The 56,233-nt window shown below is 61.2% G+C and carries 52 protein-coding genes, 3 pseudogenes and 2 riboswitches (1 of these 57 only partly in view); of the genes and pseudogenes, 18 read left to right on the top strand and 37 right to left on the bottom strand.

Annotation, left to right across the window (positions count from 1 at the left end; all coding sequences use genetic code 11):
- Positions 1–227, bottom strand: the start of a protein-coding gene (locus PD282_RS03060; RefSeq protein ID WP_274648921.1) for a CBO0543 family protein. It extends 277 nt beyond the left edge of the window; 227 of the gene's 504 nt are visible here — the first part of the coding sequence; its start codon is at positions 225–227; the stop codon falls past the left edge of the window.
- Positions 224–703 (bottom strand): CBO0543 family protein, encoded by a 480-nt coding sequence (locus PD282_RS03055; protein ID WP_274648920.1) that lies wholly within the window; start codon positions 701–703, stop codon positions 224–226. Before PD282_RS03055 ends, PD282_RS03060 begins: the two co-directional genes overlap by 4 nt.
- Before the next feature lie 135 nt (positions 704–838).
- On the opposite strand from PD282_RS03055, the gene PD282_RS03050 reads away from it, so the two are divergent.
- Genes PD282_RS03050 through PD282_RS03035 form a run of 4 tightly spaced genes read left to right on the top strand, consistent with a single transcriptional unit; the run spans position 839 to position 4,863 of the window.
- A complete protein-coding gene (locus tag PD282_RS03050) occupies positions 839–1,054 on the top strand; it encodes a hypothetical protein (protein WP_274648919.1) in 216 nt (71 codons plus the stop codon).
- Positions 1,051–2,529, top strand: coding sequence for a spore germination protein (locus tag PD282_RS03045; protein WP_274648918.1), 1,479 nt, complete (start codon positions 1,051–1,053; stop codon positions 2,527–2,529). The genes PD282_RS03050 and PD282_RS03045 overlap by 4 nt, the downstream gene beginning before the upstream one ends.
- 22 nt (positions 2,530–2,551) lie before the next feature.
- On the top strand, positions 2,552–3,649 hold the full coding sequence (locus tag PD282_RS03040) for a GerAB/ArcD/ProY family transporter (protein WP_274648917.1): 1,098 nt from the start codon (positions 2,552–2,554) through the stop codon (positions 3,647–3,649).
- Positions 3,646–4,863 carry a Ger(x)C family spore germination protein gene (locus PD282_RS03035; RefSeq protein ID WP_274648916.1) on the top strand — a complete coding sequence of 406 codons (1,218 nt, stop codon included), beginning with the start codon at positions 3,646–3,648 and terminating at the stop codon, positions 4,861–4,863. The genes PD282_RS03040 and PD282_RS03035 overlap by 4 nt, the downstream gene beginning before the upstream one ends.
- A 171-nt stretch (positions 4,864–5,034) precedes the next feature.
- Here the strand turns inward: PD282_RS03035 and PD282_RS27430 are convergent, their stop codons facing one another.
- The 3 genes and pseudogenes from PD282_RS27430 to pyk form a co-directional block, all read right to left on the bottom strand.
- Positions 5,035–5,160 carry an FCD domain-containing protein gene (locus tag PD282_RS27430; protein ID WP_420832342.1) on the bottom strand — a complete coding sequence of 42 codons (126 nt, stop codon included), beginning with the start codon at positions 5,158–5,160 and terminating at the stop codon, positions 5,035–5,037.
- Positions 5,161–5,264: 104 nt separating this feature from the next.
- Positions 5,265–7,211, bottom strand: coding sequence for an ABC-F family ATP-binding cassette domain-containing protein (locus PD282_RS03030; RefSeq protein ID WP_274648915.1), 1,947 nt, complete (start codon positions 7,209–7,211; stop codon positions 5,265–5,267).
- 122 nt (positions 7,212–7,333) lie between these two features.
- A pseudogene (pyk, locus tag PD282_RS03025) lies at positions 7,334–8,362 on the bottom strand (pyruvate kinase); the annotation flags it as partial.
- A 106-nt stretch (positions 8,363–8,468) separates the two neighbouring features.
- Between pyk and PD282_RS03020 the strand changes: the two are divergent.
- Positions 8,469–9,257, top strand: a complete 789-nt coding sequence (locus tag PD282_RS03020) for a helix-turn-helix transcriptional regulator (RefSeq protein WP_274648913.1) — start codon at positions 8,469–8,471, stop codon at positions 9,255–9,257.
- A gap of 113 nt (positions 9,258–9,370) precedes the next feature.
- Here PD282_RS03020 and PD282_RS03015 read toward each other — a convergent pair whose 3' ends face one another.
- The 4 genes from PD282_RS03015 to PD282_RS03000 are packed head-to-tail and all read right to left on the bottom strand — an operon-like array spanning position 9,371 to position 13,601.
- Positions 9,371–9,580, bottom strand: a complete 210-nt coding sequence (locus PD282_RS03015; protein ID WP_274648912.1) for a CLC_0170 family protein — start codon at positions 9,578–9,580, stop codon at positions 9,371–9,373.
- A 59-nt stretch (positions 9,581–9,639) separates the two neighbouring features.
- The gene (locus PD282_RS03010) at positions 9,640–10,884 is read right to left on the bottom strand and encodes a Ger(x)C family spore germination protein (protein WP_274648911.1); all 1,245 of its coding nucleotides are present in this window, start codon (positions 10,882–10,884) and stop codon (positions 9,640–9,642) included.
- Positions 10,862–11,974 carry a GerAB/ArcD/ProY family transporter gene (locus PD282_RS03005; RefSeq protein WP_274648910.1) on the bottom strand — a complete coding sequence of 371 codons (1,113 nt, stop codon included), beginning with the start codon at positions 11,972–11,974 and terminating at the stop codon, positions 10,862–10,864. Before PD282_RS03005 ends, PD282_RS03010 begins: the two co-directional genes overlap by 23 nt.
- Positions 11,922–13,601 (bottom strand): spore germination protein, encoded by a 1,680-nt coding sequence (locus tag PD282_RS03000; protein WP_274648909.1) that lies wholly within the window; start codon positions 13,599–13,601, stop codon positions 11,922–11,924. Before PD282_RS03000 ends, PD282_RS03005 begins: the two co-directional genes overlap by 53 nt.
- Before the next feature lie 177 nt (positions 13,602–13,778).
- Here PD282_RS03000 and PD282_RS02995 point away from each other — a divergent pair, with 177 nt between their 5' ends.
- Positions 13,779–14,939, top strand: a complete 1,161-nt coding sequence (locus PD282_RS02995) for an MFS transporter (RefSeq protein WP_274648908.1) — start codon at positions 13,779–13,781, stop codon at positions 14,937–14,939.
- Between the two features lie 207 nt (positions 14,940–15,146).
- Positions 15,147–15,635, top strand: a complete 489-nt coding sequence (locus PD282_RS02990) for an 8-oxo-dGTP diphosphatase (protein ID WP_274648907.1) — start codon at positions 15,147–15,149, stop codon at positions 15,633–15,635.
- A gap of 20 nt (positions 15,636–15,655) precedes the next feature.
- Here PD282_RS02990 and PD282_RS02985 read toward each other — a convergent pair whose 3' ends face one another.
- The 4 genes from PD282_RS02985 to PD282_RS02970 form a co-directional block, all read right to left on the bottom strand.
- The gene (locus tag PD282_RS02985) at positions 15,656–16,366 is read right to left on the bottom strand and encodes an HAD family hydrolase (protein WP_274648906.1); all 711 of its coding nucleotides are present in this window, start codon (positions 16,364–16,366) and stop codon (positions 15,656–15,658) included.
- Positions 16,367–16,553: 187 nt separating this feature from the next.
- Positions 16,554–17,198 carry an SOS response-associated peptidase gene (locus tag PD282_RS02980; protein WP_274648905.1) on the bottom strand — a complete coding sequence of 215 codons (645 nt, stop codon included), beginning with the start codon at positions 17,196–17,198 and terminating at the stop codon, positions 16,554–16,556.
- Positions 17,199–17,413: 215 nt separating this feature from the next.
- The gene (locus PD282_RS02975; protein WP_274648904.1) at positions 17,414–17,824 is read right to left on the bottom strand and encodes a VOC family protein; all 411 of its coding nucleotides are present in this window, start codon (positions 17,822–17,824) and stop codon (positions 17,414–17,416) included.
- Between the two features lie 174 nt (positions 17,825–17,998).
- Positions 17,999–19,816 carry an APC family permease gene (locus tag PD282_RS02970; RefSeq protein ID WP_274648903.1) on the bottom strand — a complete coding sequence of 606 codons (1,818 nt, stop codon included), beginning with the start codon at positions 19,814–19,816 and terminating at the stop codon, positions 17,999–18,001.
- 167 nt (positions 19,817–19,983) lie between these two features.
- Positions 19,984–20,183: riboswitch (cyclic di-AMP (ydaO/yuaA leader) on the bottom strand.
- A gap of 397 nt (positions 20,184–20,580) precedes the next feature.
- On the opposite strand from PD282_RS02970, the gene PD282_RS02965 reads away from it, so the two are divergent.
- The 3 genes from PD282_RS02965 to PD282_RS02955 all read left to right on the top strand — a co-directional run bounded on the left by PD282_RS02965 (position 20,581) and on the right by PD282_RS02955 (position 22,617).
- On the top strand, positions 20,581–21,363 hold the full coding sequence (locus tag PD282_RS02965; protein WP_274648902.1) for an ABC transporter ATP-binding protein: 783 nt from the start codon (positions 20,581–20,583) through the stop codon (positions 21,361–21,363).
- A gap of 42 nt (positions 21,364–21,405) precedes the next feature.
- Positions 21,406–22,254: an ABC transporter permease gene (locus PD282_RS02960; RefSeq protein ID WP_274648901.1), complete on the top strand. Its 849-nt coding sequence runs from the start codon at positions 21,406–21,408 to the stop codon at positions 22,252–22,254.
- Between the two features lie 168 nt (positions 22,255–22,422).
- A complete protein-coding gene (locus PD282_RS02955) occupies positions 22,423–22,617 on the top strand; it encodes a hypothetical protein (RefSeq protein WP_274648900.1) in 195 nt (64 codons plus the stop codon).
- 290 nt (positions 22,618–22,907) lie between these two features.
- Here PD282_RS02955 and PD282_RS02950 read toward each other — a convergent pair whose 3' ends face one another.
- Positions 22,908–23,912, bottom strand: a complete 1,005-nt coding sequence (locus tag PD282_RS02950; protein WP_274648899.1) for an aldo/keto reductase — start codon at positions 23,910–23,912, stop codon at positions 22,908–22,910.
- Between the two features lie 362 nt (positions 23,913–24,274).
- Here PD282_RS02950 and PD282_RS02945 point away from each other — a divergent pair, with 362 nt between their 5' ends.
- Both PD282_RS02945 and PD282_RS02940 read left to right on the top strand, forming a co-directional pair.
- Complete coding sequence (locus PD282_RS02945; protein WP_274648898.1) at positions 24,275–25,633, top strand: LLM class flavin-dependent oxidoreductase; 1,359 nt, start codon at positions 24,275–24,277, stop codon at positions 25,631–25,633.
- Positions 25,634–25,660: 27 nt separating this feature from the next.
- Positions 25,661–26,737: an aliphatic sulfonate ABC transporter substrate-binding protein gene (locus PD282_RS02940; RefSeq protein WP_274648897.1), complete on the top strand. Its 1,077-nt coding sequence runs from the start codon at positions 25,661–25,663 to the stop codon at positions 26,735–26,737.
- Positions 26,738–26,853: 116 nt separating this feature from the next.
- Here the strand turns inward: PD282_RS02940 and PD282_RS02935 are convergent, their stop codons facing one another.
- Positions 26,854–27,117 carry a YqkE family protein gene (locus tag PD282_RS02935; RefSeq protein WP_274648896.1) on the bottom strand — a complete coding sequence of 88 codons (264 nt, stop codon included), beginning with the start codon at positions 27,115–27,117 and terminating at the stop codon, positions 26,854–26,856.
- 178 nt (positions 27,118–27,295) lie between these two features.
- Between PD282_RS02935 and PD282_RS02930 the strand changes: the two genes are divergently transcribed.
- Positions 27,296–27,799, top strand: coding sequence for a hypothetical protein (locus tag PD282_RS02930; RefSeq protein WP_274648895.1), 504 nt, complete (start codon positions 27,296–27,298; stop codon positions 27,797–27,799).
- A 106-nt stretch (positions 27,800–27,905) separates the two neighbouring features.
- Here PD282_RS02930 and PD282_RS02925 read toward each other — a convergent pair.
- From PD282_RS02925 to PD282_RS02875, 11 genes and pseudogenes are all read right to left on the bottom strand, one after another.
- Positions 27,906–29,018 (bottom strand): annotated as a pseudogene (locus PD282_RS02925) (LLM class flavin-dependent oxidoreductase).
- 16 nt (positions 29,019–29,034) lie between these two features.
- Positions 29,035–29,585, bottom strand: a pseudogene (ssuE, locus tag PD282_RS02920) (NADPH-dependent FMN reductase).
- Positions 29,586–29,771: 186 nt separating this feature from the next.
- Positions 29,772–30,521 (bottom strand): type I methionyl aminopeptidase, encoded by a 750-nt coding sequence (map, locus tag PD282_RS02915; RefSeq protein WP_274648894.1) that lies wholly within the window; start codon positions 30,519–30,521, stop codon positions 29,772–29,774.
- Between the two features lie 68 nt (positions 30,522–30,589).
- Positions 30,590–30,778, bottom strand: a complete 189-nt coding sequence (locus tag PD282_RS02910; RefSeq protein ID WP_274648893.1) for a hypothetical protein — start codon at positions 30,776–30,778, stop codon at positions 30,590–30,592.
- A 216-nt stretch (positions 30,779–30,994) separates the two neighbouring features.
- Positions 30,995–31,201: a hypothetical protein gene (locus PD282_RS02905; RefSeq protein ID WP_274648892.1), complete on the bottom strand. Its 207-nt coding sequence runs from the start codon at positions 31,199–31,201 to the stop codon at positions 30,995–30,997.
- 116 nt (positions 31,202–31,317) lie between these two features.
- Positions 31,318–31,749, bottom strand: coding sequence for a PaaI family thioesterase (locus PD282_RS02900; protein ID WP_274648891.1), 432 nt, complete (start codon positions 31,747–31,749; stop codon positions 31,318–31,320).
- Positions 31,750–32,075: 326 nt separating this feature from the next.
- Positions 32,076–33,800 carry a long-chain-fatty-acid--CoA ligase gene (locus PD282_RS02895; RefSeq protein WP_274654986.1) on the bottom strand — a complete coding sequence of 575 codons (1,725 nt, stop codon included), beginning with the start codon at positions 33,798–33,800 and terminating at the stop codon, positions 32,076–32,078.
- 26 nt (positions 33,801–33,826) lie between these two features.
- Positions 33,827–35,590, bottom strand: a complete 1,764-nt coding sequence (locus PD282_RS02890; protein WP_274654984.1) for an acyl-CoA dehydrogenase family protein — start codon at positions 35,588–35,590, stop codon at positions 33,827–33,829.
- Positions 35,591–35,727: 137 nt separating this feature from the next.
- Positions 35,728–36,927: an acetyl-CoA C-acyltransferase gene (locus PD282_RS02885; RefSeq protein WP_274648890.1), complete on the bottom strand. Its 1,200-nt coding sequence runs from the start codon at positions 36,925–36,927 to the stop codon at positions 35,728–35,730.
- A 266-nt stretch (positions 36,928–37,193) separates the two neighbouring features.
- The gene (locus tag PD282_RS02880) at positions 37,194–39,614 is read right to left on the bottom strand and encodes a 3-hydroxyacyl-CoA dehydrogenase/enoyl-CoA hydratase family protein (protein WP_274648889.1); all 2,421 of its coding nucleotides are present in this window, start codon (positions 39,612–39,614) and stop codon (positions 37,194–37,196) included.
- A 324-nt stretch (positions 39,615–39,938) separates the two neighbouring features.
- The gene (locus PD282_RS02875; RefSeq protein WP_274654983.1) at positions 39,939–42,335 is read right to left on the bottom strand and encodes a (Fe-S)-binding protein; all 2,397 of its coding nucleotides are present in this window, start codon (positions 42,333–42,335) and stop codon (positions 39,939–39,941) included.
- 366 nt (positions 42,336–42,701) lie between these two features.
- Here PD282_RS02875 and PD282_RS02870 point away from each other — a divergent pair, with 366 nt between their 5' ends.
- Together PD282_RS02870 and PD282_RS02865 are read left to right on the top strand one after the other, a co-directional pair.
- Positions 42,702–43,514, top strand: coding sequence for an electron transfer flavoprotein subunit beta/FixA family protein (locus PD282_RS02870; protein WP_274648888.1), 813 nt, complete (start codon positions 42,702–42,704; stop codon positions 43,512–43,514).
- An 18-nt stretch (positions 43,515–43,532) separates the two neighbouring features.
- Complete coding sequence (locus PD282_RS02865; RefSeq protein ID WP_274648887.1) at positions 43,533–44,549, top strand: electron transfer flavoprotein subunit alpha/FixB family protein; 1,017 nt, start codon at positions 43,533–43,535, stop codon at positions 44,547–44,549.
- A gap of 174 nt (positions 44,550–44,723) precedes the next feature.
- Here PD282_RS02865 and PD282_RS02860 read toward each other — a convergent pair whose 3' ends face one another.
- The 6 genes from PD282_RS02860 to PD282_RS02835 form a co-directional block, all read right to left on the bottom strand.
- Complete coding sequence (locus PD282_RS02860; RefSeq protein WP_274648886.1) at positions 44,724–44,873, bottom strand: hypothetical protein; 150 nt, start codon at positions 44,871–44,873, stop codon at positions 44,724–44,726.
- 77 nt (positions 44,874–44,950) lie between these two features.
- Complete coding sequence (locus PD282_RS02855; protein ID WP_274648885.1) at positions 44,951–45,733, bottom strand: SDR family NAD(P)-dependent oxidoreductase; 783 nt, start codon at positions 45,731–45,733, stop codon at positions 44,951–44,953.
- A gap of 40 nt (positions 45,734–45,773) precedes the next feature.
- Complete coding sequence (locus tag PD282_RS02850) at positions 45,774–46,112, bottom strand: GNAT family N-acetyltransferase (RefSeq protein WP_274648884.1); 339 nt, start codon at positions 46,110–46,112, stop codon at positions 45,774–45,776.
- A complete protein-coding gene (locus tag PD282_RS02845; RefSeq protein WP_274648883.1) occupies positions 46,075–46,578 on the bottom strand; it encodes a hypothetical protein in 504 nt (167 codons plus the stop codon). Before PD282_RS02845 ends, PD282_RS02850 begins: the two co-directional genes overlap by 38 nt.
- Positions 46,579–46,640: 62 nt before the next feature.
- Positions 46,641–47,849, bottom strand: a complete 1,209-nt coding sequence (locus PD282_RS02840) for a hypothetical protein (protein ID WP_274648882.1) — start codon at positions 47,847–47,849, stop codon at positions 46,641–46,643.
- Complete coding sequence (locus PD282_RS02835; protein WP_274648881.1) at positions 47,827–48,381, bottom strand: RNA polymerase sigma factor; 555 nt, start codon at positions 48,379–48,381, stop codon at positions 47,827–47,829. The genes PD282_RS02840 and PD282_RS02835 overlap by 23 nt, the downstream gene beginning before the upstream one ends.
- A gap of 266 nt (positions 48,382–48,647) precedes the next feature.
- Between PD282_RS02835 and PD282_RS02830 the strand changes: the two genes are divergently transcribed.
- From PD282_RS02830 to PD282_RS02820, 3 genes are all read left to right on the top strand, one after another.
- Complete coding sequence (locus PD282_RS02830) at positions 48,648–49,568, top strand: carbohydrate ABC transporter permease (RefSeq protein WP_274648880.1); 921 nt, start codon at positions 48,648–48,650, stop codon at positions 49,566–49,568.
- The gene (locus PD282_RS02825; protein WP_274648879.1) at positions 49,565–50,470 is read left to right on the top strand and encodes a carbohydrate ABC transporter permease; all 906 of its coding nucleotides are present in this window, start codon (positions 49,565–49,567) and stop codon (positions 50,468–50,470) included. Before PD282_RS02830 ends, PD282_RS02825 begins: the two co-directional genes overlap by 4 nt.
- A gap of 77 nt (positions 50,471–50,547) precedes the next feature.
- Complete coding sequence (locus PD282_RS02820) at positions 50,548–51,957, top strand: ABC transporter substrate-binding protein (protein ID WP_274648878.1); 1,410 nt, start codon at positions 50,548–50,550, stop codon at positions 51,955–51,957.
- 170 nt (positions 51,958–52,127) lie between these two features.
- Here the strand turns inward: PD282_RS02820 and PD282_RS02815 are convergent, their stop codons facing one another.
- From PD282_RS02815 to PD282_RS02795, 5 genes are all read right to left on the bottom strand, one after another.
- The gene (locus PD282_RS02815) at positions 52,128–52,643 is read right to left on the bottom strand and encodes an SRPBCC domain-containing protein (protein WP_274648877.1); all 516 of its coding nucleotides are present in this window, start codon (positions 52,641–52,643) and stop codon (positions 52,128–52,130) included.
- A gap of 175 nt (positions 52,644–52,818) precedes the next feature.
- Positions 52,819–53,013 carry a hypothetical protein gene (locus PD282_RS02810; RefSeq protein WP_274648876.1) on the bottom strand — a complete coding sequence of 65 codons (195 nt, stop codon included), beginning with the start codon at positions 53,011–53,013 and terminating at the stop codon, positions 52,819–52,821.
- Positions 53,010–53,909 (bottom strand): hypothetical protein, encoded by a 900-nt coding sequence (locus PD282_RS02805; protein ID WP_274648875.1) that lies wholly within the window; start codon positions 53,907–53,909, stop codon positions 53,010–53,012. The genes PD282_RS02810 and PD282_RS02805 overlap by 4 nt, the downstream gene beginning before the upstream one ends.
- 24 nt (positions 53,910–53,933) lie before the next feature.
- Positions 53,934–55,100 (bottom strand): phosphoribosylaminoimidazolecarboxamide formyltransferase, encoded by a 1,167-nt coding sequence (locus PD282_RS02800; RefSeq protein ID WP_274648874.1) that lies wholly within the window; start codon positions 55,098–55,100, stop codon positions 53,934–53,936.
- A 55-nt stretch (positions 55,101–55,155) separates the two neighbouring features.
- Positions 55,156–55,236: riboswitch (ZMP/ZTP riboswitch) on the bottom strand.
- Positions 55,237–55,388: 152 nt separating this feature from the next.
- Entirely contained in the window at positions 55,389–56,216 is an 828-nt protein-coding gene (locus PD282_RS02795) for a carbohydrate ABC transporter permease (protein WP_274648873.1), read from the bottom strand.
- Positions 56,217–56,233: the final 17 nt, after the last annotated feature.

The following is a 56,233-nucleotide window of genomic DNA, read 5'->3' as shown; positions in this document are numbered from 1 at the left end:
TCGAACGTGATGCTCGTTTCGTTCGCCCTGCCCAGCTCGTGAACCGGGTATTCGAGCAGGCCGAGCTCGACCGGCAGCAGGCCGAGCGGCCATGTAATGAGCTGCTGGAACAAATAAACGGCATGCGCCTCGCGCCTGCGCCGCTTCGGAACGAGCAGAATGGAGCTGATGCCCGCCGCGTTGATCGCGATCAGGATGATCTCATCGGAAGTGAGCGGGATCATCATAACGGCTGAGCTCCCGCAGCGGATTTTTGGCGAAAGAACCAGCGGCCATACCGGTACGTGCCCTGAGCTCCGATGTAAAACAAAGCAAGGGGCAGCCATACGCCGCAATGAAGCTTGAGCAGTCCGGTATAAAGATCGATCAGAACGAGGTAAATGGCAACCGCTGCCAGAAAAACGGCATGATGTCCCGCGAGCTTCCAACGGAGCTGCGGATACGTAAAGCAGAAAAAGACGATCAAAGTGGGATACAAGATATAGTCGAGCGAAAAATTCGCTCCCGTGGCGCGCGGAAATTCGCGAATCGGATTCGAAATAAGCCCGAGATCGACCAGCATCATACTCGACGCCCGGACAATGATTTGCGCGAACAGGAACAGCAGCACCGCCTCCCGCCGGCGCCGGCGCGGAACAAGCAGCGCCAGCGACGTCAGGCAAACCGCCCAAACCGCCGCCAGTATCGTCCTCTCCAGCATCATCCTCATCGCCTCCTCGCATTTTGTAACTTTAACATTCCCCGAGTAATCGGCCGCGAACCGCCAATATGAACTCATTTTGCTTATTTTTTGGATATTCGGACAAATTATAACCAAGTCTTACCCCGAGGGAACAATATGCACGGAATCTACTCGCTTATCATCGTCTTCGCTCTTTTGCATGCGGCCCGGCCCCGCCCGATGATCGGGAAGGTGCGGATCGCGTTTTTGCTGCTGAGCGGGCTTGCATTGGCCATGGCGGTGCTATTCGCGCTTGGGCTTTATCCCCTTCTGGCCGACAAATGGCACCATTTCATGCTTACCGTCATTCGAATGGGAGGGTTCGCACTGTGACGCATAACGGAACCGAACGTCCGCTGCTCCCCGGCCTCGACGATAATGTCCGGGCGATCCGGCTCGCCCTCCACGGGACGAACGAGCTGATCGTCCGCGAGCTTCCGGGCGGGACCGGCCGCAGCCGGACCGCCGTCGTCTATATGGACGGGCTTGCCGATCGGGACCTCGTACAGCAGCATATTCTGCTTCCGCTCATCGCGCTGCCTACAAATGAGCACGGACTGGACGGGATCTGCGCGCATATCGCCGCCGGCGGGCTCCGGCGGGAAAGGTCGCTCGCAAAAACGATCGAATCCCTGATCTATTCGAGCACGATTGTGCTCGTCGACGGGGCTGTCGAATGTATCATCGTTTCGACCGAAGGGTGGGAGCACCGGTCGGTCGGCAGCCCCTCCTCGGAGAAAAGCATCGTCGGCCCGCAGGATTCGTTCGTCGAAGTGCTGCGCGTGAATACCGCTTTGCTGCGGAGACGGATCAAGGACCCCGCGATGGTCGTTTCCCTGCAGCAGGTCGGGACTCGCAGCAAGACGGATATCTCGATCGTGTATTTAGAGGATGTCGCCAATCCGGGCATCGTCGAGGAGGTGAAACGGCGGCTCGGCACGTTCGACGGCGATATGCTGCTCGACAGCAGCGAGCTGGCCGAGCATTTGGAGGACCAGATATGGTCGCCTTTTCCGCAAATCGCCTATACCGAACGGGTGGACCGGGCCGCTTCCGCGGTATTGGAAGGACGGGTGGCGGTTCTCGTGGACGGAACGCCGTTCGCCATTTACATGCCGGTTACGTTCTCGGAGATGATGATTACAAGCGAGGATTACTATACGAAATTTTATTCCGCCGCGTTCACCCGGTGGATCCGGATGCTGGCGCTGACGATCGCACTTCTCATGCCCTCCCTTTATATCGCCGTCTCTTCCTTTCACCAGGAGATGATCCCGACGGAGCTCATGATTATGATCGCCGCGAACCGGACCGGCATCCCGTTTCCGACGCTGCTCGAGGCGCTGCTGATGGAAATCACGTTCGAGCTGCTGCGCGAGGCCAGCATCCGCATGCCCGGCTCGTTCGGCCAGACGATCGGCATCGTCGGCGCGCTGGTCATCGGGCAGGCCGCGGTCCAGGCCAATATTATCGGACCTGTACTGACCGTTATCGTGTCGATCACGGCCATCGGCTCGTTCATCATTCCGAGCTACAACACGTCGCTGGCCATTCGCCTGCTGCGCTTCCCGATGATGATTCTGGCCGGAACGATGGGGCTGTTCGGAATCCTGTTCGGCCTCTCGCTGATTTTGATTCATTTGGTCAGGCTCCGTTCGTTCGGCGTCGATTATATGGCCTCGCTTACCCCGGACAAGCTGAGTCAGGTCGACGATTCGCTGCTGCTGAAGCGGCCGAGCGTTCTGCAGATGAAGCGGCCGGGATTTTTAAGGCCGATCAACCGGACCCGGCGGGCGCGAAGACCTTGACCTTCAGGAGGGAGCTTCATTCATGGGCAGTGAAACGGTAACGAATAAACAGCTGATCATCCTGCTGACCTTCAATATTTTCGCGACCATTTTCTTCAGCGAGCCGAGAGCGCTCGCCCGAGTGGCCAATCATACGGGGTGGCTGTGCATCCTGCTGGCAATGGCGTGCTTTTCTTTGTACAGCCTGCTGCTGCTGGCGGTTATCCGCCGGATGGAGCATACCCGCTGCGATCTGGTCGGGTATATCCGGCATCAATTGGGTTCGCTTGCAGGCCGGCTGTTCGCGCTCGTATTCGTGCTGCTCCCCCTCCTCCTGTTCGTCGCTCTCGTCAACCGGATTGTAGCGGAGCTGTTCACGCTGTTGATTCTTCCCGAAACGCCGCGGGAAATCATTCTCATCATGGTTCTCGCGCTGGAATATGCCATGGTCGGCGGCGGCATCGGGGCGGTGGCCCGCTGGAGCCAGATCATCATGCCGCTGGTCGTTGTCATGATCGCTTTTCTCTACTCGCTGGCGGTGTCGAACGCCGAATTTACGCGGATGAGTCCCTTTTTCGATACGGACGCGGCCGGTTTGATGAAGGGCGCCCTGTTCGTGTTCAGCGGCTACGCGGAAGCGGGCATCCTGCTGCTTTTTTGGCGTCATCTGGCGGATCGCAAGCATATCTCGAGATCGCTGCTGTTCGTCAACGCCTGGACTGGACTGCTGTTTATGGCCACGTTCATGATCTGCATCGCCGCCATGAGCCCGGCCTATGTGAAACGGATGGTATTTCCGGTCATCGAAGTGATTCGCGACATCACGTTTTTCGATTCCATCGAGCACCTGGAGATTTTTTCTTTAATCGTCTGGATGCTGATCATTTTGTCGAAGGGATCGCTGGTGCTGCATGCCTGCTGCGACGGCTGGAGATCGTGGTTTGCGCTAAGCGATTACCGGCCGCTTCGGATGCCCTTGTGCATCGTGATCTATTTTCTGACGACCATCCCGCAAAATTTGCTCGAATCGATCATTAACCTGGAATCGTTCAAAGCGTTGACGTACCCGCTCTATGCGGTATTCATGCTTTGCTGTCTGTTCGCAATGAGTCTGATTCGGAAAAGGTCGATCGCCCGATGAGAAATGCCGTCCGACTGACCGTCATTGCCGCCGTGACGCTGCTCCTGGGAGGCTGCTGGAACATGCGGGAATCGAACAATACGGATTACGCCATGGCGGTCGGCATCGACCTGAACGAGCGGGGGGAAGTCGCGCTGACGATACAGTCGCCCGTCCTGGAAGCTATCAAGCCCCAATCCCAAGCGACCGAAGACACCATTAAAAGCCTCAGCACCTCCGGCAAGACGGCGTTCGAAGCGGTGCGCAGCTATGTGGAAATTATGGGTGTCAAAGTATTCTGGTCGCACCTGAAGGTGCTCGTCATCTCGGAGGATGCGGCCCGAAAAGGGGTGGACTCGTACCTGGATTTCTTCCTGTCCGATCCCGAAATGCGGAATACCGCTTATGTGGCTATCGTCAAAGGGAGGGCGAAGGATTTGCTGGAGTCGGAACCGGATATTACGTCCATCCCCGCCAATCTGCTCAGCAATCAGCTGGAAAATGCGAATATCAACTCGTTTGCGCCTTCGGTCCGTTTCAACGAGTTTGCCCGAAGCCTTACGAACCCCGAGGGGTGGCAGCCTTTCGCCCCGGTGGTCAAACGATACGAACAGTCGGAATACGACCGCAATATCGTGGGCATTGCGCCTTATCAAGGCGGAGACAGTCAGCAGTCGAATCTGTTTCTGGTCGAAGGGACCGCCGTATTCAAAGGGACGCGAATGATCGGAACGATGAATAAAACGGAAACCCGCGGACTTCTCTGGGTGATCAATAAAGTAAAGAGCGCGACCGTGCGCGTGCCGTGCCGGGAAGAGGCTGCCGACTGCCGGATTACGCTGGAAGTATCGGGGAAGCCGAGCGCGAAATACACGGTGGACTACGACGACAAGCGTCCGGTTATCCGCATTCACATCAAGACGAACGTCAATATCGCCGACGGGAGCAATCAAACGGCGTTTATAGACGACAAGTATATTCGGGATTTGGAGCACCGGTTTGCCGATACCGTCCATGCCGAAATTATGGCAGCGTTCAATAAAGCCGCCAAAACCTACCGCACCGACGTCTTCGGCTTCGGCAACCGGCTGGAGGACGACCATTACCGGCTCTGGACCAAGCTGCGGGATCGCTGGGATCAGGAGCTGCTCCCGCAAGCCCGGCTGGATATTCAAATCGATGTCAAAATCCGCAGAAGGGGGCGGATGCTCTACTCTCCCTGGACGAAAGAATGACCCGCATGAGACCGATCCGCCGGACGAACCGGCCCGTGCGGGCCTTGATCCTTCCACGACCGACGGCGGCTTTCTTTGCGGCGTATAAATTCATGTTTTTGCATAATATCAACCTATCCATAAAATAAAGGAATACTTGATATGACTTGTTTTTTACTTTAAATACTGCGTTCATTTTTGCTGTAATACAACCACATCGTCCACCGTCAGATTGGGGTGCTCGTACATGGTATTCTCCGCCGCGTCGGGGTCCTTCCTGCGGATGGCGGCCGCGATCTCGCAGTGCTGGGTCAAGATGATGCTCCGGTCTCCGATTATGGTTCATCCCCATTTTGCCTGCTGTGGACTTTTCTTCACAGACAACGAATATACGGTCACATACCAGTTCCTCTGAGATTGTCTTATCGGTTCTTCGCCGCCGCAATTTTCTCGGCCAGCTCGTTCAGATAAGTCCACCGCTCCATAAGCTGCTCCAGCCCGGCTTCCAGCTCCTCCTGCTGCCGGACGAGCTCCTGCAGCAGCGCGGAGTCGCTGCCCGATTCGTCCATGCGGCGGGCCACTTCCCGGAGCGCCTCCTCCGCCTTTGCGATTTCGTCGTCGATCGTCTCGAATTCCTTCTGCTCTTTGTAGCTCATCCTCAGCGGCTTCTCTTCTCCGCCGGCCTCCCCCGCACGGGCGGCGCGGCTTCCCGCGGCACCGCCGGGCCGGGCCCCTGCTCCGCCGCTCTCCGCGGCCGAACCGGCGTCGTCACTCCTTGCCGCGCTCTCCGCATAGTCGCTGAAGCTGCCGACATGCTGCGTGACAACGCCGTCGCCTTCGAACGCAAAGATCCGGTCCGCGACCCGGTCGAGGAAATACCGGTCGTGCGAGACGACGAAGACGACGCCGGGGAAATCGTCGAGATAATCCTCGAGCACGGTCAGCGTCTGGATATCCAGATCGTTCGTCGGCTCGTCGAGCAGCAGCACGTTCGGCGCTTCCATCAGCACGCGCAGCAGCTGCAGCCGGCGCTTCTCGCCGCCGGACAGCTTCGCGATAAGCGACCACTGCTGCGCCGGCGGGAACAGAAACCGCTCGAGCATCTGCGCCGCCGCGATCGTCGTGCCGTCCGCGGTCGCAACCTGCTCCGCGCCTTCGCGGATATATTCGATGACGCGCAGCGACTCGTCCATCTCCTCCCGCTCCTGCGAGAAAACGCCGAGCTTCACCGTCGGCCCGAGCACCACTTCGCCGGCGTCCGGCTGCAGCTGGCCGGCGATCAGCTTCAGCAGCGTCGACTTGCCGAGGCCGTTGCGTCCGACGATGCCGACCCGGTCCTCCGGCACGGCGATATAATCAAAATCGCGGATGACGGTTTGCTCCCCGAACGATTTCGCCAGGCCGCTGATTTCAACAATTTTCCTGCCGAGCCTGGTCGAAGCGACCGAGACGTCCAGCTTGCCGGCCGATTTCTCCGGCGCTGCCGCCTGCAGCGCTTCGAAGCGCTCGATGCGCGCCTTTTGCTTCGTCGAGCGAGCCTTCGCGCCGCGGCGGATCCAGGCCAGCTCTCCCCGCAGCAGGTTTTGCCGCTTCGCCTCCGACGCCGCCTCGCGCTCCTCCCGGTCCAGCTTCAGCTCGAGAAACCGGCTGTAGTTTGCGGTATAGAAAAACGCCCGTCCCCGGTCGAGCTCGAGCGTCCGGTTCGTTACCCGGTCGAGAAAATAACGGTCGTGCGTAATCATCAGCAGCGCGCCCTTGCGCTTCTGCAGCATCTGCTCGAGCCATGCGACCGACTCGTTGTCGATATGGTTGGTCGGCTCGTCGAGCAGCAGCACGTCGGCCGGCTGGACGAGCGCCGCCGCCATTGCGGCCCGCTTGCGCTGCCCGCCGGACAGCGTTCCGAGCCGCGCATCGAACCGGCCGATGCCGAGCTTCGTGAGCGCGGTCTTCGCCTCGGTCTCGATCGTCCAGGCGTCGAGTTCGTTCATCCGCTGATTCGCCCGGACGAGCCGCTCCTGCAGGCCGGCATTGTCCGGCCGCAGCTCGAGCGCGATCAGCGCCTCGTTGTACGCCCGGACGGCGCGCAGCGGCTCCGAATCGCCGGCGAGCACATGCTCCAGCACCGTCTGCTCCGGATCAAAGGCCGGATCCTGCGCCAGCATGCGTACCGTCACGCCGCCGCCCACAAGAATAGAGCCCGAATCAGGGGGCTCCAGTCCTGCGACCACGCGCATGAACGTCGACTTGCCCGTGCCGTTCACGCCGATGATGCCGATTTTGTCGCCCGTCTCCACGCCGAACGACACGTCTTCAAACAATATTTTTTCGCCGTAGCTTTTCGTAATATGATCCACTGTCAATACGTGCATACCGCTTCCCGCCTAACGTGTAATAGATCGCAGGTGCCGCCGCTCAAGGAGCCGGCTCCCTGCCGCTTCTATTAACTTTAAACGATCGGCTACGCTCCGATCAAATCTTTCTTCACGGCGTCGTGGCATTCGGCCACCGCCGCAGCCGACTGCTCCGCCTTGCGGGCGATCGCCGCCATCGTGCGCACCGCCTCGACGGGAAAGCCGCCCGAGGCCGTTTCGCCGGACAGCATCACTGCGTCCGTGCCGTCCCAAACGGCGTTCGCTACGTCGCACGCCTCGGCGCGGGTCGGGCGCGGATTCGCCTGCATCGACTCGAGCATCTGCGTCGCCGTAATGACGAATTTGCCGGCGCGGTTGCACGCCGTAATCATCCGCTTCTGCGCAAACGGCACGTCCTCGACCGGAATTTCCACGCCCAGATCGCCGCGCGCCACCATAATGCCGTCGGACGCCTCGATAATCGCCTCCAGCTCGTCGAGCCCTTCCTGGTTTTCGATTTTGGAAATGACCTGGATATGTCCGGCGCCCTTCTCCGCGAGCATCCGCTTGACTTCCAGCACGTCCTCGGCGCGGCGCACGAACGACATGGCGATCATGTCAACGCCGTACTCGATGCCGAACTGTATGTGCAGCCTGTCGCGTTCCGTCACGCCCGGCAGGCTCGTGCGCACGCCCGGCAAATTGACGCCCTTGCGCGATTTGATGACCCCGCCGTTCTTGATCAGGCAGACGACGTCCGCGCCTTCGATGCGCCGCACCTCCAGCTCGATCAGGCCGTCGTCGATCATAATGCGCGAGCCGGGCGTCACGTCCTGCGCCAAATCGTAGGAGACGGAGATCCGCTTCTCCGTGCCCGCGATCTGCTCGGTCGTCAGCGTAAGAAATTCGCCGCTCTTCAGCGTATACGACGGCTGCTGAAGCAGCCCCGTGCGAATTTCGGGCCCTTTGATATCGAGCATCACGCCGACCGAAGTATTCAGGCGGGCGGCCGTTTCGCGCACCAGCTCGATCCGCGAGCGGTGATCGTCCAGCTCGCCGTGCGCCAGGTTGAGCCTCGCGATATTCATGCCGGACTGGATCATCTGCGTCAAAATATCGGCGGACAGGCAGGCCGGTCCCATCGTACATACGATTTTCGTCGTTTTCAAGTCGTTCACGCTCCCTTACGTCTTATTGTAAAAGAACCGTTGCGGCTAAGCGATGAACTATAGTACATTGATTGTAGTATAGTACGATTCGAACGGAGCGGCGTTGATGTTCAATATTTTCGACATTCGAGAAGAGCGCGGCTATCCGGCTCAGGAACGGAAGACGATCGGCTCCGACTGCTACACGCTGGTCTGGGTCCGTTTCGGCAGCTGCGCCTTCGAATTCCGGGGCAAGCCGGCCGTCTGCCGCAAAAACGAGCTGCTGCTCATCCCCGCCGGCGTTCCGGCGGCGGAGGTGCGCGGTCAAGGCGGCATTCGCGAAAGCCTGACGGTCCGGTTCAGCCCCTCCTCGGCGGAGACGAACCGGCAGCTGCCGCTGCTCGCCCGCTCCGATCCGCTGCACTGGGCGACTCATATGCCGGAGCTGCTCCTGGACAAGCTGCTGCTGCTCACCGGGCAGTGGACCGAGCGCGACCGGTATTTCTCCGTCATGTGCTCCGCTCTGCTGACCGAGCTGATCGTCACGGTGAGCCGTGAAATCGACGAGGGCGGCCGGGCGCCGTCGGCCATTCGCCATATCGAGCGGATGAAACGCTATATCGAGGACCACTACCGCAATAAAGTGACGAAGCACGAGCTCGGCGCCTGCATCGGCGTCAGCCCGAATTATGCCGCGTCGCTGTTCCGCAGCGTCACGGGCATGACGATCAGCGAATACGTCCACCTGAAGCGGGCGAAGACGGCGGATTATATGCTGCGCCATTCGCAGCTGACGGTGCAGGAGATCGCGGGGCATCTCGGCTACAGCGATCCGTCCTATTTCAACCGCGTGTTCAAACGCGTGATCGGCCGCCTTCCGTCCGAACTGACCGCGGAGCGGACCGGCCGCGATTGACCGCCTGTGACTGGACCGCTCATTAATACCAGCCGCAGCGGACGCTCCGGAATTGCCGGCGGGGAGCTTTCAAACGTTGCCGCCTTGCTCAGCGAACGCCGACCGCACCTGACTTAGGCAAACTTGTGAATGACCCAGTTCCCGATATAGATGCCGATCGCAATGACCACGTTAAACCAGCCGACGATACGCGCCGCTTTTTGCTCCCGTTTCATCCCCGAAACCTCATACCGCTTCGTGTCGATGCGCAGCGTAAGAATGCCCGTAATCAGCATCAGCGTGACGATAAAGCCTATATACCCGATGCCTCCGCCGAATTGCAAGGAACGTCCCCTCCTTTCCCCTGTTCAAACTCCTGACAGTGTCGCGGCCGGACCGCAAATCAGACGGCTTTCATCCCGACACGCCGGACATGGACGCGGGTGTCCACCTCGAAGGTGATATCCTTGTAAATTTCCTGCCATTTTTCCTTCGTTTTCACCCGGCTGTTCCAGTAGCCCCATTTGTACGCGCGGATATACTCGCCGAAACCGAAAATATCCGCCCCCTCCTTCTGCGTCATCTTGATTAATTCGTTGCTCGACTTTTCGTTAAAGGACTCGATATCCCGCTGAATCTTCGCGATCGTATTGGGATCGATCGTGAACCCTTCGTCCGTTTTCTCGCGGATATTGCCCTCGATTTCGACATGGATCTTAAAATGCGGAATCCCGTTTCGCAGCTCGGCCTCAATCTTCGATTTCCGGTGCGTAGCCGTGTAAACGGCGGCGCCCATCCCCCTGATCGGCGCGAAGGTCTGGTAGCCCGCCGGATTCATGTTTTTGATCGCCATCAGAATGGCGATTTCCAGCGGCTTTGTCGTCCCGACGATCCGGTCCTCCCTGAAATAAGCGAGCCCGGCAATCTGGATGTTATTTTTTTTCTTCATCACGACATAAGGCAAATAAGCCTCCTGCCCTTTCTTCGAGACCGCGCTCCAAAACACGCCCAGGAAGACGTTCGGCAGCTTGCCCATCCGCACGGCCTGATCCATGCTGGACTGCAGGTACAGGCTCGGAACCCGCTCCAGCTCCGGGGACGCCTGCATAATCGCCTTGGCCTTGCCCTTCGAAATGACCATCCAGGTCGTACGGCGGATTTCGGAGTTGCGGTGAAAGTAGTCGTTAATGTTCTGCAGCCCGCTTCTTGCATATTCCTCGGAAACGACAATAATCCGCAAGTGGCCGAAGAAGAGCGGCGCGGATATTTGCTGCTGCAAGTTCGATACGGCATCGTCGATCGTGCGGCCGACGACGTCGATGATCCACACGGTCTTGGCCGCCCCGGCGTTCCCGCCTCCGCCGCCTTCGCCCGGACCGAGCGGAATCCGTCCCGGTACGGCAATCTGGACCGTAATGCGGACCAGCGGCTTGTTCGTTCGCGGCTGTTTCGGATCGAGCGTCGTCACGAGCGACTCCTCCCGCTTCTCCTTCGGAGGCGCGACATCGATGCCGATGCCGAGCACGACACCCCGCTCGTCGATTTCCAGCCGGTCCCAGCAGCCGGTAAGCAGAGGCGCGGTCATCGAGACGATGCAGATGAGCTTGAGGAGCCGCGCCGCCCGGCTACTTCTGTTCAATCTTCTCAATCGGCTCACCTCTTTTTTTGCGAAAAACCGCGACCGCCAGCAGCAGTGCCGGATAGCCGATCGTGATCAGCAGTCCGAGCCGGCCGACTGTTGTAATGACTTCATACATATTAATCACGTTTCTCGGCTGCATCGCGATGATGAAAACGAAGGGCAGCAGGGACAGCGAAAACATTTTGTGATCCCGTAGGCGCAGCAGCTTGCTCATCGCATGTACGGTCAGATAATAGGTTGCATACAGCGTCGTGAAGACGGCGGTTACCCAAACGGCCAGAAACGCCGCATCCAGCCGCTCGAGCACATTGGCGGGCAGCGAGGTCGTCTTGGCCAGCTCCAGCGTCGGCCAGAGCAAAATCTTCGTCTCTTCCGGACCGAATACGCCGACGGCGGCAACGACGGTCAGCAAATACATGCCGCCCGCGATGACGATCGCCCAGAAGCTGGCTTTCATCGCCTTGGACGGGCGGCGCATGTATGGTACGACCAGCGTCATAATGAAAGAGCCCTGAAACAGCGAGGCGATCGTCAGCACTCCCGGCAGCATGCCGCTCGGATCGTTTCCCCAAAGCGGGAGCAGATTGGTCGCTTCGGCGTTCTTAAACGAAAGCACGATGATGAGCAGCGAAGGGAATACCATGGCGGGCAAATAAAAGTGGTGGATGTAGGTAAACGTGCCGATGCCGTTTCGGGCCGAGAAAGCGGCAAGCAGCAGCATGACCGTTACCGTCACCTCGAGCGGGGTCCGCTTCAGAACGGACGTGACGACGACCTCGCCGAATTCCCGGGCCGCAAGCGAGGTCAGGATGGCGAAGAAGCCGATCACGAGCAGGCTGCCCAAGCGGGCGAACCATTTGCCGAGTATATCTTCGCTGTATTGAATGATGTCTTTCGTCGGAAAACGTTTGCCGAGCATGACGATCAGCGCGAGTCCGACGAAGCCGACGGCTCCCCCGAGCAGCGTGACAAGCGGCGCACCGGTATCAGCCGCCCGAACGGCGAACAGCGGCAGGGGCAGCACGCCGACTCCGATAATCGTGCTAATCAGAATGGCCGCCGCCTGAATCGTCGTGATCTGACGCGGATTCTCCATCGCCAATTTCCCTCCTATCGTTGCCGACCTTAAGCGGATCGAGCGTGTTGACCGGCGCGTCGTTGACCGCCTTCATCGTGCCGTCTCCCACCCGCTGCTTCTGTCCGGTATGAAGCATGGCGGGCCGCTTGAACATGCTCCACAGCGGCCAGCGCGCGGCGGTATCCTTCATGCCTTCGAAATTGCCCGGCACGATCGGGCTCATATATGGCACGCCAAACGATTTGAGCGAAAGCACGTGATTGATAATGAAGATGAGCCCGACCATGACGCCGTACAAGCCGAACATACCGGCCATAATGATCAGCGGAAAACGCAGCAGCCGCAAGGCCAGCGCCGCGTTGTAGGCCGGGGTGGCGAACGAGCCGATCGTCGTCAGGGCGATAATGACGACCGTAATCGGGCTGGTGAAGCCGGCGGAAACGGCGGCCTGTCCGACGACAAGCACGCCGACGATGGAGAGCGCGCCGCCCACCTGCTGGGGCAGCCGCAGCGTCGCCTCCCTCAGCACCTCCATCGTCACCTCCATAATGAGCACCTCGATGACGGACGGCCACGGCACGCCGGCGCGGCCGCCGGCGACGGCAACCGCAAACTCCGTCGGAATCAGCTCGGGGTTGAACGAGATGACCGCTACGTACAGCGCCGGGAATACGAGCGAGAAGACGAGCGCCACGAGCCGGGCGAGCCGAACGAAGCTGACCATCAGAAACCGCTCGGAGTAATCCTCCACCGTCTGGTAAAACTGGGTAAACACCGAGGGCACGATCAGCCCGAAAGGCGAGCCGTCGACCATGATGATGACCCGGCCCTCCATCAGATTGGCGACGGCTTTGTCCGGCCGCTCCGTATTCTGCACCTGCGGAAACGGCGAGAAATGATTGTCCTCGATAAACTGCTCCAAATACCCGACGTCGAGCACGCCGTCGATTTTGATTTCCGACAGCCGCCTTTCCACTTCGTCGACCAGCGCCGGGTTGGCGATACCATCGATATAACAAACGACGACCTTCGACTTCGTCAGCCGGCCGACTTTTAATGTTTTCACACGGAAATCCGGCGTCTGCAGCCGGTAGCGCATCAGACCGATATTCGTGCTCAGCTGCTCGATAAACCCTTCGCGCGGGCCGCGGATGACCTGCTCCGTCTGGGGCTGCGTAATCGAGCGCTTCTCGATGTTGCGGGTCGATACGACGACCGCTTCGCCCATGTCCTGGATCGCGATCACCGTCGATCCGACCATCAACGACTCGATCAGGGCAGCGATATTGCACTCGTAGCTCAGCTGGCCATAATGCAGCACGTTGCTCGCGAGCACGTCCTTGAGGTCGGCGAACTCGATCGGCTGATCTGCGAGGTGTTTGGGAACATACATAAGCGGCTTCATAATTTCCATATTAATGTCTTGATGGGCGACCATATCGGAAAAATAAAACATGACGGCCGGAAACTTGCCGAAGATGTTGAAACGACGCTCGACAAAATCCTCGTTCTGCCCGAGTATCGCGTCTACCATCTTGATCAGCTGGTCCAGATCGCCGGAGACGCGGGTATGCTCATGCTCCGCCACCACTTCGCTCGGCGTTCTCGGCTTTTTCTTCGTCGGCGTGTTGCGATTGAATGCCATTCGGCATCACCTCCCCCTGTCCATCCGTTTCTTTCGCTTTCCGGATTTTCCTCGCAAGGTTATTCTTAGCAAATCGTTCGTTTTTATTACAACGCAAACGGCCGGGAGGAAATCGAAACGCCTCCTCGAATTGATTAAGGATGCGCAAAACGCAGCGAATGGGGGAGCTTCGGCGCAATGGCCGCAAACATTTGGGTGTTTCTGTTTTTTTATGTGATCCTCTACATGGGCAGCGCCGTCTCCGGCACGTTTATGCCCGTTTATTTTCAGTCGGTCGGCTTCACGCAGGCGCAGATCGGCGGGCTGCTGAGCTTCGGGCCGCTGGTCGCCGTTCTCGCTCAGCCCGTATGGGGATCGCTCGGCGATAAATCGCGGACGAAAAATTTGATCCTGACGATTTTGCTGACCGGAAGCGGGGTGTCGATGCTGCTTTACCCGCTTCACGACAGCTTCGCTTATTTGCTGCTCATCATGTGCCTGTTTACGTTTTTCCAGACGCCGGCGTTCGCCATTACCGACGCGATCACGCTCGAGGCGCTCGGACGCCAGGCGGGCAGCTACGGCATCATCCGCATGGGCGGCACGTTCGGCTATGCCGTCATGTCCCTGCTGTTCGGCTTTTATGCCAAGGAGCATATCGGCTCGATGTTCGGGACGTTCGCCCTCGTGATGCTGGCCGGCCTTCTGCTCCTGCTGCGTTTTCCGAAGGTAAAGGGGCACCAGTACGCGGGCCGCAAAATGCAGATTTGGCAGCTGTTTGCGAACCGCCGACTCGTGCTGTATCTCGGGTTCTGCTTCGCGATCAACCTCACGCTCGGCTACTATTACGCCTTTTTCCCGCTGTTCTTCAAAGGGCTCGGCGCGGACAACGGGCTGCTCGGCTGGTCGGCCGCGATATCGGCCGTCAGCGAAGTGCCGTTCCTGCTCCTGTCGGGCAAAATTTTCAGCCGGGTGCGCATCCCGTATATTTTGCTCGGGGCCGCCGCCGCGACCGCGCTGCGCTGGCTGCTGTTTTCCGTGCTGCACAGTCCTTACGCCATCCTGCCGGTGCAGGCGCTGCACGGGCTGATCTTCATCGTCATCTCCGTGACGATGTCGGTTTTTATTAACAAGGAGGTGCCCGGCGAGCTGAAGGCGAGCGGGCAGACGCTGAACGGACTGATCAACCTGGGCATCGCGCGCATGATCGGCAGCTTCGCGGGCGGTATCGCGAGCGAGCATTTCGGCATGCAGAAGCTGTTTCTATACAGCTCGGTCATCACGGTCGCCAGCATGCTGCTGTTCGCGCTCGTCGCTTTCCGGCGGGAGCTGCGCATCGATACCGGCATCTCTTCGTGAGGCGGACGGGTGAACTGTGTTATAACCGGCTTAACGTTTCGCGTTCTTAATCGTTAGCGTCATATAGCTTGCGAGTGTGATGCTTCAATGCGCGGTGTTCGGCGTTTCGTAACGGCGGTCCGCCATATCGGAAACGCGAATAAAGCCTTCGCCGACCGTTTTGCGGAGGGTGCAATCAATTTTCATGAAAGAGGATGTTTTAACACGATGGAAGCTGCGGTTCAAAAAGAAATGAAATGCGACATGTATACCATGTGCCTGATAGTGGATGGCGACCGGGTGCTGCTGATCAACCGGCCGGACAGCCGGGGCTTCCCCGGCTTTATCGGGCCGGGCGGGAGGATCGAAATGCCGGAAAGCCCGGCGCAGGGCGCGATCCGCGAGGTTTGGGAGGAAACGGGCCTGCGTGTGAAGGATCTGACGTTCAAAGGGATCGATGAATATGTGAATCAAGACCGCAATTATCGGTATATCGTGTTTAATTACATCGCGGCCTCGTTCGAGGGCGAGCTGCTGAACGATCCGCCGGAAGGCGAGCTTCATTGGGTGCCGATCCGCGAGGCGGAGGCGCTTCCGATGCAGCCGTGGTTCAGGCGGCGTTTCCCGCTCTTCTTTGAGGAGGGCACCTTCGAAATTCACGAAGAATGGGAAGAGGAAAGCAAGACGGCGCGCTCCGTTTCCGTGCGGAAATTGTAGCGCGCCGTCGCTCCCCCTCTTCAAGCGATGTCTTCGAGCGCTCCCACGATACGGTCCGGCCGGTGGCCCGAGCTCGGCGCGTCGCCCCGCTTGTTCAGCCAAATCGAATGCCAGCCCGCTTCGAGGGGACCCGTTACGTCGTTGACCCAGGCGTCCCCGACATAGAGGCACCGCTCCGGCGCATGGCCGGTAATCTCGCTGACTTGCAGAAAGACCCGCGGATCGGGCTTGGCGATGCCGAGCGCGTCGGAAATGAACAGCCGGCCCGGCTGGATAACGGCGTCGAGGCCGAGGGAGCGGATTTTGTTCATCTGGTGGTCGACCGGCCCGTTCGTCAAGATCCCGACGTCGAGTCCGCCGCGCTGCAGGGCGGCAATCAGCTCTCCCGCCCCCGGTGACAGCTTGATGCGCTGTTGACCGTTCCGGTACCGGGTTTGCAGCGTCTCCGCCTGCCGCTCGTCCAGCGCGATGCCGAGGTCCGCGAACGCCAGTATCATCCGCTGCACACGCAGCTCTTTAAACGTCAGTTTACCTGCCGCATAGCGGTCCAAAAGCCGGTCGCCGTAATAACGCACCCTGCGGAACAGCTCGTCCATTTCAAGGCCCGCCCATAAATCGGCCGGCAGCGTGTCCTCTACCGCTCCGCGGAACGAATCCAGCTGATCGTACAGCGTATCGTCCAAATCGAAAAATACCGCCTCGATGCGGCTTTGAATGCCGGTAATGTTCATAAGCCATGTCCCCCATAGGTATTAAATAATATTAACTATATCATAACCGCGATTTTTCTCTAGTTTCGGTTCCATTTCGGGTGAAATCAAAGTCCGGAACAAAGATTACGGGATTCATCGAAAATAAGTTCATCAAAAAAGCTCACTCCCGAATCAAAGGGAATGAGCCTGATTTCCGCCGGCAAAATCAAACCAGCTTCGGGCGCGGCGCTTCGAAGCCGGAATCCGCTTCTCCGTAGGCGTCCAGCGGAATTGACACCATCCGCATCGCGTCCATCGTCCGCAGCATGTCGTGGAGCCTCCCGGGTTCGCCTGCGTCCCGGCGCAGCCACCGGTCCACGTCCTCCGTCTCCAGAATCGCCGGCATCAGTGCGGAGTAAGGCGACACGAGCGAATTCGACTGCGTCATCAGAATCGTGCACGTCCGCATTTCTTCGCCTGATGCCGAACGAAACACGTCGTACAGCCCGGCGATGCCGAACGTGCCGCTCTTCATCGCCAGCTTGGCACGCACCGTCTTCTTCCCTTCCGTCCGGCTCACATAGAAGGCGCTGCACGGAATGACGCATCGCTGCTTCTTCAAAATCCGGTCGAAAATCGGCTTCCACAGCATCGTCCGGCTGTCCATCCGGAGCGAATCCTTCGCCCAATACGGCATCAGCCCCCAGCGAAAATCGTCCAGCACCCTGCTTCCTTTATGCTCGATGATCGCGGAAACCGACTCGGTCGGATTAATTTCGTGGCGGTTCGACGTATAAAACAGCACCTGATCCAATTGAAAACGGTCCGAAAGCTCCGATACTTCAGCGGTTATGGATAACGATTGGCACATGCGGCCACCTCCTGTCCGCATTAGTATTTGCTGGAAATCCCATATTCATGCAGCAGGTGCCTAAGACGTTCAAATTTAGTTATCGCCGACATATCCGCGGAATGCGCGGGGGTTCCTATCTGCCCGGCTTGGTAGGGGAAGGCATACAAAAAGACCGCCGGATGCTCCGGCGGCCTCACGATAGATGATGAATTCGGCTTTTCTCTGCGAGGCATTCAGCCTTCCTGCGCTGCCGATGCGGTCGTGATCATCCAGCTGACGCCGAACTTATCCTGCAGCCGGCCAAACAGCGAGCCCCAGAAAGCCGGCTTGAGCGGATCATGCACGACGCCGCCCTCGGACAGCTTCTCGAAAGCGGCATAAGCTTCCGCTTCCGCACCGAATTCGAGCGCCAGATTAATGAAATCGCCCCGGCTCACCTGCATGTTCGCAATGTCCGACATAAAAATGGATACGCCCGCCGCTTCCACGCAAAGATGCATCACCTTATCCTTCATCTCTTCCTTCGCATCCGGCAGATCGCCGTGCAACAAGATGGAGTTCATTTTTCCGCCGAGCGCCTCGATGTAAAAATCGGCCTGCGCTTTGGCATCCTCCGAGAAAATGTAGGGCGTCAGTTTCGCCATTCGTTATCCTTCCTTTCATCTGCGGGAGTTAGAAATCTTCCTTTATCGTATCACGATAGCGGCAGATGGATTTCTTCCGGATTGCGGTTTTCCCCACCGTTTTGCACGGCATTTACGAGGAAGGATTAACGATAGGATGCACTCGTTTTACCGGCCGCGAAATTCCGGAGGGCATCAGCGGTTCAGATGGAACGGCACCGTGGCGATAACGACGTCCTTCTGGTTGTATAGGTAGGCGCGGATCAGCAGGCTGGTCTGGTTGTGCAGCAGGTTTTCCCACCAATGCTTCGTGATGAACTGCGGAATGAGAATCGTGATATGGTCGGTTTCCGCCGTTTTCCATTCCACCGTCTCGATAAATTTGATGAGCGGCTTCATGACGCTGCGGTAGCGCGACCGCAGCACGATCAGCCGGATGCCCGGATTCCACTCTTCCCACCGCTCCTCCATCTTCCGGATTTCCTCATCGTCGAAGCCGACGTAGACGGCGAGCACGTTGTCGGTCAGCGATTTGGCATAGCTGATCGAGTTCAGTACGACGCGCGTAATGCCGGCGACCGGGACGACGATTGTACTCCCTTTGATGCACGGCTTGTCGGACTTGATGTTGATGCGCAGCTCCTCGGCCGCGTTCCGGTAATGCCGGTGAATACGGTTGAACAAATAGATGACGACGGGCAGAAAAACGAATACCATCCAGATTTGCGTAAACTTTGTAAAAATGAAAATGAGCGTGATCGTCAGCGTCGTCAGCATGCCGATCGTATTGATCGCGAATTTCACGGCCCAGCCCGGCGGCCTCAGCCGGACCCACCGGACCATCATCCCGAGCTGCGACAGCGTAAAGGGGATGAATACGCCGACCGCGTACAGCGGAATCAGATTTTCCGTATCGCCGTGGAAGGCGATGACGAGCAGCATGGACATGACGCCGAGAAAAATAATGCCGTTCGAGAATCCCAGCCGGTCGCCGCGCACCTTGAACATATGCGGCATGAACTTATCCTTCGCCAGCATGAAGGCAAGCAGCGGAAAAGCGGAATACGCCGTATTCGCGGCCAGAAACAAAATAAGTGCCGTGATCCCCTGGATCGCGTAATAGAGCACGCTGCGCCCGAAGGTCGATTCGGCGATCTGCGAGACGACCGTTTCCTTCGGATCCGGCGCAATGCCGAACAAATAAGCGAGCACACTGATGCCGATGAACATGCTGCCCAGGATGAGGCCCATCATCATAAGCGTCATCGCCGCGTTGCGCTCGGCCGGCTGCCTGAAGTTCGGGATGGCGTTCGACACCGCCTCGACGCCGGTGAGCGCCGAACAGCCCGAGCTGAACGCCTTCAGCAGCAGAAACAGGCTGATGTTCGATACGGTCGTGCCGATTTCGGGAGCCGCCGCATGAATGCCGCCCGCCGCATATTTAATCAAGCCGGAAATAATCAGGACGAAAATCGCGACGACAAACAGGTACACCGGCACCGCCAATAACGAAGCCGACTCCGTAATGCCCCGCAAATTCATAATCGTCAGAAACACGATCATGACAAGCGCGATCAGCACGCGGTAATCGTGCAGCACGGGAAATGCCGACGTGATGGCGTCCGTTCCCGCAGACGAGCTCACCGCGACCGTCAAAATATAATCGACAAGCAGCGATCCGCCGGCCACCAGCCCGGTCGGCACGCCCAGATTGTCTTTGGCCACGATATACGCTCCGCCTCCGGTCGGATAGGCGTAGATGGTCTGGCGGTACGAGAGGATAAGCACCGTCAGCAGCCCCAGCACGGCCAGCGAAATCGGCAGCGAATACCAGACGGCCGCGAATCCAGCAGCCATCAGCACGAGCAAAATTTGCTCCGTGCCGTATGCGACGGACGACAGCGCATCGGACGACAGCACCGCGAGCGCCTTCAGCTTGCCGAGCTTCTCGTCTTCAAGCTCGGTCGACTTCATCGGCCGCCCGATCAAGAAGCGCTTCAATTTATTTACCATCAGTGTGGACTCTCCTTTGAAAATCGTCCGGAGCGCTTTTTTATTTTTCCCGGATTGCCCGGCCTTAGCCGGGTACTACTTTCGTATCAATAACCATTTCCGCACAGCACAAAAACACAGAGTCTCCCTGTTCCTCTGCGGCCGTTCAGGTCCGTTTACAATTCATATCCGCCTCCCATGTCCACGCTTGCGAAGTTAGCTGCCGGATTCGGGCGGCATGAGTCGCCCTACGCGTCCGGGACCCATAAGGTCCGAATGCGATTCACCCCCGTGCGATAATCGAACCGGGCTCTTGGCCCCGGCCGGTCCCGCACTGTCGGTTCCCCCGCTTTCCGCCTGTCTGGCGGAAATTCAGCGATCCAATAATAAAATAAACTGCGAAATAATCACGAATCGAATCATACTCCGCCGGGGCTCGGCTGTAAAGAATAGAAAAGACCGGTATGAAGCGATATTTCGTGTATCCTTCCGCCGCTGCAGGCCGTTTTATCGGCCGGCCTTATGATCGCGGCCTCTTGCTGTGGATTTCGCTGAAAACCCGCACCAGCATCGCTTGAACAGGGCGGCAAAAAAGGAAGCAAAAAGGCATTGACATCGGGCTTCCGCCTTGTTACGATGTTTTCCATATACAATAATTTTTATCGGATTTATGAGATTAAGACGATTTATAAACCGCATAGGGGCGCCAACCGTACAAACGGAGGCATTTTCGCTAAAGGGCGAAAATGCCTCTTTTTTTATGGGGCGCAAAGCGAAAGGAGCGAATGTGCGTGAGTGCCGTCCAAATCGACATCGCCGGCCTGAACCGGCGCTTCGAAACCAAGGCCGGGCCGGTGCAGGCCCTGCACAACATCGACCTGCAAATGAAAGAAGGCGAATTCATCACCGTCATCGGACCGAGCGGCTGCGGCAAAAGCACGCTGCTGAAAATTTTGGCCGGCCTCGATACGGAGCATACCGGAGCGGTCCGGCTTGACGGAAGGGAGGTAATCGGACCGGGCATCGACAAAGGGTTCATTTTTCAGGAGCCGCGGCTCTTCCCGTGGCTGACCGTCGAACGTAATATTGCGGGGGATCTTTCGCTGAAGAAGCCGGAGGTGCGGGAGAAGGTCGACGAGCTGATCGGGCTTGTCCGGCTGAAGGGGTTTGAACGCTCGTACCCGCGCGAGCTGTCGGGCGGGATGGCCCAGCGCGTATCGATCGCCCGGGCGCTGCTCCGCAGCCCGAAGGTGCTCCTGCTCGACGAGCCATTCGGCGCGCTGGACGCTTTTACCCGCAGCCATATGCAGGAGGTGCTGCTCGACATCTGGGAAACCAACCGGACGACGATGATTTTCGTCACGCACGATATCGACGAGGCGATCTATTTGGCGGAGCGCGTTGTCATCCTGAAGCCCCGCCCGGGCTCGGTTCGCAGCGTCGTGCCGATTGACCTGCCTTTTCCGCGGAAGAAAACGTCAATGGCTTTCCAGGAATATCGCGTCCGCATCATCGGCGAGTTTGAGAAAATCGACGATCCGAAGCCCGAAGCCAGCTACAGTATCTGACCGGCCGGACCGGGCCCAATTTAACGATGAGGTGATCAAAAAATGAATAAAGTGTACGTTCCTCCGGCATCCGGAATCGGGACGCCGTCCTCCCCTGCCGAGACGCCGGCGAAGAAGTGGAGGCCCGGGCCCAAGTCGCGCGGCGCCTTGCTTGGCCTTGCGCTGCCGGTCATTCTGCTCGCCGCATGGCAGGCGGCCGGAAATCTCGGGCTGACGTCGGAGACGCTTCTCCCGACGCCGCTTGAAATTGCCGCCGCCTTCGCGGACCTGATCCGCACGGGAGAGCTTTTCGGCCATCTTGAAATCAGCATGTACCGCGCCGCGCTCGGCTTCGGACTCGGGGCGGGACTCGGGCTCGTCTTCGGCATTCTGGTCGGCTTCGTGCGCCGTTTCGAGCAGACGCTCGATCCGTCGCTGCAAATGCTGCGGATGATCCCGCATTTGGCGGTAACGCCGCTGTTCATCCTGTGGTTCGGCTTCGGCGAGCTGTCGAAAATTTTGCTGATCGCCAAAGGCGCCTTTTTCCCCGTCTACGTCAATACGTTTCTCGGCATCCGCGGCGTCGACATCAAGCTGTTCGAGGTCTCCCGCGTCCTGCAGTACAGCCGCTTCAAGCAGATCGCGCTGCTCATCGTGCCCGCGGCTCTGCCGAACATTTTGCTCGGCATCCGGCTGTCGCTTGGCGTCGCCTGGCTCGGCCTCGTCGTCGCAGAGCTCATGGGCTCGAGCGCGGGGATCGGCTATTTGATCATGGACGCCCGGCAGTTCTCGCAAACGCCGATCGTGTTCGTCGGCATTCTCATTTTCGCCCTCGTCGGGAAGCTGACCGATTCGCTCGTCCGGTTCCTCGAACGGCGCCTGCTTCGCTGGAGGGACAGCTACGGAGGATAGCCCTTCTTCTCCAAGCCTCCGAAAAACAAACGGCCTGCGCGGGCAAAATGCCTGCACGGGCCGTTTATTTTGTTCCGCGCGGTTCGTATCTGCATGTCCGGGAACGGGGGTAAATCCCGCTGAAACGGGCAATAATAGGATCAGACTCACTGACCGGGAGGCGGTAAAATGCAATATTCACCGGCGGATTTGACGCCCGCCGAAATCAAACGGCTGCAGGAGCTCGAGCGGGATTTGTCCGACTCTGCGGACGGCAGCATCGTCGTCGTCGCGTACAAGCGCAGCGCGGAGAACGAGAAAGCCGGTTCGAACCTGAACGGCTCGGAAGGTGCGAGCTACGGCCACGACAGCTCGCAGTCGTAACGGGCGCGCCCTGGGTGCTGCGGAAGATATGGTAAGCGGCCGCGACGGCTCGCAGCCGTAGCAGGAGTGCCTTGGACGCCGAAGAAGCCGCGCGCGGCTGCCGCGGCGGCTCGCAGCCGCAGCGTTCGCGGTCAGGGTGCCGCTTGCGGCTTCGGCAGCGAAAAGCGCTTTTGAGCAGCGGCGACAGGCACGGCTGCAGCCTGCAATTACCCACCAACTCGCACCGGCGAACACAAAATCCCCGGCGCCGAAATTCGGCTCCGGGGATTTCGTTTGTCCGCATCCTGGAATTACTGCTTCACCAGCGATTTTCCGATGTTGTTCAAATGCGCCGTCAGACGGTCGATTTCGTCCAGCTCCTCCTGCGACAGCCGTTCGTCCCAGCGGCCGGCCGCCGACGTAATGTGCTCCGGCTTGGACGCGCCGAGAATGGCGGACGTGATACCTGGACGGCTGAGCACCCACGCCAGGGCGTATTGCGCGAGCGAAAGTCCGCGGCGCTCGGCAAGCGGGCGAATAATATCCACGATCGCCAGGCTCCTTTCGTTGCCGATCAGCGCCTTCAGCCGCTGCTCGCCCGCGGCCAGACGCGAATCGGCCGGCGGCGCTTCACCGGGCCGGTATTTGCCGGACAAAATGCCGCGGCCGAGCGGGCTGTACACGATGATGCCGACGCTTTCCGACAGCGCGAACGGAACAAGCTCCGGCTCGATATTGCGCGTAATGAGGCTGTATTCCGGCTGCACGCTCTCGAAGCGGTGCAGCTGCCGCACCGCGCTGATGCCGTGCGCTTTGGCGATCTGCCAGGCGGCAAAATTGGAGCAGCCGATGTAGCGGACTTTGCCCTGGCGCACGAGATCGTCGAGCGCACCCAGCGTCTCGTCCAGCGGCGTCTCCGGGTCGAAGCGGTGCACCTGGTACAGGTCGACGTAATCGGTGTTCAGCCGCCGCAGACTGTTCTCGATCGCCCGAAAAATATGATACCGGCTTTGCCCCGCGTCGTTCGGCTCGTTTCCGACGCGCCCGTGCACCTTCGTCGCCAGGATGATTTTTTCCCGGCGGCCCTTCATCAAGCGGCCCAAAATCGTCTCGGATTCGCCCGTCTGCAGCGGGTCGGACAGGTCCATTCCTTTGCCGTACACGTCGGCCGTATCGACCAGATTGATACCGGCATCGAGCGCGGCGTCCAGCACCTTCACCGACGCCTCCTCGTCGATCCATCTTCCGAACGCCATCGCGCCGAGGCTGACCTCGGATACCTTCAGCCCCGTTCTGCCAAGCTTGCGATACTGCATTTTCGCGCCTCCCGTTCATGATTAAGGTTCAAAAAGCCGCAGCCGCATGAGTGTAACAGCAGGATGTAAACGTTTACGGCATATCGGCGATTAAACCCGACCGTACGGATCGGGTTTATAAGTGTCTTCATGTTACTCCTCGTCCCGGTTTCTGTCAACGGAGAACCCGCTGCTGACGGCGCAAAAAAAGGATTGACGGATGGAATCCGATCTGCTACCTTTTATAACATACCGTTCCAATCGGAATTAAATGAATTCGACCGGACTACCGGAGACCTTCGCACTGCAAACCTGCAGCGCTGGCGGTCTCCTTTTTTGCGTTTGTCCGGCAGCAAGCCATTCAAGAAAGCGAGTGATCTTGTATGTCCACCGAAACGAGAAAACAAATGAGCCTCGGCGCCTTCCTGTCCGGGGCCGGCCATCATGTGGCCGCGTGGCGTCATCCCGGCGCCAATGCGGAAGGGATTCTGGATTTCCGCCATTATGCGCACTTGGCCCGCATCGCCGAAGACGCCAAGTTCGACATGATTTTTTTCGCGGACGTACTGGCCCTGTCCGACCAGCTCGACACGGCCGTGTCGTATATGTCCCCCGTACGTCCGGAGCCGATCGTCCTGCTGTCCGCCCTCGCCGCCGTCACGGAAAAAATCGGACTGACCGGCACCGTCTCCTCGACCTACAGCGAGCCGTATACGATCGCGCGCCAGTTCGCGACGCTCGATCATCTGAGCGGCGGCCGCGCCGCCTGGAATATCGTGACGACAGCCAACCGCGGCGCTGCGGCCAACTACGGCAAGGAGCGGCATCTGGAGCACCATCTGCGCTACGAGCGGGCGCGCGAATATATCGACGTCGTGACGAAGCTGTGGGACGGCTGGGAGGATGACGCGATCGTGCTGGATAAGGCAGGCGGCATCTTCGCGGACAAGTCGAAGGTCCATTCCGCGGATCATGAAGGCAAATGGTTCAACATCCGCGGGCCGCTGAACGTCTCCCGGCCGCCGCAGGGCCGCCCCGTCGTCATCCAGGCCGGCTCCTCCGAGGACGGACGCGACTTCGCCGCGCTGACGGCGGAGGTCATCTTCACCGCCTGGCAGACACTGGACGAAGCAAAAGCGTTCCACGACGACGTCAAAGCGCGGGCGGTCCGGTACGGAAGGGCGGCGGACGACGTGAAAATTTTGCCGGGCGTGTTCCCGGTCGTCGCCGCGACCGACAAGGAGGCGCAGGAAAAGAACGACTACCTGCAGAGCTTGATCCACCCAGCCGCGGGCATCGCGCTGCTCTCCGGAATGATCGGCCACGACTTGACCGACTTTGATCCGGACGCCCCCTTTCCGGAGCTTCCGGAAACGCCCGACGGCGTGAAAGGCCGGCTGCACCTGATCTCAGACCTCGCCCGGCGCGAGAGCCTGACGATTCTGCAAGCAAGCCGCCGCATCGCAGGGGCGCGCGGACACTGGACGATCGCCGGCTCGCCGGTCACGATCGCCGACCGGCTGGAAGAATGGTTTACCGGCGGGGCTTGCGACGGCTTCAACATTATGGCTCCGTATTTCCCGGGAGGGCTGGAGGATTTTATCCGATTGGTGCTGCCCGAGCTGAGAAGCCGGGGATTGTTCCGCACCGAATATACGGGAAGCATGCTCCGCGATCATCTGGGGCTGAAGCGGCCGGCGAACCGGTTTGCGGCGCTGCGGCAGGCCGGCGAGCCTACATAAACGAATAGAGGAGAGGGGTACAACAGCATGAACAGCAAAAAAAAGAACATTAGAAAAACGATGGTATTCGGAATCATTGCCGTCCTATGCGCCGGACTGCTGTCGGCGTGCAGCGCGGGGAGCGGCGGAGGCGCTTCCGGCGGAGGCTCCAACGAGCCGTCCGGAACCGCTTCGGGCCCGGGCGGCAAGCCAAAGGAGAAAGTGACGGTTAATATCGGGGTTCAGGGCAATACCGGCATTTTATACTACGCGCGGGAGACGAAAGCTTTCGATAAAGCCTTCGCCGAAGCGGGCGCCGAGGTCAAATGGTATGAATTCGCCAGCGGTCCGCCCCATTTCGAGGCACTCGCTTCGGGCCGGCTCGACTTCGGGTCCGTCGGCGGCACGCCTGTTATTTCCGGTCAGACGGGAGGCGTCGACTTCAAGGCGATCGCCGTCACCGGCGACGGAAAGAAAAGCAATGCCATCGTCCTGCCCAAAAACAGCGCCATTAAAGACATGAAAGATTTAAAGGGTAAAAAAATCGCCGTCGCCAAAGGCAGCAGCGCCTACAACTTCCTTTACCGCGTGCTCGAGAAAGCCGGTCTTACCGACAAGGACGTGCAGATCATACAGCTTCAGCCGGACGAGGCCCGTCCCGCACTCGACACGGGCGCCATCGACGCCTGGTCGGTTTGGGAGCCTTATGTAACGACGGCCGTCGTTCAGAGCGGGGACCTTGTGCTTGTCACAGGACAGGACCTGAACATTTTCGCCCCGGGCTTCCTGATTGCGAGAACCAAATTTACCGAGGAGCATCCGGACCTTACGGTACTGTTCCTGAAAGAGTACGAGAAAGTACGCGAGTATTACGCCTCTCATCTGGAAGAAGTCGCCGATATGCTGTCCAAAACGAACAAGCTGGACAAAAACATCGTGCTTCAGGTGCTTCAGAAATCCGAGCCGCTGCTGTCGCCGATCACGCCCGAATTTGCCAAGGTTCATCAGGAGCAGGCCGACTTCCTCTATTCCGTCGGGGCGATCAACAAGAAGCTCGATACGTCGCAGGTGCTGGACAGCCGGTTCGTCGATCAGGCGCTGAAGGAGCTGAAGGAAGGCAAGTAACCACCGGGACTCGGCCCTCCGGACCATATGAAAATGCGAGCGGTAGTTCGGGCATTCATCGCATCCCGAACCGCCGCTCGCTCGTTTAGGCAGACCCTTCGCCTGCCAATGTACGCTTACGATTTGAATTGCTTCCAATTGAGCTTACTCTTCTCGAGCAGATGGCCGAAATCGTTGTCAAGCCGCTTCTGCTCCGCTTTGCGCGCTTCCTCGGCGCGCTGCCGCTCCTCTTCCCTGCGCCTGGCTTCAGCCGCCTTCATCTCGTCGGCCTGCGCCTTCAGCTTGCCGAGCACCTCCGGCTTCAGCAGATCCTTCAGCGTGGCCGGTTTGTCGTCGGCTGCAGGCCTTGCCGGCGCGGCCGGCCCTTTTCGTTTCGCCATTGCCATCACCTCGGTTTTTCCCCATTATAGCAGCGATCCCGCCCGCGTACCAGACGGATACCGCCCCGCCATCTCGGTCCCGGGACCGATCCGCAAATCATCCCGCAGCAGCCTTGAAAGCGAGCGGCGGTATGGTACGATTAAAGCAACAATTTCGATGGCGAAGGAGCCGTAATCCATGAGTACAAGATCTCTGCTCGGCATTGTGATCGTCCTGTTCGGCCTGTTCCTGTTCTCGACGCAGCGAAATATGATGGACCCCGGCCATATCATCGGCATTTTCTGGCCGAGCATGTTCGTCCTTCCGCTGGGACTGCTGTTTCACTGGATGTATTTTTATGCCCTCGAACGAAAAGGCAGCGGGCTGCTTATTCCCGGCGGCATTCTGGTCGTGACGGCTCTCGTATGCCAGATCTCGATGCTCTTCGACGTTTGGCAGTACATGTGGCCGGGCTTCCCGCTTGCCGTCGCGTTCGGCCTGTTCGAATTTTACTGGTTCAGCGGCCGCAACAAATGGCTGCTCGTGCCCGTCTTCATCAACGCAAGCGTATCGATCATCTTCTTCACCGTGTTCACGCTCGGCTCGCTGCTCAGCTTCAGCTTTATGGGGCAGTCTACGGCGGCGATCGTGCTGATCGTCATCGGTCTGCTCGTCGTTTTCCGCGGCAAAAGGCAGGTTTGAGCAGGCGCGGGGCCGGACAGAGGCCGTACCGGAGCCGTCACGACGGCCTTCGGTACGGCCTCTGTTTTGCCTGTCAAAAGGGGGGCGTTATCCGCTTCGGAGCGATTTACTCTTTGGCTGCCGCCGCCAGACCGCTGATGCGCCCCGCCGGACGGGCGAGCCCGAGATGGCCGCGCAGCGTCGTCCCCTCGTATTCGGTGCGGAACAGCCCCCGGCGCTGCAGCTCCGGAATGACCAGGTTCACGAAATCCTCCAGCTCACCCGAAAAATAAGGAGGCATCACATTGAAGCCGTCGGCCGCGCCTTCGGTGAACCATTCTTCGGTCACATCCGCCGCCTGAACCGCCGTCCCCGCGAAGGTCATATGACCTCTTCCGCCGGCCGTGCGCAGGATGACCTCGCGGATCGTCAAATTTTCGCGGGACGCCATGTCGACGACCAGCTGGAACCTGCTTTTGTTGCCGTTGACGGCGTTCACGTCCGGCAGCTCCGACAGCGGCAGCGTACCGTCGAGCGGATAGCCGGACAAGTCGACCTTGAGCAAATTGGACAAGCGGGCAATCCCGTACGCCGGAATGGTCAGCCCGTGCAGGCGGGCCTCCTTCTCCTTCGCTTCGGCTTCGGTGGCTCCGATGACGGGACTGATGCCCGGGAGAATAACCAGCTCCTCCGGCCTCCGGCCGTACGCGGCAAGCCGGCCTTTCACGTCCCGGTAGAACGCCTGCGCTTCCTGCAGCGTCTGCTGCGCGGTAAAGATCGCCTCCGCCGAATAAGCGGCGAATGCCCTGCCGCTTTCCGATGAGCCGGCCTATACGAGCACCGGGTAGCCCTGCGGAGGGCGGGGCACGTTCAGCGGCCCTTTGACCGAAAACCGCTCGCCCCGGTGGTTGATTTCGTGTACCTTCCCGGGGTTCGCGAAGATGCCGGCCTCCTTGTCGAGGACGAGGGCGTCGTCCTCCCAGCTGTCCCAAAGCCCCGTCACGACATCGACGAACTCTTTGGCCCGGCGGTAGCGCTCCGAATGCTCCAGGTGATCGTCCCGGCTGAAATTTAACGCCGCCGCCTCGCTGCCGGAGGTGACGATGTTTCAGCCGGCCCGGCCGTCGCTGATATGGATATCCGTCACCCGTTCCGGCTCGGAATCGGGATGCCGCCACGACGCTTCGTGATGGCCGTTGCTCATGAGAAAAGCGTTCAGATGCCACTGTCTTTTTGCCATCCGCAAGTCCTCCTTTCTATACCGACGCCGCGGCGCCGGCCTGCCGCCGCTTCAGCAGCTCCGCAAGCTCGAGAACGGCTGCGCTCAGCCTTGCGGCAAGCTCGTCATCCAGCCGGAAGCCGCCGCTGGCTGTCCGCTCTTGTCGACGGCGTAAACGCCGCCCAGCTGGTAATGGGCGCCGAGCGCCGAAAGGACCGGCTTCAGCGCGTAATCGACCGCCAGCAAATGGGCGATCGAGCCGCCGATGAACAGCGGCAGAATGATTTTGCCCGCGAGGCCTTTCTGCGGGAGCAGATCGAGGTACGTTTTAAGCACGCCCGAATAGGCGGCTTTATAGACCGGACTCGCGACGATGACGGCATCGGCCTGCCCGATAAGCGCATGGGCCGCGATCACCTCGGGGCTTTCCCAATTGGCGAAAATCAGATCGGCGGCGGGAAGATCCGCCACCTGTATGGCGTCGACGTGAACGCCCGATCCGCGAAACTCTCTCGCGGCGGCTTCCAGAAGTCCGTTCAAACGCGACGTCTTGGAAGGGCTGCCGGAAAAGATAACCGCTTTGCTCATTGCTGTTCCTCCTCGCATGGAATTCAGACGGGCGCCGGCAACGGCAAAAGGCCGGCGCACAAGAAGTGCGCCGGCCTCCAGTCATCCAGTCGGCCCGATTGATATCATCCCGGATTCGCGCTGTCAACAGGCTGCAAGAACGACCGTGAAATCTTGATCGTCCGCTTTCACCGGCGGCTCACCGCGTTAGTCCTGATCGGTAAGGATAAGCGGCTCGCCGTCCGTAATCGCGATCGTATGCTCGAATTGAGCCGCCCATTTGCCGTCGGCGGAACGGGCGGTCCAGCCGTCGTCGTCGATGACGATCCGGTTCTCGCCCATTGTCAAAATCGGCTCGATCGTGAGCACCATGCCTTTACGGAGCTTTTTGCCCGAGCCGGCCTTGCCCCGGTGCTCCACCTGCGGTTCCTCGTGCATGCTTCGGCCGATGCCGTGCCCGACGAAATAATCGATAATGGCGTAGCCCTCGCGCTTCGCCGTCTGCTGCACCGCAGAGCCGATATCGCCCAGCCGACCGCCGGCGACCGCCTTTCGGATGCCGTCGTAGAGCGCCTGCTTCGCCGCTTTGAGCAGCTTTTCCGCCTCCGGCGAAGGCTTGCCGACGGCATAGCTCCATGCCGAATCGGCCATCCAGCCGTCCACCTCGGCGACCATGTCGATGGTGACGATATCGCCGGACCGCAGCGTCTTCCCGCTCGGAAATCCGTGGCAGACGACGTCGCCGACCGACGCGCAGGTCGCGTACGGGTACCCGCGGTACCCTTTCTGCGCCGGCTTCGCCCCGTTCCGCAGCAGAAACGCCTCCGCGAACCGGTCGATCTCCGCCGTCGTCGCGCCCGGCTTCATCCGCTTCGCGATTTCCCGGTGGCAGGCCGCCACGATGCGGCCGGCTTTGCGAATCGCTCCGATTTCCTCTTCCGTTTTCAAAATAATCACGATACCCTGCCCTCCCTGCAAAAAAAAGCCCTGTCCGGAAAAAACGGACAAGGCTTCGATCGTTCTATTTAACCGACGGACGAGCGCAGCTTCCCAAGTTCATGTTCAACCAAAGTCGTCAGCTCGTCCTCGTAACCGCCCGTGATGCGGTACTTGCGGATATAATCCTTCACGAACTTTCGGGGGTCCTTCGGTTGAAAAATTCTCGTGAGCTCCTGCAGGCTCTCTTTGACTTCATTATGGCTTCGTTTAGCCATGAAATCCCCTCCTTCACATCGGTTGGCGGTCGTATCCTCCCAGCTGCACGAGCTCCGGCTCATATCCAGCGCGGCGGATACCCATCTAAATCGAATATTCCGGCAGATACAGGTGAAATCATGGACAAAAGGTTAGCGAAAATTTTTATTTGTCAGTTAATTATAACATTTCTGAACAGGACATGAAAGCGAACAAAACCTTCAATTTCCTGTAAATCATTTCAATCCCTCGTCTGCCGGTTCGTCCCCGGCCTTATCTTCGCCGGATGCAGGGACGGAAGGCGCGGAAGGCTTGCTTCGGTCCGGCTGCTCGGCTGTCCACATGCTGCCGTTCCTATACATTCTTATATATGCCGCTACGCCTGCGATCGCGACGATGATGCCGAATGCGATGACACTGATCGTAAGCCACGGTTTTACCATTAATGCGCCCCCTTTGCACCCGAATGAATTTTACCATTTATAGGATAAGTATAGGGGAAAAAGTGAGCGCTTTCAATCGAAAGGGCCGTTCGCTACAAAATTGTAATATGTGACGGTTATGTTACCCGCCGAAACGAACCGCTCCCCCATGCCAGCAGTTCCCCGCCGCTGTCCAGGACGCGTCCCTCCAGCGTAAGCGTCCGCCGGGAACGGTGGACAAGCCCAGCCTCGCAGAGCAGCAGTCCGCCCCTTGAACTTTGCAGAAAATGAACGTTCATTTGCGCCGTGACCGCATTCTCGTCGGGACAAAGGCTCATGACGGCGAGGCCCATCGCGTTGTCGAGCAGGGACGCCAGCACGCCGCCGTGCACGATGCCCATCAGGTTCAGATGATGCGGCTGCGTCCGGAGGCGTATGACCGCCTTCCCGTCGGCAGCCGTTTCGGCTTCGCAGCCGAGATAGCCCCAAAACGTCGGCTTCGCCGCTTCCTCCAGGCGTCGTAGACGCTCTTTCCACGCTTCGCCGCTTTCCGGCCGGTCGCCCGTCATGTTCCTTCCTCCTTCCGATTCATCATTCGTACTGGCGGCTGCGACGCCGCACCGTGAAAGATGCGCTGCCCGGGGCAGCGGACGCCCCACGGCATCGCAGCTTGGCTGCGATGCGAGCACGCCGGGGCTTCGCTAGCCGGCTGTGGTGCGCGCAATACCGGGGCTTCGCCGCCTGGCTGCGGTGCGCGCACCGCCGGGGCAGCGCCGGTCTGGCCGCGGTGTGAGCCGGAACTTCGCCGCCTGGCCGGGCTGCGAGTACAGCCGGGGCTTCGCCGCCTGGCTGCGGTGCGAGTACCGCCTCGGCTTCGCCGCTTGGCTGCCGGCCGTCAGCCGTCTTCCCGGTCCGCGCCGTCGTCGCCTGCCGCCGTCTCCTCCTTCAGCCGGCGGCGAAGCACCTTGCCGATCATTGACAGCGGCAGCTCACTTCTGAACTCGTACAGATGCGGCACCTTGAAAGCGGCAAGCCGGTCCCGGCACCACCGGTCGAGCTGCACGCGCGAGACGGAGAAGCCCTGGCGGAGCACAATGTACGCTTTTACCGTCTCCCCGCGGTACGGGTCCTTGACGCCGATCACGGCGGCGATCTGCACGGCCGGATGCTGCATCAGCACCTCTTCCACCTCGCGCGGGTAAACATTGAAGCCGCCTGCGATAATGACGTCCTTGATCCGGTCGACGATGGCGAAAAAGCCATCCTCGTCCATCACCGCCAAATCGCCGGTATGCAGCCAGCCGTCCCTTAGCGCCGCCTCCGTCTCCTCCGGCCGGTTCCAGTAGCCGGCCATGACCTGCGGGCCTTTGACGACCAGCTCGCCGATTTTCCCGGGCGGCAGCCGCTCCCCGCTCTCGGGGTCGGCGATTCCGGCGTCCGTGCCCGGCAGGGGCACGCCGATCGTGCCGTTTTTGCGCGACGCCCAAATCGGGTTCGCATGCGTTACCGGGGAAGCCTCCGTAAGTCCGTAGCCTTCGACGAGCCGGCCGCCCGTCAGCGCTTCGAACCGCTCCTGCACCTCGAGCAGAAGCGGCGCCGAGCCGCTGACGCACACTTCGATCGACGACAGGTCGATTTTGCCGTCAAGCTCCTGGTTCATCAGCGCGATATACATGGTGGGCGCGCCGGGAAAAACCGTCGGCCGGTGCCGGCGAATCGCATCCAGCACGGCAGGCGCTTCGAACCGCGGCAGCAGGATGAGCATGCCGGCGCGCATGACCGACAGATTCATAAGCGCCGTCAGGCCGTATACGTGAAACAGCGGAAGCGCCGCAAGAAAACGCTCTGAGCCGTCCTTCAGCCGGTAGCACCAAGCGGCGATTTGCGCGGCGTTCGCGACGAGATTGCGGTGCGTCAGCATGACGCCCTTCGGCAGGCCGGTCGTGCCGCCGGTATACTGCAGCAGAGCGAGATCGTCCGCGAGAGGCTTCGCTTCTTCCCTCGCCGGCGGCGCTCCGGCCAGGAAGCTCCGCAGCCGCTTGACGCCGTGTTTGCCGTACGGAATGCGCGGGAGAGGACCGGACTTTCGCCGGGTCAGCGGATAAAGCAGGTTTTTCGGAAAAGGCAGCGCGTCCTTCAGCGAAGCGACGATGACGGTGCCGAGCTGCGGCAGCGGTCCTTCATCGGGGCGGTCGCCGCGCGCTTTCGCCAAGCGGGGGTAGAGCAGATCGAGCGTTACGGCGACGCGCGCCCCGCTGTCCGCCAGCAGATGAATCAGCTCCCGCTCAACGTAGAGCGGGTTCATCATCACGGCGACGGCTCCGGCGAGCAGCACGCCGAAATACGCCGCCACCGCCTGCGGGCAGTTCGGCAGCATGACGGCGACGCGGTCGCCTTTCGCGATGCCGAGCCCTTGCAGTCCGCCGGCCATCCGGCGCGCCTCGTCAAGCAGCTCGCGGTACGTCGTCTCTTTGCCGTAGAAGCAGAGCGCCTGCCGGTCCGGATATTTCGCCGCAGCCTGCAGCAGCAGATCCGCGACGCCATGGTCGGGAACACCGATGTCCGGCGGAACCTCCGGCGGATATCGGCGCAGCCACGGTCTCGCAAGCTCCGGTTCCATCTCCATGCCCGTCACCTCCTAAAGGTCTACAGCGTGTACTGCCCGCTGCGGACGACCCGCGCGGCGATGCTGCGCTTCAGCGCAACCGTATCGGTGAGCGGCGCACGCATCAGCTTTTTCAGGATGGACAGCTGCGTCTGCAGGGCGTCTCCCTGCTCCAGCGCCGCCAGCGCCGTTTTCGCGCAGCGCTCGATCCGCTCCATCGCTTCCTGCACGAATACGGCCGTCATCGCGGCGGCCGTCTCCGTTTTGGCGGATGGCGCGCCGGCGTCCGGCTCCTTGAGCAGCATTTTGCGGGCTCTCAGGCTGGCGCTTTCCATAGCGAAGATTTGGATCATCATGTCCGCGAGCAGGCAGAGCAGCTCCTGCTGCTGCTCCAGCGCCAGGCCGTGCTTCTGCACGGCGAGTCCGCCTACGGCGAGAAACGTCCGCTTCGCCTGCCCGATCCGGAACGTCTCTTTGCGGAGCGGTTCGTCGAACGGGGGCAGCGGCATCGGCTGCAGCAGCTCGCTTTGCAGCGCCCGGGCTTTGCGAAGCAGCGGGAGGTCTCCCTTGAGCGCCTTTTTCATCAGTGTGCCGGGAATGAGCATCCGGTTAATTTCGTTCGTGCCTTCAAAAATGCGGTTGATGCGCGAATCGCGGTATATCCGCTCCACCTTGTACTCGCGGATATAGCCGTAGCCGCCGTGAATCTGCACGCCTTCGTCGGCGACGAAATCGAGCGCTTCGGTCGCGAACACCTTGTTGATCGAGCATTCGAGCGCGTATTCGCCGATTGCCTGCGCCGCCCGGACGCCCGCCCCGCCGGTTCCGCCTTGCGCCGCGTTGTCCGCTTCGATCCGGCCGAGCATCTCGTCGATCCAGCCGGCCGTGCGGTACACCATGCTCTCCATGACATAAGCGGCGGTATTCATGTCCGCCAGCTTGGCGCCGATGAGCGGAAACTGGGCGATCGGACGGCCGAACTGCTTGCGGGCATTCGCGTATTTGGCCGCGAGCGAGATCGTTTCCTTGGCGGCGCCGACGCAGCCCGCGGCCAGCTTGAAGCGGCCGATGTTCAAAATGTTGAAGGCGATCAGGTGCCCTTTGCCGATCTCGCCGAGCACATTTTCTTTCGGGACGGGCATATCCTCGAAAAACAGCGGGCAGGTCGACGAGCCCTTGATGCCCATCTTGTGCTCCTCCGGTCCGTTGCTGAAGCCGGGAAACCCGCGCTCGACGATAAAAGCCGTAAACTTGTCGCCGTCCACCTTCGCATACACGATAAAGACGTCGGCGAAGCCCGCGTTCGTAATATACAGCTTGGAGCCGTTCAGCACGTAATGCGTGCCGTCCGGCGATAGCCTGGCGGTCGTGCGCGCGCCGAGCGCGTCCGAGCCCGAGGCCGGCTCGGTCAGGCAGTAGGCGGCGATGCGCTTGCCCGATGCCAGGTCCGGCAAATAGCGCGCCTTCTGCTCCGGCGTGCCGAAAAACACGATCGGCAGCGTGCCGATCCCGACATGCGCGCCGACGGACAGCGCGAACGATGACGCCTCGGCCAACGTCTCCGCCAGCAGCGTCGAGCTGACCTTGTCGAGGCCAAGCCCGCCGTAAGCCTCCGGCACGTCGGCGCCGAGCAAGCCGAGCTCGCCGGCCTTTCGCAGCAGCTCGACCGTCAGCTTGTAGTCCAGCGCCTCGATCTCCGCGTCGCGCGGGATAATTTCACCCGCCACGAACGCTTTCGCGGCGTCTCCGATCATGCGCTGTTCTTCCGTAAAATCCTCCGGCGTGACGATCGCGTCCGGAGCCATATCTTCCACGACAAAACGTCCGCCCCATCGTTTTGCATCCGCCACTTTGCTCTTCCCCTCCTTGTTCTAAGTTCCGCTCGGCGGACTCGCGCGCCGCCGGGCCGCACGGAATCGCAGGCCTTGCGGGCGGCGCGATTTTAAGGGCTAACCTCGAATACGCCCGCCGCGCCCATGCCGCCGCCGACGCACATCGAAACGATGCCGAAGCCGCCGCCGCGGCGGTTCAGCTCGTGCAGCAGCGAAACCGTCAGCTTCGTTCCGGTGCAGCCCAGCGGATGGCCGAGCGCGATCGCACCGCCGTTGACGTTGACGGACGCCGGATCGAGCTGCAGCCGCTCGATAATCGGGACGCATTGCGCCGCGTAGGCCTCGTTCAGCTCGAACAGCGCGATGTCGCTCTGCCCGATTCCCGCCCGGGCAAGCGCCTTCGGGATCGCTTCGACCGGTCCGATCCCCATCACCTCGGGCGCAACGCCCGCCACGCTGAATGCACGGAACGTGCCGAGCGGCTTTGCGCCGAGAGCTTCCGCCCGCTCCCGGCTCATGACGACGACGGCGGCAGCCCCGTCGCTCATCTGCGAGGCGTTGCCGGCCGTCACCGTCCCTTCGCGGGCGAAGGCCGGCTTCAGCGTCTCCAGCACCTCCGGCGTCGTATCCGGCCTGACGCCTTCGTCCGTATCGAAAACGAAGCTGCGCGACCACGGCCGTCCGTTGTCGCCGACGCCCTCGCGCACGGCGTTCAGCGGCACGATCTCGTCCTTGAAGCGGCCGGCTGCGATGGCGGCGGCCGCCTTCCGGTGGCTGGCAGCGGCGAAAGCGTCCTGCGCCTCGCGGATCACGCCGTATTGGCGGGCCACCTCTTCGGCGGTGTGGCCCATGCCCATATAAATTTCCGGCATCGCGTCCAGGATGCCGGGGTGAGGCGAAAGCTTGAAGCCGGTCATCGGGACGTGGCTCATGCTTTCGACGCCGCCGGCGAGGACGACGTCCGCCTCGCCGAGCCGAATGCGCTCCGCCGCATAGGCAATGGCTTGCAGGCCGGAAGCGCAGAAACGATTGATCGTCACGGCCGGCGTCGTGACGGGAAAGCCCGCATACAGCGACATGATGCGGGCGAAATTGAGTCCCTGCTCCCCTTCGGGCATCGCGCAGCCGATGATGACGTCCTCGACGTCGCCGGGCGCCAGGCCCGGCACGCGCTCGACGGCCGCGCGCAGCACGGCGCGCCCGAGATCCTCGGCGCGCGTATCGGCCAGACTGCCCCGCTTCGCTTTGCCGACGGCCGTGCGCACCGCCGAAACGATGACCGCATCGCGGGCATGATTGGTTAAAGCCATACACGTCTCCCCTCGCTTCATTGGAATGGCTGCGCGGCGGCCAAGCATCGCGCTTAAGGCAGGTTGCGGAACGCCCCGCCGGCGGCGGGGGTCGCGGCCCGAACCGGCAGCCGCGCCGCGGCATACACGAGCGTGCCCCTGTCGGCCGTGAACGACCGGCCGCTCCGTGCGGCGTGTCTTATCGCCGGGCGCGGGCCGCTCCCGCCGTTCGCGCCCGGCCCGGCGCAAACGCCGCGTGCATGACGCCGCCGGCGCGCAGCGGCACGCTAATTGCGCAGCGGCTTGCCCGCGGTCAGCATGTGACGCATGCGAGCCTGCGTTAACGGCTCGCCGCACAGGCTGAGGAACGCTTCGCGTTCCAGATCGAGCAAGTACTGCTCGCTCACCTCCGCTCCGGGCGGCGCATCGCCGCCGGCGAGCACGTGCGCCAGCTTGCGCCCGATCAGCGCGTCATGCCCGCTGATATGCCCGCCCAGGCGCATCGCCTCCACCGCAAGCTGCAGTACGGCGCGCCCTTCGCGTCCCGCGACGCGGATGCGCTCCTCGGCAGGCGGCGGCGTATAGCCTGCGCGGTCCAGCTCCAGCACGAGCCGCTTCGCCTCCGCGATGCGCGTCTCGCCGCGGATGACGGCGCGGTCCTGCGGCCGGGCAAGGCCGATGCGCGGCACGTCAAAGCCGCTCGTCGACGTCTTCGCCATCGCGATCGTTTCGAACAACGCGGTCAGGTGCGGCTGAATGTCGCCGCCGGCTCCGGTCCGAGACGCCGCAAGCCGTGCCGCCTCCTTGCAGCCGCCCCCGCCCGGGATCAGGCCGACGCCCGTCTCGACCAGCCCGAAATACGTTTCCGCCGCGAACACGATGGCATCGGCCGGCAGGCATGCCTCCACACCGCCGCCGAGCGTCATCCGGTGCGGCGCCGCGACGACGGGACGGCCCAGCTGCTTCAGCTGCAGCATGCTGCCTTGGAACTGCCGGATCATGTCGTCGATTTCGTCGAAATCGCCGTTTTCCGCTTCCAGCAGCATAAGCATCAGATTCGCCCCGACGCAGAAGTGCCGCCCCTCGTTCGCCACGACGAGCCCCCGCCAGTTACGCTCCACCTCCGCCGAGCTCTGCCGGATGGCTTCTAAAATATCGCCGCCGATCGCGTTGTTCGGCGAATGAAACGCCAGGCACGCCACGTCGCCGCCGATGTCGATCAGGCTCGCGCCGGCGCTGCCGAGCACTTTTTTGCCCGCTGCCGCGAGCGCCGAGAGGGAGATCTCCTCCGGATCCTCCTCCGCTTCGCGGTACGAGCCTACGCTCACATATAAACGGCGCGCGCCTTCCCTTTTGTAAAAGCTGCCGTTGCCCGCCGCGAGCCAGTCCTCCACCCACTGCGGCACCTCGTCGCCTTCCGCCTTCATGCGCTGCACGGAGCGCTCCAGCCCGATCGCATCCCACAGCTCGAACGGGCCGAGCTCCCAATTAAAGCCCCACACTAGCGCCCGGTCGATGTCCCGCACCGTATCGGCAATGACGCCGACCAGCCTTGCGGAATACAGCAGCACGTCCTTTAGCGTCGCCCAGGCGAAACGCGCATACCGGTCGTCCGGTTCGGTGTAGAGGAGCGCCTTCACTTTGCCTGCAGCCCCTTTGGCCGCTTTGCCAGCCTCGATGACGGGCGAAGCGACTTTGGCGCGCGGCGCGTATTCCATCGTTTCGAGATTCAGCGTCTCGATCTCGCTGCTTCCGTCCGGCCGCTTGATTTTCCGGTAGTAGCCCCGGCCGCTTTTCTCGCCCAGCCAGCCGCGCGCCACGAGCGATTCCACCTCCGCCGGCCGGGCGAACGCGCGGCGCTCCGCCTCGTCCGCGCTGCGCTCGCGCACATTGTCCACGACATGCAGCAGCGTATCGAGCCCGACCAGGTCGAGCATCCGGAACGTCGCCGTCTTCGGCCGCCCCATCGCCGGACCGGTGAGCGCGTCGACCTCGTCGACGGTCAGCCCGAACCTCCGCATCGCCCCGATCGTCGACATCATGCCGTAGGTGCCGATCCGGTTGGCGATGAAATTCGGCGTATCTTTGGCGATGACGATGCCTTTGCCGAGCTGGCGCTCGCAGACGAATGCCAGCCGGGCAAGCGCCGCGTCGGACGAAGCCGTCGACGGCACCAGCTCGACGAGATTCATGTGACGGGGCGGGTTGAAGAAATGCGCCGCGGCAAAATGCTCCCGGAACGCCTCCCCCCGCCCCTCGGCCATCGCCGCGACGGACAGTCCGGACGTATTCGTCGTAACGAGCGTCCCCGGACGCCAAACCGATTCAATGCGGGCGAGCACCTCGCGTTTGATATCGAGTCGCTCGACAACCGCCTCGACGATCCAGTCGACGCCGGCGAGCTTCCCGAGATCGTCCTCGAGATTGCCCGCCGTGATCCGCTCCGCGAATGAAGCGTCGTAAAAGGCGGGCGGCTGCTGCGTTTTCAGCCGGGCGAGCGCGCCGGCCGCCAGCCGGCTCCGTACGCGCGGGTCAGCGAGGGTCAGCCCCGCTTTCGCTTCCGCTTCCGTAAGCTGGGACGGCGGAATATCGAGCAGCAGCACGCGTATGCCGGCGTTGGCCAGATGAGCCGCGATCCCGGCTCCCATCACGCCGGAGCCGACGACCGCCGCACGGCGGACCGGCTGTTGTGGCGAATATGCTCCCAAGTCGTTCTCCCTCCAAAAAATCGTTGTTCCGGCTCGATGCGCCGGTCCGTTAAGCAGTCCGCCGCGTCTGGAGACGGGCACCGGACCGAAAAAACCTTCGAACGGCCGGCCGGTTCCTTTCCTATCGGTTCAAGCGCTGTCCGCGGCCGGCCTCCATGCCCCGGCAGTCGCCGCAGCAGCCGTGCCGGCTGCGGTATCATGCACGTTCGAGCTGCATTCGCCCGGCGCGGCTGCTCAAGCCCGAGGCGGTCCGGTGTGCGGCGCATAAAACTCAGCGCCGAACGCCGCAGAATCGGCGTCTTGCGTCGGCCCGGTCTGCGGCGATTACATGGTCGTGCCGCCGTCCGCCCCGCCAAACACGCTCTCCGCCAGCAGCTCGGCGACGTCCCTCGCGCGGACGCGGTCTTCGGCTTCTTTTTGCTTGACGCCGTCCTCCATCATCGTCAGGCAGTACGGGCAGGCCGAGCCGATGACCGACGGGCGGACGGCAAGCGCCTGCGACACGCGCGCCGTGCTGACGCGCATGCCGCTCTGCTCCTCCATCCACATCAGGCCGCCGCCCGCGCCGCAGCACATTCCGTTCTGCCGGGAACGCTCAAGCTCGAGCAGCCGAATGCCGGGAATCGCCCGCAGCAGCCGGCGCGGCGCGTCGTACACGCCGTTGTACCGGCCAAGGTAACACGAATCGTGGTAGGCGACGCGCTCCGCGACCCGGTGCGCCGGACGGAGCCGCCCCTCGGCGACGAGCCGGTCCAGCAGCGTCGTGTGATGCTCCACGGCGATCGACCGGTCGAGGCCGAAGTCCGGGTACTCGTTCTTCAGCGCATTGAACGTATGCGGGCAGATCGTCACGATGCGGCGCACGCCGTAACGCTCCAGCGTGTCGATATTTTCGCGGCACAGCGTCTGAAAAAGCAGCTCGTTGCCCATGCGCCGCGCCGTGTCGCCCGAGCTGCGCTCCTCGCGGCCGAGCACGGCGAACGGGACGCCGGCTTCCTGCAGCAGGCGGATGACCGCGAACAGCACCTTGCGGCTGCGCTGATCGTACGCGCCCATCGAGCCGGCCCAAAGCAGCAGCTCCGGCCGTTCGCCGCGCGTTGCGGCTTCCTGCATCGTGACGACCGGCGGCGCATCCGGATAAGCCGCCGCGTAAGCACCGATCCAGGCCACTCGTTCGGCGCGCGGCAATCCCCACGGATTGCCCTGCCGCTCGATATGCTGCAGCGCGCGCTGGCCTTCGGCAGGCAGTCTGCCTTCCATCAGCACGAGGTGGCGGCGCATCTCGACGATTTTGTCGACGTGTTCGTTGCCGACCGGGCACTGCTCCTCGCAGCTCCGGCAGGTCGTGCACGACCACAGCTCGCTTTCGGTCATGACGCCGCCGATCAGCGGCACATCCGCGGGGGCCGTATCCGCCTGCAGCCGCCAGTCCTTCCGCTGCGCCTTCATCGTCGGCAAAATGTCGGTCGGGTCGCCGTCCTCCTCCGTCTCCCGCCCGGCCCAAACCGGCAGCGCGCCCCCGGCGGCGTGTGCCGAAGCTCCGGCCGCCGCCGCGGAAGCGGAAGCGCCCCATGCGGGCACCCAGGGCGACTTGTGCGTCAGCGCCGCGCCTTTTTCCGTCAGGTGGTCCCGCAGCTTGACGATTAGGTGCATCGGCGACAGCAGCTTCCCCGTCCCCGACGCCGGGCAGACGTTCGTGCAGCGGCCGCATTCGACGCAGGCGTACAGGTCAAGCAGCTGCTTTCGCGTAAAATGCTCGATTGCGCCGGCGCCGAACGTTTCGGCGCTTTCGTCCTCCAGATCGACCGGCGCAAGCGCCCCGGGCGGCCTGCGGCGGCGGAGCCAGATGTTAACCGGAGCGGTAAACAGGTGAAAATGCTTCGACTGCGGCACATACACCAGAAAAGCGAGCAGCACCCCGTAATGCAGCCACCAGAACAGCTCATAGAGCGCCCGGGCGGCACCGGCCGTCACGCCGGCCTCCCGCAGCGCCTGGGCAATCGCCGACGACACAAAAGCATGCGGGGCGAACAAGGTCTCCGTGGACAGCGCGGCTTCCCGGAGCCGGTCGAAAGCCTGCGTGAGCAGAACGGTCGCCATCAGCCCCCCGATAAACCACAGCACGACCGCCGGCTTCCAGCCTCGTTTCAGCCTGCGCAGCCGCTCGCCGTAACGGCGAAAGGCGGCATACAAAACGGCCAGCAGCACGATCAGCACCGTCCACTCCTGCACCGTAACGAATGCGCCGTAAGCAGGGAGCGGCAGCGGCGAGCCGCTGAGCCCTTTCCAAATGATGTCGGCCGCGCCGAACTGCAGCACGATGAAGCCGTAAAACATCGCCAGGTGAAGGATGCCGCTGCGAATATCCTTCAGCAGCTTGCGGTGCCCGAATACGTAGCCGGCCCATTCCCCCGCCCGGCGAGCCTTCGCGTACCCGCCCTCCGGCCAAAGCCGGCCTCTCCGCCTGCCAGGCCCCGCAGCGGAAATGAATGCCCTGCCCGAGTCCGGCTGGCCGTCCGCGCCGTCGCCGTACGCGTCTTCGCCGAAAATCTCGTCCTCCGGGCCGTCGTTGCCGGGCCGGCGCGGCGCCGGCGGCGGCGAGCTGCGGCCGAGCCGGATATACCCGATGCGCCGGCCGACGGCAGCGCCGAACATCCACAATCCCGCCGCCGTCATGGCGGCAAAGACGAGCCACCGCGCCAGCTGCTCAATCTCCTGCATACCAAACTGCGCCACTCGGAGCCCTCCTTTTGCCGAAGCGGGACCGTTCACCGCCGGATGTCCTTTGCCGTCTTCTTGATCGCCCGGCCTGCCTTTCGACCGGCCGATGTCCGCCTCGGACAAGTTGTGAAGCGCTTTCAGAATTGTAAATTGTTTCAGTATATGTCGTTTCCGCACGCAACATGTCTCCTGCGCTTGCTGTCCCCGCTCATTCCAGGGGTCTAATCGCGGCGCGTAAAACATAGGGTAGCTACGAGAAGGAACGGCCGTTTTGAAGGGCATATCGCCATTGTATTCGGCGGTTTGCCGCCCATATGACAGCCGGCGAAACGCCGGAACGGAAAGAAACACGGAGGGAAAAATGCGATGAATCTGGTCGTTTTGCTGAAACAGACCTTCGATACGGAGGAAAAAATCGAGATCGAGAACGGAGCCGTCGCCGAGGACGGCGCGAAATTCATTATCAATCCGTACGACGAATATGCCCTCGAGGAGGCGCTCCGGCTGCGCGAGGCGCACGGCGGAACGGTCACGGTCCTCTCCTGCGGACCCGAGCGGGCTGCGGAGGCGCTGCGGACGGCGCTTGCCATGGGGGCGGACGAAGCGGTGCTGCTGGAGGAGGACGGGCTGCCGGACGACGGCGGCGCCGTGGCGGCGGCGATCGCGACGGCGGTGGTCCGGCTGCGGCCCGACCTGCTGCTGGCCGGGCTGTTCGCCGTCGATACCGGCGCCGGCAGCGTCGCGCTGCAGGCCGCGGAAGCGCTCGGCCTGCCGCATGCGGCGGCGGCGCTGAAGCTGGAAATCCGCGACGCTTCGGCTGCGGCTGCGGACGCGGACGGCGGCGGAAGCGGCGGTCTGGCCGCCGTCGTCCAGCGCGATACCGAGTGGGGCCTCGAGACGGTTGAAATTCCGCTGCCGGCGCTCGTCACGGCGCAGCAGGGCCTCAACGAGCCGCGCTATCCGTCGCTGCCCGGCATCATGAAGGCGAAGCGCAAGCCGCTGCAGCGGCTGTCCGCCGCGGAGCTCGGGCTGGCGGAGGCGGAGCTCGCTCCGCGCACCGGGCGCATCGCGCTGCAGGCGCCCCCCGCCCGCGCGGCGGGGCGCAGGCTGGCGGGAACGCCCGCCGAGCAGGCGGCGGAGCTTGCCCGGCTGCTGCAGAGCGAAGCGAAGCTGTTTTAGGCGAGGAGGCGATCATCCATGAGCGACGTTAAGCATGAAACGGTGCTCGTCTATGCCGAGTGCCAAGACGGCAGGCTGCGCCGCGTGGCGCTGGAAGCGCTCGGCGCCGCGCGGCTGCTTGCCGGCGAGGGCGGCAGCGTGCACGCCGTCCTCGCCGGAGGCGGCGCGGGCGCGTCGGCCGGCGAAGCGGCGGCCGAGCTCGCCGCGCGCGGGGCCGAGGTCGTCCACGTCATCGACGACCCGGCCCTGGCGCAGTTCGCGCCGGAGGCGTACGCCGCCGCCATCCGCGCGGCGGCGGAAGCGGCGTCGCCGAGCGCGATCGTGCTCGGCCACACCGCGGCGGGGCGCGAGCTCGCGCCCCGCGTGGCCGCTGCGCTCGGCGGCGGCCACATCGCGGACGTCACCGCCGTCAGCCTGACGGACGGCGGCGGCGCCGTGTTCACTCGCCCGCTCTACGCCGGCAAGGCGTTCGAGCAGCGGCGGTTTCTCCCGGGCGTGACGCAGGTGATCAGCGTGCGCCCGAACAATTTGCCCCCGGCCGAGCTCGCCGAAGACGGCCGCCGGGGAGATATCCGGGCGCTGGCGTTCGCGCCGCCGCCGCTGTGGACCGCCGTCCGGGACGTCGTACGCCGGACGTCCGGACGCATCGATCTCGCCGAAGCCGATATCATCGTCTCCGGCGGCCGGGGCGTCCGCAGCGCGGAAGGCTTCCCGCCGCTCGAGGCGCTCGCGCAGACGCTCGGCGGCGCCGTCGGCGCTTCGCGCGGCGCCTGCGACGCCGGCTACTGCGACTACGCGCTGCAAATCGGGCAGACCGGCAAAACGGTCACGCCCAAGCTGTACATCGCCTGCGGCATCAGCGGCGCGATCCAGCATTTGGCCGGGATGAGCCAATCGCGCGTCATCGTCGCGATCAACAAAGACCCCGACGCCCCCATCTTCGGCGTCGCCGATTACGGAATCGTCGGGGATCTGTTCGAAATCGTGCCGCTGCTCAACGATCAATTCAAGGATTTGCTTCAAGCAAACGGCTGACGCCGTCTTTTAAACGGCGGAACAAGTTTTTTCACTTAAATCGACCGCGAAAGTTCGTGCGAACGTAAGGCGGCAAGTTTTCTCTATCAATCAAGAACAAGCTTCTTCCCTTCGAGCGAAAGCGAAAAGGAAGCCGGACGCCCCGCGCCCGGCTTTTTTCAATGTGCGGCACCTTCAATCCAGGCCCTCTTCAAGCAAACGTTCAAGCTCGATCTCATCGCGGACAGAAATGCCGTATAATCCGGTTTCCGGAATCGACGGCTTCATTTTCCGGGCTTCGGCGACCGCACCGGGGTAGACGGCCGCAATCCGGTACCCCTGCAACCCGCTTTACTTCAAAAGATGAAACAACCCATTGCCTTAGGCTCCGTCACAATCGCTAGCGTTCGCTTATGCTCCGCTCAATCCGATTCCCAGCTCGGCATCGGGTTTTTCAGCCCGTTGTCGATCCAAAGAAATCGGCCGTTCAATCCCGCCGCTTCCGGCTTCGTCAAATCGAGAATCCGCTGCACGGACTTCTCGGGGGCGTCTCCCCCGGTTTCCTCCACCCATTTTACCCAGCCCGACATGCCGCCTTCCGCGGAAGACGCCTGCCGGATCGCTTCGAACATCTCCGTTTTCACTTCGCCCGGATGCAGCACATTCGCCGTGACGCCCGTGCCTTCCAGCTCGGCGGCCAGCTTCCGGGTAAAATGGTTCAAAGCCACTTTGCTGACGGCATACGCGCTGTTGTTCGGATTCGGCTTGCCCAGCGAAGCCGCCGACGTGATGTTGACGATTCTCCCCCAGCCCGTCTCTATCATGTCCCGCGCGAATGCCCGGCAAATGTAATACGGTCCGGCCGTGTTGGTCATCAGCACCTGAACCCAGAGCGCGGGGTCGGTCTCCGAGACCGGCTTGAGCTCCCCGTAAATTCCGGCCGCATTGACCAGTAAAGAAGGAACGCCCGGATGCTCCAAAACCTTCCGCCGCAGCGCCTCCACCTCTTCCTGCCGGCTCACGTCCGCGGCATAGGACACGGCCTTGCCGCCTGCCGACCGTATACGCTCCTCCGTCTGAAGCAGCGCCTGTCCGCGCCGTCCGACCAGAACCGCCGTCGCTCCTTCCGCTGCCAGCCCTTCGGCGATCGCACGGCCGAGCCCGCTTCCCGCTCCGGTCACCAGGGCGATTTTTCCGTTCAGCATGCTTGCCCCTCCTTGTATTCGGGTATTCCTTTCTCGCATTTCAAAGCTCCCTCGCATAGACATGGATCCAGGCGGGCCAATAGCCAAGCGACAAGGCGAGCCGCCTTGAGTGCAGATGGCTGACGGCGGCCGAATAATAAGGGACGATTCCTTCATTTAAAACCGCTTTCGTCAACGTGCCGACAAGGGCTTTCCCGATTCCGAGGCCCTGATACGCCGGCACGACGTCGACGCCGATCTGCCACATCGTTTCGCAATCCGCGGAAGCTCCGGCCACTCCCACAATATTTTCGTCGCACTCGGCGACCGCCGCCAAAATATCGGGGCGGGAACTTTCGGGATTAAACGAGAGCGCATTTTTGAAAATTCGGATACACATACAGGCTCGTCACCTGTTCCCGGCCGCAGGTCTTGATTCGGACATCCGGCGGAATTTGAAATTCTTTCAGATCGTCAGCAGCACAAACGTACTTTTGAACGGGACCGGCGAGGTATTGCCGGTCTTGGCTGACGTAATTTTCGATTCCGGCCATCGTTTGGGCGGAAAAGATTTGCTCGCGTGTCAGGCCGCCGAGCTGCCGGACAGCCCACTCCATCCGTTCCGCGCTGCAGGCCGCCACGACGCCTCTGCCCATCGTCACGATTTGCAGCGATTTCGCCCGGATGGGAAACCGGAACCGGCCCTCGCGTATTTCCGCACGGCGGACCGTGACCCCATTGCCGTCAAAATCGGCCTTGGAGCAGGCCAGATCGGCGGACAATACCGCCTCGGCGATTTTGATCGCCTCGGTTCTTCGCATGCCGGCTGCGCCCCCCTCTCTTTTCCATTCGAGGTTCTTTTCCATGTTCGGCAGGCCGCCCCGGAAATCCTTTAAAACGGTTACATCGTCCTTCTTTACCACCGCATTTACGGATTAAGCCGATCGAGCGCCGCTTGAATCGTGTGATCCGCCGCCGGTTTTTCCTTCGACGCTGCCTGGTAAATCACGAGCACGTTTCCTTTCTCGTACAGGATCGGATACGTGTTCGAGCGGGCGGTCCCCATCTGCTCCCGGTATGCTTCAGCCCCTCCCGTCCGCGCTTTCACCGATTTGAAAATATAGATGCAGACGAGTTCGGGATCGGCCCGGTTCGCAGTCTCCTCCGTTTCGACCCCGTACACATTTGGCTGCACATTGTTTATGGCCAAGGACGAGCTGCCGGCGCCCGAAGGCTGAAGCTGCAATCTTTGTCCTTCCAGCGCGGTGATGATGTCCCCCAGACGAAAATGGGCTTCCTTGAATTCCGTGCCTCTCATCGGAACCGCGCCTACATCGCGTTGATCGTCGAAAGCGGCGGCGGCGACCATTTCCCCTTGCGCGTTAAGCGCTTCGATTCCGTACGGCGGAGCGGCTGCGGACGGCGGAAGAACGTACCAGAGCTTTTGCCCGTCTCCGTATTCGATGATTTTGGCGCCGTACGAGCCGGCGGCCCTGCCGCCGATCGTGACGTTCACGTTCGCAACGGCCGGATTCGAAATTTGGCCGAATACGATCGGAAACGGCCCCTGGATGCCCGGAAAGGCCGGCATGCTCATGAAATTCAGCGCCTCGTCCGCTCCGGACATCGGCGATATTCCGTAACCTCCGCCCATTACCCACTTCCAGCCGAGCCATGTCCGGCGCACAAATTCCAGCTGCAGATCGGTTCCGTTCTTCGCGCCCCCCCGCTTGATGAACATCATGACCCCGCCGGCGGCAGACTCCTGATGCACCACCTGCATCGCTGGAGAACGGCGGAATTTCCGCACCGCGTCTTCCGGCGTTTTGCCGAGGGGAATGCTCACCGTTCCGGGGTATCCTGCCGCGCGCGAATACCGCCAGTCCGCGATTCCGCCCGGCATATCGTACGCGTAGACAACGGCGGCCATCAGGATGAGGCACGCCAGGACCGCAGCGGACCACCCGATCCACCGGCGTCCCGTTGTTCGGGCGCGGCCCGGGGCCTCCACCGCCCGCTGCCGAATAAAGGCGATGCGCTCCTCGGAAGGGCGCCTCTCTTCGGGGAAAGGATTGCTCCTCAGCCGCCCGATAACCCGGTCCTCCTCCGGGATGTTATCCGAGATCCGTCTCGCCATGAAGATCCTCCTCCTTCATCCGCTTTGCGAGATTGGCCCTGGCGCGGTATAACCGGGACTTCACCGTACCCTCGGTTATGCCGAGCACATCCGCCAGTTCCTTGTACGACAGGCCGTAATGCGCATGAAGCACGATGATTTCCCGGTGGCTGCGCGGCATGCGCAGAACGACCGACCAAATATCGTCCGTAAAGCGGGCTTGCAAATACTCCGTCTCCGCGGGCGGCGACGTCCGGGTATCCGAAAACAGCCCGGCCAGCGTGACCTTGCGAAAAAAAGCCGACCTGCGGTAATTGAACGCCGTATTGCGGGCGATGGTGAACAGCCAGCTCTTGACCGGACATTGCCCGCGAAACGAGTCGATGGCGCGAAAAGCCCGTATAAACGTATCCTGCGCGATATCCTCAGCCATCGTTTCGTGACGGGTCAGGAAAAACGCATACTGCCAGACATCATGCCAATAACGGCGGACTAGCGCATCGATTTCGGGCCCATCGAGGCGTGAAATGGTTTTCAGGTAATCGTCCTCCACACTGCCGCTCCCTTCCCTTCACCAAACAGACAACCGAAGACGGCGAAATGTTCCCCGGCCTTCAAAAAAAGACCGCTGAGACCGCCGGTGTCTTTCGGCTCTCCGTGCCGTATAAGCCAAAAACTCTCGGTGCGGCCAAGCCATTTTGACAGAACGGTGTCCACGGTCTAATTAAAATACCGGCATCATAAGTTAAGGTGTTGTTTGTCTGATTCGCCGACCTTACCGATGCGCTTACCGGCCAATTGATGAAAGCGGGTGATCGAGTGATCAAGGTTAGCCGGCTGACGCCGTATTTGTTTTTGGCGCCGTTCCTGCTGCTGTTTCTCATGTTCTTCCTGTATCCGTTAGGCTACTCCTTGTATCTGAGTTTATTTGTATCCCGGATGGGCGGCAACCTGTACGTGGGCCTGCACAACTTTGCTCAAGTGTTTCACGACCCGAATTTCTGGGGTTCGCTCAAAACGATTTTTTATTTCGGGATTGTGCAGGTCGATCTCGGCATGCTCGTGTCCATCGCGCTGGCCCTGCTGCTCGACAGCCCGTACGTTAAGGGGAAGGACTGGTTCCGCTTGATCTATTTTCTTCCCTACGCGGTTCCGGGAGTGATTGCGGCTTTAATGTGGGGATTCCTGTACTCGCCGGACCTCGATCCGGCGCTGCGCCTGCTGGGCGGAATGAACGGCGGGCATCCGGTTGATCTCCTGTCGGCCGACCATTTGCTGTACGCGATCGTGAATATGGTGATCTGGCAGTGGACCGGTTACACGATGACGATTTATTTGGCCGGCCTGACCTCGGTTCCGCCCGACATCTATGAAGCCGCGAAAATCGACGGATGCTCCGAGTGGAAGCTGGCCTGGCGGATGAAGCTTCCGCTCCTGCGCCCGACGATCGTGCTCAATTCGGTGCTGGCGATCATCGGCACGCTGCAGCTGTTCAACGAGCCGTTCGTGCTGACGAGCTTGACGACCGTCCCCTACAACTTTACGCCGAATATGGACATTTACAATACAGCCTTTTCGTATAACAACTTCAATTACTCGGCCGCCATGTCCATCGTTCTCGCGCTTTTGACGATCGGGGCGTCGCTGCTGTTCATGTTTTTGGCGACGGGAAACCAGCGGGGCATGCCCCGGGAAGGCAAAGCGGGGAAACGGGCGGCCAAAAAGGCGGTGGCGAAATGAGCCGAATGGAAGCGGTTCCAGTCAGGTTCGAGCCGAATCGAAGGAGGAAACGGGCGGATGCGGCGAAAACGGCGGTCGTCATGGTGGCGATGATTGCGGCGGCGGTTTATTTCCTGTTCCCGCTGTATTGGCTGTTCCTGTCGTCGACGAAATCGACCGCCGATTTGTTCAATACGCCGATTTTGCTGCTTTCACCCCATCCTTCACTGGCGGCCAATTTTCACTGGCTGAACATTCAGCAGAGCGGCATCTATTGGCGGTGGTTTCTCAATTCGATCGTGTATTCCGGCGTTACGGGCGTCCTGGGCACGCTGATCAGCGCGCTCGCCGGCTACGCGCTGGCCAAATACACGTTCCGCCTGCAGGGCGCGATTCTGCGGATCGTCATCGGCGGTCTCGCGATTCCGAGCGCCGCCCTGACCATCCCCGTGTTTCTGCTCGTGAAGCATCTGGGACTGATCAACACCTATGCCGGCGTCATTTTGCCGATGCTGGTCAGCCCGTTCGGCGTCTATTTCATGAGCGTATACATTCGCGACGCGATGCCGTCCGAGCTGATCGACTCGGGACGCGTAGACGGGGCCGGGGATTTGCAGATTTTCGCGCGCATCGCGCTCGCCATCATGCTTCCGGGCGTCGTGACGCTGTTCCTGATCACGTTCATCGGGACGTGGAACAATTTTTTCATGCCGCTCGTGCTGCTGAGCAGCCAGCAGCTGTTCCCCGTTACGCTCGGGCTGGACCTCTGGGTCGCCACCCTGGGCAACCAGACGCAGGAGATTCCGGTGTACCCGCTCATTATGGTCGGTTCGGTCATTTCCGTCCTGCCGATGCTGGTGCTGTTTCCGTTTCTTCGTAAATATATCATTTCCGGCATTACGCTGGGCGGGATCAAATCCTAACCGGATACGCAGGATTGTCCCGCTTCGGCAGCCCTTGTAAAGCGGCGTTCATGATGATCGATTAGGAGGTTGTATCCATGGTAAAGGCAAAATGCTGGTTAGGCCTGGCCGGCTCCGCGCTTCTGTCGCTCGGCCTGCTCGCCGGCTGCGGCGGAAATTCCACATCAAGCGGCAATTCCGGCTCCGGCGGCGGCGGTACCGCGCAGACGGCGGCCGCGTCCGTCGTCGCTCCGGATTCGACGGGAGCTTATCCGATATTCAACGCGTACGACAAGGACGTCGATTTGACGTGGTGGACGTGGATTTCGACCGCGCCGGACATCGCCAAGGCGTTCGAGAAATCGTACCCCCATATTCATATCCATGTGGTCAATGTCGGGAACGGAACGACGGAATACAGCAAGCTGGTCACCGCCCTCAAGGCGGGAACGGGCGCACCGGATATTGCGTTCCTGGAGTACCAGGTGCTTCCGCAATTTATTAACACGGGCGGCCTGGTCGACATTTCGCCATATATCGGGAACTTGAAGCCGTACTATTTGCCGTGGACGTGGAATCAGGTATCCGCGGGCTCGAAGGTTTACGCCGTACCGCAGGATATCGGGCCGATGGTGCTCTGGTACGACAAGCATGCGCTCGACAGCGCCGGAATCGCGATTCCGAAAACGTGGGACGAATACGCCGCCGCCGCCAAGCAATATCATCAGAAGACCGGCAAATATTTCACCTATTTCCCATTGAATGAAGGCGGCTGGATCATGGGGCTGCTCTGGCAGGCCGGCGTCGAGCCGTTTTCAGGCGGAGGGAACAGCTGGAAAATCGATCTGAACACGCCGAAAGCGAAACAGGTGCTGGAGTATTGGGGCGGCCTCATTCAATCGGGAGCGGTCAAGGCGGACCAATCCTTCAGCCCCGAATGGGGCAATGAAATCGGGAAAGGCGAATACGCCACGATCGTGGACGGGGCATGGGTCGCCGACAATTTCCTGCTGCCTTACGTGCCCAAGGGGTCGAGCGAGGCGTGGCGGGTGGCCGTTCCGCCGCAGTGGAATGCGAGCGGCGCGGCGACAAACGGAAACAACGGCGGCTCCTCGAATGCGGTGACGACGCAGAGCAAGCATCCGGATGCCGCCGCCTTGTTCGCCGGCTGGTACACCTCGTCCGAAGCGGGCCTTACGCTCGAGCTGAATCCGACGGTGCCGGGCCACGGACCGGGAGCCATGGCCGCCAAAAACGTCGAGCAGTCCTACAATATTAAGGACGACTTCCTCGGCGGGCAGGCGCCGGCTCCCGTCTACAAGCAGGCCGCAAGCAGCGTCGATACTTCGTACCAGTGGAGCCCCTGGACGACGTACGTCTACAACCAGATGACCGTCGAGTTCACCAAAGCCGCCGGAGGCCAGGAAAGCTGGGATCAGGCGCTCGACAACGTGCAAAAGAACGTCGTCGCCTTCGCGAAATCCGAAGGGTACGATATCTCGCAATAAGCCGGCGGGCCGTATAGCGCTCCCTGCAGACAGTGCCCGCTTGTTGCATAAAACGAGGGCAGTCCCCCGAAACCGAACGCGGTTTTCGGAGACTGCCCCGTTTGGGCGTACCGCGCGCAGCTCCGGGCAAGCGATACATGCGGGCGGCCGGTCGGCCGCTTTTCGAACGGTTATAGCGATGCCAGGTATTCGTCCAGCTGATCGAAGGTGCCGGCGAAGCCCTGCTGCATGGATTCGAACATCGATTGGAACATGCGCTGCTCCTCGGCGGTCGCGTTAATCGGGCCGCCGCGCAGCGTGATGACCGTTGCGCCGTCTTGCTCGGCGAATGTCGCCGTATTCAGAACCTCCAGCGGCCATGCGTCGCTGAACGGCGCCCGTACCGTTTTGCCCTCCGGATCGGAAAAGGAGTTGACGTAGACCAGCTTCTCCGGCGCGGCGATCTCGCGGTACACGAATTTGGCCCACATCTCCTGCCCATCCGCAGACTTCATGCTGAAATGAAAGATGCCTCCCGGACGCAAATCGAATTGGGCCACCTCGAGCGAAAAGCCTTTCGGCCCCCACCACCGTTTCAGATGCTCCTCCTCGGTCCAAAGCTTGAAGACAAGCTCGCGCGGCGCCTTGACGGTCCGGGTGATGACCAGCTCGGCCGGGGTGCTGGATGCTGCCTGATTTTCCGGCATCGAAACCCTCCTTATCGGATATGGAAGTTCATGTCCCGATCATACCTTGAACGGAATATTCTCGTCAAGGAATAATTAGAATGTCCGCTGCGCTCGTTGAACCTCCCATTCGTAAAATGCCGCCGGGTACACGTCCAGGACGAGCCGCTCTCCTACTTTAACGAAGCCGTTCCGCTCATATAAGGTGCACAATTTCGGACGGTCGGATGCACAGTCCAGCCGCAGAAAGTGTCTGCCCTGCAATGCGGCCCGCATTTTCGCCCAGCTCAGCATTTCGTGCGAAAAGCCCTTCCCGGCGAAACAGCCCGATTTCATCGGGGCCAATGCTTTGGATTTGAAGCCGGAACGCTTGATGCTGACCGCCGGTCATTCACGATCGCCTCCCGCTTGCCATGCGAAGCATTCGAACGTGCGCGTCCAGCGCTGAACGCCGCCCGGCTGTACGGCGACGGCCACAAATATCTCCGGCGACACGACGTGCGGCTCTCCCCAAAGCGCCAAGCGGACCGGCCTTTCGCTCCCGCGTTCCCGGATGCCGGCACGCACGGCCGTATGGCGCAGCTCCCAATAGAACGGAGCCTCGCCCGCAAACGGCAGGAAACGCGCGTAAAATCGCGGCTTGCCCGGCTTCCAGCCGATCCGGCCGCCTTCGATGGCCAGGCTCGCCTGCTGTTCGGGATTCGCGCCCGGCTCAGGCCGGACGGTTTCCGGATAAAGCAGCTCGTACTCCGGGCCGATCGGCATCCCGTCAATCGCGAGAAAATTGTGGACGTACTCGTTCGTGGCAATCGGCCTGCCGCCCGTATTGTGCAGAGCATACGAAATCGTCAGCGCCGCGCCGTGCACCCGGATTTCCTTCTCCAGCCGGAAGGCATACCCGTTTATCGGCAGCGGGTCCTGTACGAACCGGACGAAATCGCCGCCATGTTCGGTCCGGACAGGGAAGGGCTCCGTTTCGTAAGGCCGGAAAAAATTATAGGCTTCCTCCCCTGTCCGGGTGAGCAGCCCGATACCCGGCTTCGGAAACTTGCCGCCGATTTCCGCCTCCTCGTAGCCGAGCGGCGCGTCGATGCCGAACTCGTTGCACAGCCCGAGCCCGCCCGAGCCTTTACCCGGGACCTGACTCTCGACTCCGCCGAACGTGTGCCCGCCCTGCAGCAGCGTCACCTGACGGATAAACCCCGTCCAATCGAACCGCGAACCCCTATACGTGCCGGGCTCCAATATTTCCGCCTTCAAATCGCCGCTGCGCAGCACAATCGTCATGACAGTTCCTCCATCTCATTTAAACTAATGATGAAAAAGCCGGATGCCCGAGCAAGCCATCACCATGCCGTATTCGTCGGCCGCCTCCGCGACTTCGTCATCGCGGGCCGAGCTTCCGGTTTGTACGACGTACCGTACGCCGCTGCGAGCGGCCCGGTCGAGGTTGTCGCGAAAAGGCAGAAACGCGTCGGAAGCGTAAGCGACATCGGTTAACCCCGTTAACCATTGCGCCTTCTCTTCCTTCGTCAGCCGCTCCGGCACTTCGTCGAAATAAAGCCTCCAACGCTTCTCCTCAGCCGGCGCGGCGTCTTCGTTCAGCCACCCGTCGAGCGCATTGTTCATGTCCGCCCGGGACAAGCCGCTGCGGAAAGGCAGCCGAAGAGCGGCGGGATGCTGCCGCAGCATCCAATGGTCCGCTTTTTCCGCCGCCAGCCGCGTGCAGTGAATCCGGGACTGCTGCCCCGCGCCGATGCCGATCGTTTGCCCGCCGCAGGCCAAGCAGACGGAGTTGGACTGCGTATACTTCAAGGCGATCAAGGCGACCAGCAGATCCCGCTTCGCTTCCGGGGGGATGAGCCGCCGTTTCGTGACGACGTTGGCGAGCACGTCCTCCGTCAGTTCCGCGTCGTTGCGCTCCTGCTCCAGCGTCATGCCGAATACGGTCCGGGTTTCGACCGGGGCCGGGACAAAATCCGGATCGATTTCGAGAATGAGATAGGCACCGTTCTTTTTCCGTTTCAGCAGCTCGAGCGCATCACGGTCGTAGCCCGGCGCGACAATGAGATCGGATACTTCCTTCTGCAGCAGGCGGGCGGAAGACGCATCGACCCGGCAGCTGAACGCCGCGCAGTCTCCGAACGACGACATCCGGTCCGCTCCTCTCGCTCTTGCATAGGCGACCGCAAGCGGAGACAGCTCCATGCCGTCCGCGAAATACGACCGGGCCAGCGATTCCCCGAGCGGCGTATGGACAGCCGCCCCCGCCGGACTGACATGCTTGAACGAAGCCGCCGCCGGCAGGCCGGTGCTTCGCTTCAGCTCCCGGACCAGCTGGAACGCATTGAACGCATCCAGCAGATTGATGTAGCTCGCTTCGCCGTTTAGGACGCGCACGGGCAGCCGCCCGCCCGCATATGCGCTCGCCCTGCGCTGATGAGGATTCATCCCGTACCGCAATTCGATTCGTTCCATCCCATCCACCTTCCCTTTTCGGAAAATGAAAAAAGTATTCAGATGAACATCCGAATACTTTTGCCCAGGCGTACGGCCGTTTCGCGGTATGCTCCCCCATGGTTCGTCCCATGTCACGCCAGTCACACACCGTATGTTGTTCTCGAGTCGATTTTACCCTAAAGCTCCATGATCCGGCAATATTAACCTCGCCGTCCGGACGTGCGCGCAATCGCGGGAGCGCTTTTTTCGAAATCAAGAAGGAGCCACGGCAGGCTCCTTCTCTTTTGAACATCCCCTGAAGCACCGTTAATCCTTGACAGCCCCCGCCGCGATATCCGCGATGAACTGCCGGCTGACGAACAGGAACAGCACGATCAGCGGCAGAACGGCGAGAAACGTGCCGGCCATGACCATCGAATAGTCGGTGTTGTAAATGCCGTTCAGCTGGGACAGCGCCACCTGCAGCGTATATTTCGACGCGTCGTTCAAAATAATTAACGGCCATAAATAATCGTTCCACGCGTTAATAAACGTGAACGCCCCGAGAAACGCGAGCGCCGGCCGCAGCACCGGCAGCGACACGTTCCAGTACAGGCGAAAAAAGCCGCAGCCGTCCATGCGCCCCGCGCTCAGCAGCTCATCCGGCACGGCGCCCGTCGCGTATTGGCGGATCCAGAAAATGCCGAACGCGTTCGCCATTCCCGGAATGATGAGCGCCTTGAAGCTGCCGACCCATCCGAAGGTCGCCATAATCACGAAGGAAGGCACGAGCGACAGCTGGCCCGGCACCATCATCGTCGCAAGCAGGATGATGAACAGCGGCTTTTTCCACGGAAACTCGTACTTGGCGAACGCAAAGCCCGCGAGGGAGTCGAAAAACAGCACCAGCACCGTGGATACGACCGCTACGAAGAGCGTATTGAAGAATGCGTGGAAGAAATCGATGCTTTGAAAGACGCGATGGACATTATCGGCAAAATGCGTCCCGAACCACATTTTCGGCGGAAACTTGTACAGGTCGCTCGTCGTGCGGGTCGACATAACGGCCAGCCAGTAAAAGGGGAATACGGACAGCAGCACGCCGAGGACGAGCACCAAATGCAGCCCCATTGTTTTTACGCCATTACTTTTCATCCCGTTCACCTCCCTAA

This window comes from Paenibacillus humicola (assembly GCF_028826105.1).
Lineage (GTDB): Bacteria > Bacillota > Bacilli > Paenibacillales > Paenibacillaceae > Paenibacillus_Z > Paenibacillus_Z humicola.
This window is presented reverse-complemented; position numbering and strand designations above follow the sequence as displayed.

Excerpts from the sequence above, each read along its gene's own strand:
- PD282_RS02885 (WP_274648890.1), bottom strand. The coding sequence starts at position 36,927 with ATGGCTTTAACCAATCATGCCCGCGATGCGGTCATCGTTTCGGCGGTG.
- PD282_RS03030 (WP_274648915.1), bottom strand. The coding sequence starts at position 7,211 with ATGCACGTATTGACAGTGGATCATATTACGAAAAGCTACGGCGAAAAA.
- PD282_RS02865 (WP_274648887.1), top strand. The coding sequence starts at position 43,533 with ATGAGCGACGTTAAGCATGAAACGGTGCTCGTCTATGCCGAGTGCCAA.
- PD282_RS02805 (WP_274648875.1), bottom strand. The coding sequence starts at position 53,909 with ATGACGATTGTGCTGCGCAGCGGCGATTTGAAGGCGGAAATATTGGAG.
- PD282_RS02810 (WP_274648876.1), bottom strand. The coding sequence starts at position 53,013 with ATGACCGGCGGTCAGCATCAAGCGTTCCGGCTTCAAATCCAAAGCATT.
- PD282_RS02995 (WP_274648908.1), top strand. The coding sequence starts at position 13,779 with ATGGCCGCAAACATTTGGGTGTTTCTGTTTTTTTATGTGATCCTCTAC.
- PD282_RS03005 (WP_274648910.1), bottom strand. The coding sequence starts at position 11,974 with ATGGAGAATCCGCGTCAGATCACGACGATTCAGGCGGCGGCCATTCTG.
- PD282_RS02870 (WP_274648888.1), top strand. The coding sequence starts at position 42,702 with ATGAATCTGGTCGTTTTGCTGAAACAGACCTTCGATACGGAGGAAAAA.
- PD282_RS02890 (WP_274654984.1), bottom strand. The coding sequence starts at position 35,590 with ATGGCTCCGGACGCGATCGTCACGCCGGAGGATTTTACGGAAGAACAG.
- PD282_RS02980 (WP_274648905.1), bottom strand. The coding sequence starts at position 17,198 with ATGTGCCAATCGTTATCCATAACCGCTGAAGTATCGGAGCTTTCGGAC.
- PD282_RS02815 (WP_274648877.1), bottom strand. The coding sequence starts at position 52,643 with ATGCCGGAAAATCAGGCAGCATCCAGCACCCCGGCCGAGCTGGTCATC.
- PD282_RS02955 (WP_274648900.1), top strand. The coding sequence starts at position 22,423 with ATGCAATATTCACCGGCGGATTTGACGCCCGCCGAAATCAAACGGCTG.
- PD282_RS02795 (WP_274648873.1), bottom strand. The coding sequence starts at position 56,216 with ATGAAAAGTAATGGCGTAAAAACAATGGGGCTGCATTTGGTGCTCGTC.
- PD282_RS02840 (WP_274648882.1), bottom strand. The coding sequence starts at position 47,849 with ATGGCGAGACGGATCTCGGATAACATCCCGGAGGAGGACCGGGTTATC.
- PD282_RS02950 (WP_274648899.1), bottom strand. The coding sequence starts at position 23,912 with ATGCAGTATCGCAAGCTTGGCAGAACGGGGCTGAAGGTATCCGAGGTC.
- PD282_RS02965 (WP_274648902.1), top strand. The coding sequence starts at position 20,581 with ATGTGCGTGAGTGCCGTCCAAATCGACATCGCCGGCCTGAACCGGCGC.
- PD282_RS02945 (WP_274648898.1), top strand. The coding sequence starts at position 24,275 with ATGTCCACCGAAACGAGAAAACAAATGAGCCTCGGCGCCTTCCTGTCC.
- PD282_RS02985 (WP_274648906.1), bottom strand. The coding sequence starts at position 16,366 with ATGAACATTACCGGCATTCAAAGCCGCATCGAGGCGGTATTTTTCGAT.
- PD282_RS02970 (WP_274648903.1), bottom strand. The coding sequence starts at position 19,816 with ATGGTAAATAAATTGAAGCGCTTCTTGATCGGGCGGCCGATGAAGTCG.
- PD282_RS02975 (WP_274648904.1), bottom strand. The coding sequence starts at position 17,824 with ATGGCGAAACTGACGCCCTACATTTTCTCGGAGGATGCCAAAGCGCAG.
- PD282_RS03000 (WP_274648909.1), bottom strand. The coding sequence starts at position 13,601 with ATGGCATTCAATCGCAACACGCCGACGAAGAAAAAGCCGAGAACGCCG.
- PD282_RS02850 (WP_274648884.1), bottom strand. The coding sequence starts at position 46,112 with ATGTGTATCCGAATTTTCAAAAATGCGCTCTCGTTTAATCCCGAAAGT.
- PD282_RS03035 (WP_274648916.1), top strand. The coding sequence starts at position 3,646 with ATGAGAAATGCCGTCCGACTGACCGTCATTGCCGCCGTGACGCTGCTC.
- PD282_RS03020 (WP_274648913.1), top strand. The coding sequence starts at position 8,469 with ATGTTCAATATTTTCGACATTCGAGAAGAGCGCGGCTATCCGGCTCAG.
- PD282_RS02875 (WP_274654983.1), bottom strand. The coding sequence starts at position 42,335 with ATGCAGGAGATTGAGCAGCTGGCGCGGTGGCTCGTCTTTGCCGCCATG.
- PD282_RS02910 (WP_274648893.1), bottom strand. The coding sequence starts at position 30,778 with ATGGCTAAACGAAGCCATAATGAAGTCAAAGAGAGCCTGCAGGAGCTC.
- PD282_RS02940 (WP_274648897.1), top strand. The coding sequence starts at position 25,661 with ATGAACAGCAAAAAAAAGAACATTAGAAAAACGATGGTATTCGGAATC.
- PD282_RS02845 (WP_274648883.1), bottom strand. The coding sequence starts at position 46,578 with ATGGAAAAGAACCTCGAATGGAAAAGAGAGGGGGGCGCAGCCGGCATG.
- PD282_RS03040 (WP_274648917.1), top strand. The coding sequence starts at position 2,552 with ATGGGCAGTGAAACGGTAACGAATAAACAGCTGATCATCCTGCTGACC.
- PD282_RS02900 (WP_274648891.1), bottom strand. The coding sequence starts at position 31,749 with ATGACGGGCGACCGGCCGGAAAGCGGCGAAGCGTGGAAAGAGCGTCTA.
- PD282_RS03050 (WP_274648919.1), top strand. The coding sequence starts at position 839 with ATGCACGGAATCTACTCGCTTATCATCGTCTTCGCTCTTTTGCATGCG.
- PD282_RS02855 (WP_274648885.1), bottom strand. The coding sequence starts at position 45,733 with ATGCTGAACGGAAAAATCGCCCTGGTGACCGGAGCGGGAAGCGGGCTC.
- PD282_RS02895 (WP_274654986.1), bottom strand. The coding sequence starts at position 33,800 with ATGGAACCGGAGCTTGCGAGACCGTGGCTGCGCCGATATCCGCCGGAG.
- PD282_RS02990 (WP_274648907.1), top strand. The coding sequence starts at position 15,147 with ATGGAAGCTGCGGTTCAAAAAGAAATGAAATGCGACATGTATACCATG.
- PD282_RS03055 (WP_274648920.1), bottom strand. The coding sequence starts at position 703 with ATGATGCTGGAGAGGACGATACTGGCGGCGGTTTGGGCGGTTTGCCTG.
- PD282_RS02905 (WP_274648892.1), bottom strand. The coding sequence starts at position 31,201 with ATGGTAAAACCGTGGCTTACGATCAGTGTCATCGCATTCGGCATCATC.
- PD282_RS02960 (WP_274648901.1), top strand. The coding sequence starts at position 21,406 with ATGAATAAAGTGTACGTTCCTCCGGCATCCGGAATCGGGACGCCGTCC.
- PD282_RS02930 (WP_274648895.1), top strand. The coding sequence starts at position 27,296 with ATGAGTACAAGATCTCTGCTCGGCATTGTGATCGTCCTGTTCGGCCTG.
- PD282_RS02800 (WP_274648874.1), bottom strand. The coding sequence starts at position 55,100 with ATGGAACGAATCGAATTGCGGTACGGGATGAATCCTCATCAGCGCAGG.
- PD282_RS02825 (WP_274648879.1), top strand. The coding sequence starts at position 49,565 with ATGAGCCGAATGGAAGCGGTTCCAGTCAGGTTCGAGCCGAATCGAAGG.
- PD282_RS02935 (WP_274648896.1), bottom strand. The coding sequence starts at position 27,117 with ATGGCGAAACGAAAAGGGCCGGCCGCGCCGGCAAGGCCTGCAGCCGAC.
- PD282_RS02820 (WP_274648878.1), top strand. The coding sequence starts at position 50,548 with ATGGTAAAGGCAAAATGCTGGTTAGGCCTGGCCGGCTCCGCGCTTCTG.